The organism is Streptomyces hokutonensis (genome assembly GCF_000376565.1).
GTDB classification, from domain to species: domain Bacteria; phylum Actinomycetota; class Actinomycetes; order Streptomycetales; family Streptomycetaceae; genus Streptomyces; species Streptomyces hokutonensis.
Window position 1 is genome coordinate 283,811 of record NZ_BARG01000018.1, and the last position, 57,671, is coordinate 341,481.

General features: G+C 65.4%; 44 protein-coding genes and 3 pseudogenes (1 of these 47 cut by a window edge). 21 read left to right on the top strand and 26 right to left on the bottom strand.

Annotated features, from left to right (window positions below):
* Both SSP08S_RS09370 and SSP08S_RS09375 read left to right on the top strand, forming a co-directional pair.
* Window positions 1–214 carry the final stretch of a fused response regulator/phosphatase gene (locus SSP08S_RS09370; protein WP_019067326.1) on the top strand. The gene continues 1,418 nt to the left of window position 1, outside the view, so 214 of the gene's 1,632 nt are visible here — the last part of the coding sequence; its start codon lies off the left edge, out of view; the stop codon is at window positions 212–214.
* 39 nt (window positions 215–253) lie between these two features.
* A complete protein-coding gene (locus tag SSP08S_RS09375) occupies window positions 254–610 on the top strand; it encodes a 5-carboxymethyl-2-hydroxymuconate Delta-isomerase (RefSeq protein WP_019067327.1) in 357 nt (118 codons plus the stop codon).
* A gap of 13 nt (window positions 611–623) precedes the next feature.
* On the opposite strand, the gene SSP08S_RS09380 is transcribed toward SSP08S_RS09375, so the two are convergent.
* From SSP08S_RS09380 to SSP08S_RS09390, 3 genes are all read right to left on the bottom strand, one after another.
* Window positions 624–1,313, bottom strand: a complete 690-nt coding sequence (locus SSP08S_RS09380; protein WP_086021951.1) for a TetR/AcrR family transcriptional regulator — start codon at window positions 1,311–1,313, stop codon at window positions 624–626.
* A gap of 69 nt (window positions 1,314–1,382) precedes the next feature.
* Complete coding sequence (locus tag SSP08S_RS09385) at window positions 1,383–2,411, bottom strand: PDR/VanB family oxidoreductase (protein WP_019067329.1); 1,029 nt, start codon at window positions 2,409–2,411, stop codon at window positions 1,383–1,385.
* The gene (locus tag SSP08S_RS09390; RefSeq protein WP_026178330.1) at window positions 2,411–3,268 is read right to left on the bottom strand and encodes a metal-dependent hydrolase; all 858 of its coding nucleotides are present in this window, start codon (window positions 3,266–3,268) and stop codon (window positions 2,411–2,413) included. The genes SSP08S_RS09385 and SSP08S_RS09390 overlap by 1 nt, the downstream gene beginning before the upstream one ends.
* 392 nt (window positions 3,269–3,660) lie before the next feature.
* On the opposite strand from SSP08S_RS09390, the gene SSP08S_RS63300 reads away from it, so the two are divergent.
* Complete coding sequence (locus SSP08S_RS63300; RefSeq protein WP_158697145.1) at window positions 3,661–3,927, top strand: substrate-binding domain-containing protein; 267 nt, start codon at window positions 3,661–3,663, stop codon at window positions 3,925–3,927.
* Window positions 3,928–4,039: 112 nt separating this feature from the next.
* Window positions 4,040–4,267, top strand: coding sequence for a LacI family transcriptional regulator (locus SSP08S_RS58155; RefSeq protein ID WP_019067331.1), 228 nt, complete (start codon window positions 4,040–4,042; stop codon window positions 4,265–4,267).
* A gap of 240 nt (window positions 4,268–4,507) precedes the next feature.
* On the opposite strand, the gene SSP08S_RS58160 is transcribed toward SSP08S_RS58155, so the two are convergent.
* Window positions 4,508–6,502, bottom strand: a complete 1,995-nt coding sequence (locus SSP08S_RS58160) for a serine/threonine-protein kinase (RefSeq protein ID WP_245607852.1) — start codon at window positions 6,500–6,502, stop codon at window positions 4,508–4,510.
* A gap of 999 nt (window positions 6,503–7,501) precedes the next feature.
* Here SSP08S_RS58160 and SSP08S_RS09405 point away from each other — a divergent pair.
* The 3 genes from SSP08S_RS09405 (at window position 7,502) to SSP08S_RS59175 (ending at window position 17,919) form a co-directional block, all read left to right on the top strand.
* Window positions 7,502–11,041, top strand: a complete 3,540-nt coding sequence (locus tag SSP08S_RS09405) for a LamG-like jellyroll fold domain-containing protein (RefSeq protein WP_019067333.1) — start codon at window positions 7,502–7,504, stop codon at window positions 11,039–11,041.
* Window positions 11,042–11,134: 93 nt separating this feature from the next.
* Window positions 11,135–17,659, top strand: a complete 6,525-nt coding sequence (locus tag SSP08S_RS55075) for an RHS repeat-associated core domain-containing protein (protein WP_245607854.1) — start codon at window positions 11,135–11,137, stop codon at window positions 17,657–17,659.
* The gene (locus tag SSP08S_RS59175; protein WP_078532387.1) at window positions 17,659–17,919 is read left to right on the top strand and encodes a hypothetical protein; all 261 of its coding nucleotides are present in this window, start codon (window positions 17,659–17,661) and stop codon (window positions 17,917–17,919) included. Before SSP08S_RS55075 ends, SSP08S_RS59175 begins: the two co-directional genes overlap by 1 nt.
* 463 nt (window positions 17,920–18,382) lie before the next feature.
* Here the strand turns inward: SSP08S_RS59175 and SSP08S_RS09415 are convergent, their stop codons facing one another.
* The 3 genes from SSP08S_RS09415 to SSP08S_RS09425 form a co-directional block, all read right to left on the bottom strand.
* On the bottom strand, window positions 18,383–19,309 hold the full coding sequence (locus SSP08S_RS09415) for a phage baseplate protein (RefSeq protein ID WP_019067335.1): 927 nt from the start codon (window positions 19,307–19,309) through the stop codon (window positions 18,383–18,385).
* 162 nt (window positions 19,310–19,471) lie between these two features.
* Window positions 19,472–19,888, bottom strand: a complete 417-nt coding sequence (locus SSP08S_RS09420; RefSeq protein WP_019067336.1) for a hypothetical protein — start codon at window positions 19,886–19,888, stop codon at window positions 19,472–19,474.
* Complete coding sequence (locus SSP08S_RS09425) at window positions 19,885–20,733, bottom strand: IS5 family transposase (protein WP_019067337.1); 849 nt, start codon at window positions 20,731–20,733, stop codon at window positions 19,885–19,887. The genes SSP08S_RS09420 and SSP08S_RS09425 overlap by 4 nt, the downstream gene beginning before the upstream one ends.
* A 616-nt stretch (window positions 20,734–21,349) precedes the next feature.
* Here SSP08S_RS09425 and SSP08S_RS09430 point away from each other — a divergent pair.
* Complete coding sequence (locus tag SSP08S_RS09430) at window positions 21,350–21,874, top strand: hypothetical protein (protein ID WP_245607855.1); 525 nt, start codon at window positions 21,350–21,352, stop codon at window positions 21,872–21,874.
* 13 nt (window positions 21,875–21,887) lie between these two features.
* Here SSP08S_RS09430 and SSP08S_RS64475 read toward each other — a convergent pair whose 3' ends face one another.
* Both SSP08S_RS64475 and SSP08S_RS64480 read right to left on the bottom strand, forming a co-directional pair.
* Window positions 21,888–22,424 (bottom strand): transposase family protein, encoded by a 537-nt coding sequence (locus SSP08S_RS64475; protein ID WP_369407085.1) that lies wholly within the window; start codon window positions 22,422–22,424, stop codon window positions 21,888–21,890.
* Window positions 22,422–23,476, bottom strand: a pseudogene (locus tag SSP08S_RS64480) (ISAzo13 family transposase); the annotation flags it as partial. The pseudogene SSP08S_RS64480 and the gene SSP08S_RS64475, both read right to left, overlap by 3 nt.
* 77 nt (window positions 23,477–23,553) lie before the next feature.
* On the opposite strand from SSP08S_RS64480, the gene SSP08S_RS63305 reads away from it, so the two are divergent.
* The 3 genes from SSP08S_RS63305 to SSP08S_RS09450 all read left to right on the top strand — a co-directional run bounded on the left by SSP08S_RS63305 (window position 23,554) and on the right by SSP08S_RS09450 (window position 25,966).
* Window positions 23,554–24,117 carry a DUF2637 domain-containing protein gene (locus SSP08S_RS63305; RefSeq protein WP_245607856.1) on the top strand — a complete coding sequence of 188 codons (564 nt, stop codon included), beginning with the start codon at window positions 23,554–23,556 and terminating at the stop codon, window positions 24,115–24,117.
* Window positions 24,118–24,244: 127 nt separating this feature from the next.
* A complete protein-coding gene (locus tag SSP08S_RS61670; protein ID WP_158697147.1) occupies window positions 24,245–24,424 on the top strand; it encodes a hypothetical protein in 180 nt (59 codons plus the stop codon).
* 291 nt (window positions 24,425–24,715) lie between these two features.
* Window positions 24,716–25,966: a GNAT family N-acetyltransferase gene (locus SSP08S_RS09450; protein ID WP_019067342.1), complete on the top strand. Its 1,251-nt coding sequence runs from the start codon at window positions 24,716–24,718 to the stop codon at window positions 25,964–25,966.
* Window positions 25,967–25,971: 5 nt separating this feature from the next.
* Here the strand turns inward: SSP08S_RS09450 and SSP08S_RS62390 are convergent.
* Window positions 25,972–26,500 (bottom strand): annotated as a pseudogene (locus SSP08S_RS62390) (transposase family protein).
* Between the two features lie 24 nt (window positions 26,501–26,524).
* On the opposite strand from SSP08S_RS62390, the pseudogene SSP08S_RS64155 reads away from it, so the two are divergent.
* A pseudogene (locus SSP08S_RS64155) lies at window positions 26,525–26,698 on the top strand (transposase); the annotation flags it as partial.
* Between the two features lie 239 nt (window positions 26,699–26,937).
* Entirely contained in the window at window positions 26,938–27,900 is a 963-nt protein-coding gene (locus SSP08S_RS60700) for an IS110 family transposase (protein ID WP_051105881.1), read from the top strand.
* Here SSP08S_RS60700 and SSP08S_RS09460 read toward each other — a convergent pair.
* Window positions 27,843–29,696: a KedN5 family methylcobalamin-dependent radical SAM C-methyltransferase gene (locus tag SSP08S_RS09460; protein ID WP_019067343.1), complete on the bottom strand. Its 1,854-nt coding sequence runs from the start codon at window positions 29,694–29,696 to the stop codon at window positions 27,843–27,845. The two genes, SSP08S_RS60700 and SSP08S_RS09460, sit on opposite strands and share 58 nt — an antisense overlap.
* An 884-nt stretch (window positions 29,697–30,580) precedes the next feature.
* Between SSP08S_RS09460 and SSP08S_RS09465 the strand changes: the two genes are divergently transcribed.
* Complete coding sequence (locus tag SSP08S_RS09465) at window positions 30,581–32,680, top strand: hypothetical protein (protein ID WP_019067344.1); 2,100 nt, start codon at window positions 30,581–30,583, stop codon at window positions 32,678–32,680.
* Here the strand turns inward: SSP08S_RS09465 and SSP08S_RS55095 are convergent.
* The 8 genes from SSP08S_RS55095 to SSP08S_RS55105 all read right to left on the bottom strand — a co-directional run bounded on the left by SSP08S_RS55095 (window position 32,635) and on the right by SSP08S_RS55105 (window position 40,394).
* Window positions 32,635–33,399: an HAD family hydrolase gene (locus SSP08S_RS55095; protein WP_019067345.1), complete on the bottom strand. Its 765-nt coding sequence runs from the start codon at window positions 33,397–33,399 to the stop codon at window positions 32,635–32,637. The genes SSP08S_RS09465 and SSP08S_RS55095 overlap by 46 nt on opposite strands.
* A complete protein-coding gene (locus SSP08S_RS09475) occupies window positions 33,396–34,673 on the bottom strand; it encodes an MFS transporter (protein ID WP_019067346.1) in 1,278 nt (425 codons plus the stop codon). Before SSP08S_RS09475 ends, SSP08S_RS55095 begins: the two co-directional genes overlap by 4 nt.
* On the bottom strand, window positions 34,670–35,671 hold the full coding sequence (locus SSP08S_RS09480; protein ID WP_019067347.1) for a zinc-dependent alcohol dehydrogenase: 1,002 nt from the start codon (window positions 35,669–35,671) through the stop codon (window positions 34,670–34,672). Before SSP08S_RS09480 ends, SSP08S_RS09475 begins: the two co-directional genes overlap by 4 nt.
* Window positions 35,672–35,729: 58 nt before the next feature.
* On the bottom strand, window positions 35,730–36,956 hold the full coding sequence (locus SSP08S_RS09485) for an aminotransferase class III-fold pyridoxal phosphate-dependent enzyme (protein ID WP_158697149.1): 1,227 nt from the start codon (window positions 36,954–36,956) through the stop codon (window positions 35,730–35,732).
* A gap of 5 nt (window positions 36,957–36,961) precedes the next feature.
* Window positions 36,962–38,095, bottom strand: coding sequence for a glycosyltransferase family 2 protein (locus SSP08S_RS09490; RefSeq protein WP_158697150.1), 1,134 nt, complete (start codon window positions 38,093–38,095; stop codon window positions 36,962–36,964).
* 275 nt (window positions 38,096–38,370) lie between these two features.
* On the bottom strand, window positions 38,371–38,994 hold the full coding sequence (locus SSP08S_RS09495; RefSeq protein ID WP_245607857.1) for a DUF1349 domain-containing protein: 624 nt from the start codon (window positions 38,992–38,994) through the stop codon (window positions 38,371–38,373).
* Between the two features lie 31 nt (window positions 38,995–39,025).
* Entirely contained in the window at window positions 39,026–40,075 is a 1,050-nt protein-coding gene (locus SSP08S_RS55100) for an LLM class flavin-dependent oxidoreductase (RefSeq protein ID WP_019067351.1), read from the bottom strand.
* On the bottom strand, window positions 40,065–40,394 hold the full coding sequence (locus SSP08S_RS55105; protein ID WP_063739155.1) for a phosphopantetheine-binding protein: 330 nt from the start codon (window positions 40,392–40,394) through the stop codon (window positions 40,065–40,067). The genes SSP08S_RS55100 and SSP08S_RS55105 overlap by 11 nt, the downstream gene beginning before the upstream one ends.
* A gap of 186 nt (window positions 40,395–40,580) precedes the next feature.
* Here SSP08S_RS55105 and SSP08S_RS59195 point away from each other — a divergent pair, with 186 nt between their 5' ends.
* From SSP08S_RS59195 to galE, 3 genes are all read left to right on the top strand, one after another.
* Window positions 40,581–42,296: a condensation domain-containing protein gene (locus SSP08S_RS59195; RefSeq protein WP_078532390.1), complete on the top strand. Its 1,716-nt coding sequence runs from the start codon at window positions 40,581–40,583 to the stop codon at window positions 42,294–42,296.
* Window positions 42,297–42,356: 60 nt separating this feature from the next.
* Window positions 42,357–43,349 carry a glycosyltransferase family 2 protein gene (locus SSP08S_RS09515; RefSeq protein ID WP_019067354.1) on the top strand — a complete coding sequence of 331 codons (993 nt, stop codon included), beginning with the start codon at window positions 42,357–42,359 and terminating at the stop codon, window positions 43,347–43,349.
* A 75-nt stretch (window positions 43,350–43,424) separates the two neighbouring features.
* Complete coding sequence (gene galE, locus SSP08S_RS09520; protein WP_026178334.1) at window positions 43,425–44,435, top strand: UDP-glucose 4-epimerase GalE; 1,011 nt, start codon at window positions 43,425–43,427, stop codon at window positions 44,433–44,435.
* Between the two features lie 55 nt (window positions 44,436–44,490).
* On the opposite strand, the gene SSP08S_RS09525 is transcribed toward galE, so the two are convergent.
* From SSP08S_RS09525 to SSP08S_RS09550, 7 genes are all read right to left on the bottom strand, one after another.
* Complete coding sequence (locus tag SSP08S_RS09525) at window positions 44,491–45,660, bottom strand: acyl-CoA dehydrogenase family protein (protein ID WP_019067356.1); 1,170 nt, start codon at window positions 45,658–45,660, stop codon at window positions 44,491–44,493.
* On the bottom strand, window positions 45,657–46,955 hold the full coding sequence (locus tag SSP08S_RS09530; RefSeq protein WP_019067357.1) for a type III PLP-dependent enzyme domain-containing protein: 1,299 nt from the start codon (window positions 46,953–46,955) through the stop codon (window positions 45,657–45,659). The genes SSP08S_RS09525 and SSP08S_RS09530 overlap by 4 nt, the downstream gene beginning before the upstream one ends.
* A complete protein-coding gene (locus SSP08S_RS09535; protein WP_019067358.1) occupies window positions 46,952–48,427 on the bottom strand; it encodes a class I adenylate-forming enzyme family protein in 1,476 nt (491 codons plus the stop codon). The genes SSP08S_RS09530 and SSP08S_RS09535 overlap by 4 nt, the downstream gene beginning before the upstream one ends.
* A gap of 254 nt (window positions 48,428–48,681) precedes the next feature.
* Window positions 48,682–48,984, bottom strand: a complete 303-nt coding sequence (locus SSP08S_RS63315; RefSeq protein WP_019067359.1) for a helix-turn-helix domain-containing protein — start codon at window positions 48,982–48,984, stop codon at window positions 48,682–48,684.
* 128 nt (window positions 48,985–49,112) lie between these two features.
* Window positions 49,113–49,607, bottom strand: coding sequence for a flavin reductase family protein (locus tag SSP08S_RS09540; protein WP_026178335.1), 495 nt, complete (start codon window positions 49,605–49,607; stop codon window positions 49,113–49,115).
* A 273-nt stretch (window positions 49,608–49,880) separates the two neighbouring features.
* Window positions 49,881–51,335 carry a B12-binding domain-containing radical SAM protein gene (locus SSP08S_RS58725; protein ID WP_078532392.1) on the bottom strand — a complete coding sequence of 485 codons (1,455 nt, stop codon included), beginning with the start codon at window positions 51,333–51,335 and terminating at the stop codon, window positions 49,881–49,883.
* Window positions 51,336–51,440: 105 nt separating this feature from the next.
* Window positions 51,441–52,634 (bottom strand): glycosyltransferase family 4 protein, encoded by a 1,194-nt coding sequence (locus tag SSP08S_RS09550; RefSeq protein ID WP_158697151.1) that lies wholly within the window; start codon window positions 52,632–52,634, stop codon window positions 51,441–51,443.
* A 359-nt stretch (window positions 52,635–52,993) separates the two neighbouring features.
* Here SSP08S_RS09550 and SSP08S_RS55110 point away from each other — a divergent pair, with 359 nt between their 5' ends.
* The 4 genes from SSP08S_RS55110 (at window position 52,994) to SSP08S_RS61675 (ending at window position 57,488) form a co-directional block, all read left to right on the top strand.
* Window positions 52,994–53,629 carry an LmbU family transcriptional regulator gene (locus SSP08S_RS55110; RefSeq protein ID WP_051105882.1) on the top strand — a complete coding sequence of 212 codons (636 nt, stop codon included), beginning with the start codon at window positions 52,994–52,996 and terminating at the stop codon, window positions 53,627–53,629.
* Between the two features lie 595 nt (window positions 53,630–54,224).
* Complete coding sequence (locus SSP08S_RS09560) at window positions 54,225–55,178, top strand: NAD-dependent epimerase/dehydratase family protein (protein WP_026178337.1); 954 nt, start codon at window positions 54,225–54,227, stop codon at window positions 55,176–55,178.
* A 156-nt stretch (window positions 55,179–55,334) separates the two neighbouring features.
* Entirely contained in the window at window positions 55,335–56,369 is a 1,035-nt protein-coding gene (locus SSP08S_RS09565; RefSeq protein WP_043259367.1) for a GDP-mannose 4,6-dehydratase, read from the top strand.
* A gap of 225 nt (window positions 56,370–56,594) precedes the next feature.
* Complete coding sequence (locus tag SSP08S_RS61675; RefSeq protein ID WP_158697152.1) at window positions 56,595–57,488, top strand: beta-ketoacyl-[acyl-carrier-protein] synthase family protein; 894 nt, start codon at window positions 56,595–56,597, stop codon at window positions 57,486–57,488.
* Window positions 57,489–57,671 lie beyond the last annotated feature (183 nt).

Below are 57,671 nucleotides of genomic sequence, written 5' to 3' on the forward strand. Positions count from 1 at the left end.
CGAACCCACCGACCGGCTCCTGATGATCACCGACGGTCTGATCGAGACCCGGGGCACGGACATCTCGGCCTCCATGGAACACCTGCGCGCCGCCGCCTCCGGCGCCCTGCCCGGCCTGGACGCCCTGTGCGACACCCTCCTCGACTGCTTCGGCGTCGACCGGGGAGACGACATCGCGATGCTGGCGCTGCGGCTGGGGTCGGACAGGCCCTAGGGTGAGCCCGTCATTGGCTGAGAACAACAGGGGAACCCCATGCCGCAGATCACCGTCGACCACTCCCACACGATCTCCTTCGACCAGGACGGTTTCGCCCGTGCGCTGCACGAGGCGGTGGTCGAGATCGCGGCCGCGAAGCCGGAGGCGTGCAAGACCCAGTTCCGCCCGGCCGAGTACACGGCCTTCGGGTACGAGGGTCTCGACGAGCTGGGACACACCGTCGTCCACGTCACCCTCGGCCTGCTCGCCGGCCGCACCGAGGAGACCAAGGCGAAGCTGACCGAGAAGGTCCTGGAACTCCTCCGCGAGTACATCGACGAGGACGGCTCCGTGCTGCACGCCTCCGCCGAGGTACGCGAACTCGACGCGTCCTACCGGAAGTTCGAGCGCTAGACCGTTGCCTGTCCTACGACGCGAGGGCTACGAGCCGGACGACGAGGTCGGTGAACGGCCCGTCGCCCGGCTCGTTCCGGAGGGACTCGCGCAGCAGCGCGGCCAGTTCGTCGTCGTACGCCGCGCTCACCGCCGCCAACGCCCCGAAGTCGTGCACGAGTTGGCGTTCCAGATCGGTGCGCGGGATACGGCGGCCGTCCAGCCAGATCAGTGCCGTCGACTCGACCAGCGAGATCCATGAACGGATCATCAACTCCAGCCGGGCGGGCGGCTGTTCGACCTTCATGTGGGAGAGGATCTGGAGGTACGCCGCCTGCCGCACCCCGTCCACGAGCGCGTTGGTGGTGGACGAGCCCACCGCCGGACCACCGCGCATCAGCGCCGCGAAACCGGGCCCGTGGTCGTCCACGAAGTCGAAGAACCGGCCCATCACCCGCAGCAGCCGTCCGCCCAGCGAGCCCTCCTCGGGGACCACGAACCGCCCGGCGAGATCGTCCGAGGCACGCTGCAACGCGGCCTCGTACAGGCTGAGTTTGCCGGGGAAGTAGTGGTAGACGAGCGGTCGCGAGATGCCGGCTGCGGCGGCTATCTCGTCGATGGAGACCTCGTCGGGCGAGCGATGGCTGAACAGGTCGAGAGCGACGCCGATCAACTGCTGTCGCCGTTCCTCGACTCCCATCCTGCGGCGAACCCCGGTACTCATGCGAACACCTTACCGATCTGATCCGGCCCCGAACGGACCGGACCGACCAGGGTTGCTCACATCACCCCATCACAGATCCAACACCAGACGCACACTTCTGGCCCGGGACACGCAGATCAGCATCGAGTCGGCCCGCTCGGCGTCCGTCAGCAACTCGTCCCGATGCTCCACTTCCCCTTCCAGCACCCGCTGTTGACAGGTTCCGCAGAATCCCTGCTCGCAGGAGTAGAGGGTGTTCGGCAGCTCCTCGCGGACGGCGGCGAGCACCGTGGAGTCGGCGGGTACCGTCAACGTCCGTCCGCTGCGCCGGAGTTCGACCTCGAAGTCCGTGTTGCCGTCCAACGAGGCCTGGGGCGCGAAGCGTTCGAGGCGTACGTCCGGGAAGCGTTCCGCGACGGTCGCCATGAGCCCCTCCGGCCCGCAGCAGTAGACGACGGTCCCCTCCGGTACGTCCGCCAACTCCCCGTCCAGATCCGGCAGTCCGGCCACCACGGTCACCCGGTCCGCGCCGAGCTCCTCGACCTCCGCCAGGAACGGCATCGACTCCCGCGTCCGACCGGCGTACAGCAGCCGCCAGTTGGCGCCTTCGGGCAGCGCCCGCAGCATCGGCAGGACGGGCGTGATCCCGATCCCGCCGGCCACGAAGACATACGCGGGCGCCGCGACGAGCGGGAACCTGTTGCGCGGCCCCCGCACCTCCAACTCCGCGCCCACCCGCACCTGTTCGTGCACCTCGCGCGACCCGCCCCGCCCGCCCTCGACCAGCCGCGTCGCGACCGTGTACGACGAGCTGTCCGCCGGATCCCCGCACAGCGAGTACTGCCGCACCAGCCCCGAGGGCAGCACCAGATCGATGTGCGCCCCCGGCTCCCAGCCCGGCAAGTCCCTTCCTTCCAGGCGCAGTTGTACGACGCCGTCGGCGACCGTCTCCCGCGCGGCGACCCGCAGCCGCAGTGCCCGGGTGCGCGGCCGGCCGGAGGTGGGCGGGTCCAGCGCGGGCAGCGGCCACAGCGGTGAGACCCGCACCCGGCGCCGCAGCGCGCGCCGAGTCAGCAGCGCGGCACCGGCCAGCACCGCGACCGTGAGCGGCTTGGGCACTACTCCGCCCTCTTCTCGGCGGCCAGCGCCGCGGGCGAGGAGGCCAGATAGGCGACGGCCTGCTCGGTGCTGCCCTCCTGCGAGGGGTGGTAGGCGCGGCTCAGATAGCGGGGTATGGACCTGAGCATGTCGCCGGTCGCGGGCAGGGTGCCGCGCCGGCCGGCGACGTAGAAGTCCTTGAAGCTCGCGTGTGCGTCGACGAGGGTGGGGTCGTTCGCCATGAAGAAGCGGGCCCCGCGCTGCCACAGGAACATCAGGGCGGCGAACGCGGTGGCCCAGGTGCGGGCGCGCCGCCGGTAGCTGCCGTCGACGTGCATGAAGAGGTCGAAGGCGACGGACCGGTGCTCGACCTCCTCGGCGCCGTGCCAGCGCAGCAGGTCCAGCATGGTCGGATCGGCGCCGCGGCGGTCCAACTCCTCCGCGTTCAGCACCCAGTTGCCGAGGAACGCGGTGTAGTGCTCGATGGCCGCGATGATCGCGACCCGCTCCAGCAGCCACCACTTGCGGGCCCGGCCCGGGGGCAGGGTGCGGTCACCGAGCAGCTTCTCGAAGAACCAGTCGACCTGCGCGGTGTACGGGGTCGGGTCGAGGCCCAACTCCCGCAGATGCGGGAGGACTTCGTCGTGGGCCTGGGAGTGCATCGCCTCCTGGCCGATGAACCCGATCACGTCCTCGCGCAGCCGCTCGTCCCGGATGAGGGGCAGCACCTGCTTGTAGACATGCACGAACCACCGCTCGCCGGCGGGCAGCAGCAGATGCAGCACGTTGATCGTGTGCGTGGTGAAGGGATCGCCGGGCACCCAGTGCAGTGGGGTGCCCTCCCAGGAGAAGTAGCTTCTGATCTCCTGGAGTTTTATTTGTGCAGGTCAGGGCATTGGCGTGGAGGTGTGGGGTCGAATCGGGGGCGAAGAAGACTATCGACTACTTCAGTAATCGGCATTTCTGCGCGCGGGCCAGGGCGTGTAGCGGAATGTCGAAGGAAGCATGAAGGCCTGCCAGCAGGTTCTTGGTCTGCTGGTGGTACACGAGTCCAATGGCTTCTGCGCTGCGGAAATGCGTGAAATTGCCTGACGGGAGGTGGAGTTGGTCCGCTCCTGGTCCGGATCTTGGTGGGTGGAGGACTTCTTGCACCGACAGAGGATCTGCGCTCCAGCGCGGATTTCCCCGGCATCGGGACTGTCCCTGTGGGTGCGTAGAGCAGCGTGGGGCGACCGTGTGCGCCGGGCCGGGCTGGGGACCGACCCCGCGGATGCGGGGAGCAGATCCGCATGGTCATCCTGATGCGCACCCTCGTCGGCGCCCCCGGGACGGTGCCGAACTGGCCGTCCGCCATCTGCTCGACCTCGGGCACCGGGACATCGCCTTCATCGGCGGGCCGCCCGGCGTCGACTGTAGACGCGACCGCTACGCGGGGTTCGCCGCAGCCCTGGCCACCGCCGGACTCGAACCCGATCCCGCCCTGTGCGCGCGGGGTCCTTTCACCGTGCCGTTCGGCGCGGAGCGGCCATGTGGCTGATGGGCGGGGACAACCGACCCACGTGCTGTAGAGCGCAAGCCATGAAGCGACGTTCTTGGTGCTCGGTGACCTGGTGCAGCGCGGGGTGCAGGTGCCGGAGTAGCCCTCCCTCGTGTGCCACGAGGAGGCGCCCTGGTTCCCGTACCGGCACGCGCCGATCACTGTCGTCGACAACGGTGCCCGCGACCTCGGGGAGCTCGCGGCTGAGCAGCTGCTGCGCCGCATCGACAGCCGTCCCGACCACGGCGACTCCGGTGAGGAGGGTGCCGGTCGGCTCATCCGTGTCGGCTCCCGGTTGGTGGTGCGCGACTCGACCACTTTTCCGCGTCGGTCGAGGTGACGGTGATGGTCGGCCGTTCGGGCGGCCGACCTGCTTGGCGTTAACGGTTTGGACTGTTCAAACCGTTAACGCCACCTGCTGGCTCCTCTGGTGATTCCGCCAACTTGGTGGTGGCGCGCCATATTCAGACCGTCGGGTCCTGGATCCGGTAGGGAAGAGTCAGGCCGCTCGGGCTTCGGGGAATGGCGAGCGTGAGGTCGCAGCCGTCCTTGTAATGCGCGGCATACACCGATGGGGGAGTCAGGAGTGGGCTTTCGGGAGGCAGTCGCCGGAGGTGAAGAGTTGGGGTTGTGCGCTGTTGCCCTGGTAGGCGGCGATGGTCCAGTGGGTGTAATTCCAGTGCTTGTTGGCGTTGTACTCGGCTAGCAGTCTTGGGCAGGCGGTCTTGGTGACGACGTCCTCGAAGTGGGATTGCTGGGCCCGCCCGGCAAGGGCGCCTGAGCCGTCCTGGGCCCACACGTACATCATTCTCTCGACGGGGTCGAAGCCGAGGGTGATGGCGTTGTCATGGTCGAAGGGTTCCAGGCCATATCCCTCGGTGACGCGCTTGTTCCAGGCGGCTGTGATCGCTTTCACCGTGCCGTTGGCGATACGGATCTCGTCTTTGTCGCTGCTGGGAATCTCGGCGGTGACGACGCCTTCGTCCGTACCCTGGGGCTGTCCGGCCTCTTCGGTGTAGCAGCCGTCGGTGGCTTTGCCGAAGCCGAGGATGGTGGCCTCGTCCTGGCCGTCGTAGTCCTTCCAATAGACGGAGAAGCGGCCGTACGGCCAGGCGGTCGGTGCGTCCTTGAGGCGGTGGGCCAGGGTGATACAGGAGGCCATTTGGCCCGCCCGGCGGAAGACTTCCTTGTAGTCGTCGGTCAGCGTCGAGATCGGGCCGCCGGTCACAATGACGGTCTGGGCCTGCAGGTTGAACGTCACCGTGGGTGTCATGAAGGCCATGCCTTTCGTGGCGAGCATGGCCGTCACCTGGTCACGGATGGCCGTCGCGGTCTCCTGCTCCGCCGTGTCGGCGGCGTTCTGGCTACCGCTCCATTCACCGGGGACGGGCTGGGTCTCGTCGTTGGCGCGAGTAAAGGCGGGAGCCGTCACGCCCGCCAGTGGATCGGCGGGAACCGGGATCGTGCGCGGGTCGGCTGCTGCCTGACCGGTAACTCCCGCTCTGGAAGGGGACGTTCCGTCGGTCGCGGCACCGGAGGCGTGGGTGCCTACGGCGTCCTTCGCGTCTGTCGTGACAGTGCTCCCGGCAGAAGCGGAGGTCTGAGGGTCGTCGTGGCGGAAGGCGAGCGCGCCGCCCACGCTCGCGCCGACCACGGCTGCCGTGACCAGGACGGCGACCATGGTCCGCCGCCGGAAGGAACTCTGCGGTCCGGAAACGGAGTTGGGCCAGGATGGGTCGTCCACAGCGGGCATGGACCACTTCGCCGTCACCAAATTCCCGATCTGCGTCGGGTCGTTGTCCGCCTCCACCGCTCGGTGGCCATCGAGCACCTGCGTGCACTCGTCGGACAGGAGCTGCATGCAACGGTCCACCGCCTGGGCTGCGGCCGGTCGTTCGGCGGGTTCCTTGGCCAAGGCCCGTTCCAGGAGTTCCTTCAGCGCCTCGGGGATGCCGTCCAGGTCCGGTTGGCCGGACATGACGCGGTAGGCCACTGCTTCGGGCGCACCGGTGCCGAAAGGCAGGCGGCCGGTGGCCGCGTACGCCACGAGCCCGCCCCAGGCGAACAGGTCGCCCTCCGCCGCGGTGACACCGCTGTGGTAGTGCTCAGGGCTGATCCAGCCCGGGGTGCCGGTCAGTATGCCGGTGCGGGTGACGCTGGTGCCGTCGGCGGCGTGTGCGATGCCGAAGTCCAGTACGCGGGGACCGTCCGGTGTCAGCAGCACGTTCTGCGGTTTGACGTCCCGGTGCACGACACCGGCCGCGTGGATCGCGGCGATGGCCTGCGCGGTGCCGGCGGCGAACGCGTACAGCAGGCCGTCGGCCAGTGGTTCATGGGTGGCCAGGTATTGCGCCAGGGTGGGACCCGGTGCGTAGGCGGTGGCCAGCCAGGGTGCGTCGGCATCGGGGTCCGCCGCGAGGAGCGGCAGCAGGAACGGTCCCTGCACCCGTGCGGAGAGGCGTACCTCACGGCGGAAGCGGGCCCGGAACTCCGGATCGCTGGCCTGCATGGGATGGATCACCTTTACGGCGACCCGTTCCCCGCCGTCACCAACTGCGGCGTACACGGTTCCCATACCGCCCGCACCAAGTCGGCCCGTCACACGGTAGGGGCCGACACGGGAGGGATCACCGGAGAGGGAGGGCTGGATCCGCCCACCGGGACCAGCAGCGCTCACAGATTGTCCGATCGGTCAGTGTGGGGAAGGCGTGTGAGGCTGGATGCTATCTGCCGGGCGCATCAGCAAGTAGAGGCCTACTCGTGGTGGCTACGGATGGATCGTGCCCGAGGAGAACCAGCCGAGCGCGGTGGCTTTTGCGTCCTCGGGTAGACCGTCGAGGAAAACCACGGCCAGACCCTGTGGGGCTCGTGAGCAGCTGACGTAGCAGAGGTTGCGTGAGCGTAGTCACCGTCCGTGCGGATTCAGTGGCTAGCGGTGGTTTGTTGACGGCGGATCGGGGCGGTAGAGGTCAAGAGGTCTGCCGGTGGCGACGGCGTCGATCAGCGCCTGGAGTTCGCTAGATGGAGGCTGGGCTGTCCAGGCTCGCCAGCAGCGTTGCAGCGGGCCTTGGGCCAAGGCCCCCCGACTGCTGGAAGCCCCGGAATTTTCGCCCTTCACCGGACCGCCGGCCGCGAGGCATCCGATCTCCGCCCGACGCACAGCCAGTTGAAGGGGGGCGGTAACGGTACGCGATGGCCCTTGATTGCCAGGCCGACGAACAGCGATTTCCTCACCAACGGCTACCAGTCCGACCAGCGCCATTTACCGGTGAGACCGGGGGCGCGTCAATGTGACACCCGACACTCTTGACCTTCATGATCGGTCAACACATGATCCTCACAGCTTTCTGTAAGAAAAGGTTAAGAAAACGGGTGGGGTGTGGTTTCACAACAACGGCGGCACAGTTGGCGCCAGTCGGTGCGGAATGGGGCGATAGCCGTCGCGCTCCTGGCGTGTGCGGTTCCGGTGGCCGGGGCGACTCCGGCTCTCGCCGATGACAGGCCGGTCTCGGCAACGGCTGACAGGATTCCGGAGGCACAGGCAAGTTCTCTCGCTGCCAAGACCGGCGACCGGGTGATCGTGGACGCGGCGACCACCGAGTCGTCCCAGGTGTTCGCCAACCCGGACGGCACCTTCACCCAGGAGATGAACGCGGCCCCGGTCCGCGCCCGCAAGGACGACGGTACCTGGGCCCCCATCGACACCACCCTCGTACGTGAAGCCGACGGCTCTGCACGGGCGAAGAACACCACGGCCGGTCTCACCTTCTCGGGCGGCGGCAGCGGCGACGGGCTGGTCACGCTCAAGGACGAGGGGCACGCGCTGCGGCTCGGCTGGCCCACCGCTCTCCCCGACCCCCGGCTCGACGGCGCCACCGCCACCTACGCCGGTGTCCTCCCGGACGTGGACCTGAAGTTGACCGCGCTGGACTCCGGCTACACCTCGGTGCTCGTGGTCAAGACCGCGGAAGCGGCGAAGAACCCGGCGCTCGCGACGATCAGGATGACCGTGTCGGGCAGTGGCCTGGACATCGCCCCGACAGCGGACGGCGGATTCGTCGCGCGTGACAACGATGGCACCCCGGTCTTCGAGAGCCCGGCTGGGCGGATGTGGGACTCGGCCGGTGACGCCCCGGCCGCCGACGTCACCACTCAGCTCTCCCGCGTGGGCACTTCGACCAACGCCGAAACCCCGGAGCCGGGGCTGACGGACGAGACCCCATTGCCCGCTGCCGGTGGCGAGCCGACGCCTTCGGAGGGCCCCGGCAGCGGTGACTCGGCGGCCGAACTCCCGCTGAAGGTCGTCGGCTCGACCCTGGAGATCACGCCCGATCCGGCGCTGCTTCACGGCAAGGACACCGTCTTCCCGCTCTACATCGACCCGCCGACCAAGGGCATCGTGCTGGGTGACTGGACGGCTCTGGCCTCCAACGGCACCAAGTACTGGGAGTTCGACGGGGACAAGGGGGTGGGCCGGTGCTCCAACTACGCCGGCTACCTCTGCTCCAACACCCCGTACACCCAGCGCATGTACTTCGAGTACCCGCTTTCGTCGATCCACGGCAAGAAGGTCCTGGACGCGACGATGGAGGTCTACCAGCTCTGGACGTTCAGCTGTGACCCGCACTGGTACGACCTGAGTCATGTCACCAAGGGCATCTCCTCCAGCACCACGTGGTCGACCCGCCCCACAGCGGACGACCTGATGGGCGACCGGAACGTGGCCTACGGGCGGGGCAGCCTGTGCAGTCCGTCGCAGCCGGCGAACTGGGTGCGCTTCAGCGACAACGTGGCCGATGAACCCAACGAGAACCTGACGACGACGCTGGCCTCCGCCGCCACCGACAAGGATCCGCAGATCACCTTCTCTCTGACTGCGCACGACGAGTCGGACGCCGGCGCGTGGGCGCGGTTCCGCAACGACGCGAAGCTGTCGGTGACCTACGTGTCCTACCCGGGCAAGCCGACCTCGTACGGCGTGCAGCAGGGCACCACCGGACGTGCCTGCAACGCATCCTCACTGCCTTTCGCCACCAGCGTCACCACGCCGAAGATGCTGGCCACGGTGCAGTCGGCCGATGGCTCCAATGCCCAGCTGCGGGCCCTGTTCGAGGTGTGGAAGGCCGACGGCTCCAGCCGTGCCTGGTACGCGGCCTCGCCGGACGGCGCCTGGGTGGCGGACAACGCGTCGCGCAACGCATCGTCCAGTGCGCTGCCGGCGCAGACGGACTACCGGATGCGGGTCAAGACGCAGGCGTACTACAAGACGGACCGGGGCGTCACGGGTGTCCTGGACTCCTCCTGGTCGTCCTGGTGCTACTTCCGGGTCGACACCGATTCCCCGCCGCCTCCGGTGGTGACCAGCGCGGACGGCGTCTACAAGCCGGCCGAGACCGATCCCGCCGCAGGCGGGGTAGGCATACCGGGCCAGTTCACTTTCACTCCCGCGGACACCAACCCCACCACGGCCGGCATCCAGTCGGACGTCGTCAGCTACAAGTGGAAGCTGAACAGCGGCGCGGTCTCTGCTCCGATCCCCGTCGCCAAGGGCGCCGCCACCACCCAGACGATCACACCGAACCAGGCAGGTGAGAACACCATCCAGGTCTGGGGCTTCGACGCGGCAAGCCACAGCTCGAACACCGGCTACTACAGCTTCCAGGTGAAGGGTGCCGAACAGCCCTCGGGGATCTGGCATCTGGACAACGGCCTCACCGACTCGACCACCGCGACCCAGCACCCGCTGACCTCCTCGGGGGCCACCTGGGACACCCTGGCCCGCAGCGGCTCCGGCGCGGCGAAGCTGAACGGCACAACCGCGTACCTCGCCACCTCCGGCGCGGTGCTGGACACCACCAAGTCCTTCACTGTCTCGGCCTGGGCCCGTCTGACGAAGAAGGACGTCAACTACACCGTCCTGACCCAGGCGGGCACGAACGCCTCCGGGTTCCAGCTGTACTACTCGACGGCCTACAACGCCTGGGTCTTCAACCGGCACCAGACCGATGTCGCCAGTCCGGTCCTCACTCGCTCGATAGGCGGTAAACCGCCAGTCCTGAACGCCTGGACTCATCTCGCCGGTGTCTACGACGCGGCGGCGCAGACGATCCACCTCTACGTCAACGGTGTCGCGCAGGGCGAGCCGGTGTCGTTCCCCGTGACCCCGTGGAAGGCGTCCGGCGGACTTCAGATCGGCCGGCTGCTGGCTTCGGGTACCGGCAAGGAGAACTTCGCCGGCACCATCGACGAGGTCAAGGTCTGGTCCCGCGCACTCGCGGACACCGAACTCGCCCACGACGCCTGGCTGGAGGACGAGGATCTGAGCGACGGCACCGCCGGCGATCCGGTCCCCGCACTCGTTGCCAAGTGGGACGCAACGGACATGGCCAACGCGACCGGCACCACGGTGAAGGACACCAGCGGCTTCGGCCGGAACCTCACCCTCAACGGCGCAGCGCTCACCCAGTTCACCACCGGCGACCCGGACATCGGCGAGGAGGTGACGACCACGCAGGCGATGACCCTGAACGGCAGCACCGCGTACGCCACCGCCACCGGACCGGTCGTGGACGACGCCGGTTCGTTCACCGCGACCGCCTGGGTGACGCTGGACCCCGCCAAGCTCGCCGACACCAGCAAGTCGTACGCGGTGCAGGTGTTCGGCCAGTCGGGAACGAGTCAGTCCGCCTGGGGCGTCTGGTACGAGCAGCCGGCAGGCAGCGCCCAGGGACGGTGGACGTTTGGCCGCCCGAACAAGGACGGCACCGGAGCGGCCTGGACCACGAGCGAGTCCACCGCCTTCACCACAGCCCGGCTCGGCGTCCCGGTCATGCTGACGGTCGTCTACGACGCCCAGTCGGCAGCCGACGCCGATGACACCTCCAAGCTCGGCGCGCTCAAGCTCTATGTCGACAGTGCCCTGATGGGCGACGAGGACGGCGTGCCGTACTCCGCCTCCTGGCAGGGCGGAGGGGCGTTCGAGATCGGCCGGGCGAAGATCAACGGCGCCGCGGCCCGCTACTTCCCCGGAACGATCGACAGCGTCCGTGTCTGGGCCGGAGCCACCTCCACCGACACGATCGCCAACCGGCGCAACACCGAGCAGCAGCAGTAGCGAGGCCTTGAGGCGGGGCGGCCACGATACCCGTCCCGCCCTGCTCCGTGCCTCTCGTCACGCATCCCCCACTCCGAGAACCTGGGAATCACCGTGTCCTCAACACCCTTCCGCACCCGTGTGCCAGGGGCGGTCATACGCCGCTGGCTCGGCCGTGGTGCGTTGGTCGTCTCCCTTTCCGTCCTGCCACAAGTCGTGATTCCCGCGGGTTACGACTTCGCGGCGCAGGCCCAGCCCGCAGCTTCCCGCAAGCCGCTGGAAAACCGGCCCGACGCGAAGACCGACAAGGTGGGCGTGCTCAGGCCCAGCTTGTCCAAGGCGCCGGGGGACAAGGCCGCCCCGGCCGCCCGAAAGACCCGGGACCGGCTGAAGAAGGCCACGTGGCCGGAGGCTGGGAACGCCACAGCCAGTGTCCCGGCGAGCAAGGGGACTTCGCTCACCGTCGGCGGGCTGGGCGTGAAGCTGGCCCGGAAGCCCGGCGCGAAGACCGCGGCGGCCGAGAAGGTGGCACTCAGCGTCCATACCCGGTCGGCGGCGGAGAAGGCGGGCGTCAACGGCGTCCTGCTGACCGTCGCCCCCACGAATAACGCGTCCGGCACACTCCGCGTCTCCGTCGACTACTCCTCATTCAACGACGTCTACGGCGGCAACTTCGGCCCCCGTCTGCGCTTGGTCACGCTCCCGGCGTGTGCGCTGACGACGCCACAGAAGAAGTCCTGCCGTATCCAGCGCCCGGTGGCCGGCGCGGACAACGACACACAGGCGCAGACGGTGTCGGGCACGGTGTCCACCGGGACCCGGATGGTGATGGCGGCGGCGGCCGACAGTTCGGGCGGCGGGAGCGACTACAGCGCCACCTCGCTGTCCCCGACCGCGACTTGGGAGGCTGGCGGCAGCACGGGGGACTTCACCTGGAACTATCCGCTGCGGGTTCCCCCGGCCACGGCCGGCCCGGCCCCGAGCCTGTCTCTCTCCTACAGCTCCGCCTCGGTGGACGGTCGTACGGCCGGCGAGAACAACCAGACCTCGGTGATCGGTGAGGGCTTCTCGTTCACCGAGTCCTACATCGAGCGCAAGTACGACTCCTGCAAGGACGACGGCCAGAGCGGTAAGGGCGACCTGTGCTGGAAGTACTCCAATGCCACTTTGGTCCTCAACGGCAAGGCGGTGGAGTTGGTCAACGCCTGTGCCGACAAGGCCGCCTGTGACACGGCTGCCCTGTCCCAGGCGTCCGGCGGTAGCTGGAAGGTGAAGAACGAGGACGGCACCCGCGTCGAGCACCTGACCGGGGCCACCGGCAACGGCGACGACAACACCGAGTACTGGAAGGTGACGGACGCCTCCGGCATCCAGTACTTCTTCGGCAAGCACCGGCTGCCCGGCTGGAGCGACAAGGGCACCACCGACACCGCCGACGACGACCCGGTCACCAACTCCGTATGGACGGTCCCGGTGTTCGGCGACGACTCCGGCGAACCCTGCTACAAGTCCACCGGCTTCGCCGACTCCTCCTGCAACCAGGCCTGGCGCTGGAACCTAGACAACGTCGTCGACCCCCACGGCAACGCGTCCTCGTACTGGTACACCAAGGAGACGAACTACTACTCCAAGAACGCCGACACCACCGTCAACGGCACCGCCTACACGCGCGGCGGCTACCTCAACCGCATCGACTACGGCCTGCGCAGCGACCTGATCTACAGCAAGCCCGCCGCCCAGCAGGTCGGTCTCATCTACGCCGAGCGCTGCCTGACCTCGTGCTCCAGTTTGACGGCGGACACCAAGGCCAACTGGCCCGACGTGCCCTACGACATGATCTGCGCCTCGGGCACCAAGTGCACCACCCAGATCGGCCCGGCCTTCTTCACCCGCAAGCGCCTCACCGACATCACCACGTCCGTGTGGACCAGCACCGGCACCACCCGGCGCGAGGTGGACACGTGGCACCTGGACCAGAGCTTCCCCGACACCGGTGACGCCTCCTCACCGAGCCTGTGGCTGAAGTCCATTCAGAACACCGGCAAGGCCAACACCACCACCGCCGCCATGCCCCCGATCGTCTTCGGCGGCATCCAGATGTCCAACCACGTCGAGGGCAGCGGCCCGGACACCCTGCGCTACATCAAGTGGCGCGTCCGCACGATCAAGTCCGAGACCGGCTCCACTCTCACCGTCAACTACTCCGACCCGGACTGCATCTGGGGCACCAGCATGCCCGCGGACATCGACAAGAACACCCGCCGCTGCTACCCGGTCAAGTGGTCCCAATCCGGGGCGACTCCGGTCACCGACTGGTTCCACAAATACGTCGTCACATCCGTCTTCCAGGACGACCCCTACGGCCACGGCGACACAGGTGAGAAGTACTACGACTACCAGGGCGGAGCCGGCTGGGGCTACGCCGACGACGAGGGCATCACCAAGACCTCCGACCGCACCTGGTCCCAGTGGCGCGGTTACGGCAAGGTGGTTGAGACCTCAGGTGACTCCGAAGGCCCGCGCTCCAAGAAATCCACCCTCTACATGCGCGGCCTGAACGGCGAGAAGGAACTCGACGGCACCGCCCGCGTCGAGAAGGTCACCGACTCCACCAGCACCGCCATCGACGACTCCCGTCAGTACGCCGGCTTCGTCCGCGAGACCATCGTCTACAACGGCGCCGACGAACTCAGCGGCACCATCAACACCCCCTGGTCCCACAAGACCGGCAGCCACACCTACACCTGGGGCTCCACCGACTCCTGGATCGTCCAGGCCGGTCAGACCGCCACCCGCACCAAGACCTCCACCGGCACCCGCACGGTCACCCAGAAAACCACGTACGACCCCACGTACGGCATGCCGATGACCGTCGAGGACAGCGGCGACGCGGCCAAGACCGGCGACGAATCGTGCGTGAAGACCAGCTACGCCCGCAACACCTCGGCCTGGGTGGTGAACACGGTTTCACGCACCGAGACATACTCGGTTCCCTGCGCGACCACCCCGACGATCCCCGACGATGTCGTCTCCGACACCGCCACCGCCTACGACAACCAGGCGGTCGGGACAGCGCCCACCAAGGGCGAGATCACCGCCTCCTACCGGGTCGCAAGCTACGACGCGGACAAGAAACCCGTCTACCAGCAGGTCTCCGGCGCCACCTACGACAAACTGGGCCGTCCGCTTACCGCGACCAACGCCCTCAACCAGACGGTCAGGACGACTTACATCCCCGACGACGCCGGTTACGGGCCGTTGACGTCGAAAACCTCCATCGACCCCAAGCTCTACACCTCCACCACCGAGGTAGACCCGGCCTGGGGCACGGCCACCAAGACCACCGACGCCAACGGCAACATCACCGAGTGGGCCTTCGACGCGCTCGGCCGCCTCAAGTCGGTCTGGAAGCCAGACCGCTCCCACACACTCGGCGACGCCGCGAGCATCGTCTACGCCTACAGCATCAACAACGACAAGGAGACCTGGGTCCGCACCGACGCCCTGAAGTCGGACGGCAAGACGTACAACAGCTCCTACGAGATCTTCGACGGCCTGCTGCGGTCCCGTCAGAAGCAGGTCCCCGCACCCAGCGGCGGTCGGGTGATCTCCGAAACCCTCTATGACGATCGCGGCCTGGCATACATGTCGAATGCCCAGGTCCACGACAACAACGCCCCGTCGAGCACCTTGGCCAACACCTTCACCGGCTCCGTCCCCGCCTCTACCGAGACGGTCTACGACGCTGCTGGCCGCGCCACCGATTCCATCTTCAGGGTCTACGGCCAGGAGAAGTGGCGCACCAAAACCGATGAGCAGGCCGACCGCACGGCCGTGACCGACGCCGCAGGCGGGACCGGCATCCTGACGATCACGGACGCCCGTGGCCGAGTCACCGAGCGCCGCGAATACAGCGGCCCCATCCCGACCGGCAGCGACTACACGCACACACTGTATGAGTACAGCGCGGGCGGCCAGCTCAAGAAGATGACCGGACCGGATGGTGCGGTGTGGACCTACGGCTACGACCTGCGTGGCCGTAAGACCACCTCAACCGACCCCGACAAGGGGCAAGTCGACACCACCTACAACGATGCCGACCAGCCGCTGACGGTTACCGCGACCCTCGACGGCACCTCGCGGACCCTGATCACGGACTACGACGAGCTCGGCCGCGAGATTGGTACCTGGGACGGGGCCAAGGACAACGCCCACCAACTGACCAAGTTCACCTACGACTCCCTCGCCAAGGTACAGCCGACCGCCGCGATCCGGTACGTCGGTGGTACCACCGGCAAGATCTACTCCCAGGTTGTCACCGGCTACGACGCGCTCGGCCGACCCAAAGGCACCAAGACCGTCATCGCCGCGAGCGACCCCCTGGTGACGGCCGGCGCCCCGCAGACGTTCACCACGTCGACGACATACAACATCGACGGCACGGTGCAGTCCACATCGATGCCCGCGGCAGCCGGCCTGCCCGCCGAGACGGTCACCAACAGCTACAACGGACTCGGCATGCTCACCGGCACCGACGGTATGACGGACTACGTCCAGAACATCGGCTACTCGCCGTACGGCGAGATCGAGGAGACCCGCCTGGGCACCTCCACCGGCGCCAAGCAACTCCAGATCCTCAACCAGTACGAGGACGGCACTCGCCGCCTCGCCAACACGCACACGGTCGACCAGACCAACACCGGATACACCAGCGACGTCGACTACGTCTACGACGCCACTGGCAACGTCAAGTCGGTCACCGACAAGGCGAACGGCACGGACACCCAGTGCTTCGCCTACGACGGCTACCGCCGCCTGACCGAAGCCTGGACCCCGTCCTCGAACGACTGCACCACCGCCCGCTCGGCCACTGCTCTCGGCGGCCCAGCGCCGTACTGGACCAGTTGGGCGTACAAGCCTGGCGGCCTGCGCGACAGCCAGACCGAACACAAGTCCACCGGTGATACCAAGACCGCCTATGGTTACCCCGCCGTCGACGCCAACGGGGCCGGCCAGCCCCACACCGTGACGTCGGTCACGGTGGGCGGTGCCGCGGCCAAGTCGTACGGGTACGACGAGCAGGGCAACACCACCAAGCGATATGGCACCACGGGCACCGCGCAGAGCCTTGACTGGGACATCGAAGGAGAACTGACCAGCCTAACCGAGGGGTCGAAGACCACCGACTACCTGTACGACGCGAACGGCGAACTCCTGATCCGCCGCGGCCCGGCGAAGACCGTTCTCTACCTAGCAGGTCAGGAACTCCACTACGACACGGCCGCGAAGAAGTTCACCGCTCAGCGCTACTACCCCGCGGGCGACGCCACAGCGGTCCGCACCGAGTCCGGCCTGTCCTGGATGGTCGACGACCACCACGGCACCGCGTCGATGACGGTGGACGCCACGACCCAGGCCGTCACCCGCCGCTACACCAAGCCGTTCGGTGAGTCCCGCGGCACGGCACCGTCGGCTTGGCCGGACGACAAGGGCTTCCTCGGTAAACCCGCCGACACCGACACCGGACTCACCCACATCGGTGCCCGCGAGTACGACCCAACCACAGGCCGCTTCCTCTCTGTCGACCCGGTTCTGGCTCCCGAGGACCACGAGTCGCTGAACGGCTATGCCTACGCCAACAACACACCCGTCACCAAATCCGACCCCACCGGCCTGAAGCCGATCGTGGGCTGTGAGCAGGGATGCAGTGACGGAAAGGGCGGCACCTACCGGTCGTGGGCGACGATGGGTCCCAACGGGACCTGGGTCTACCACTCCACCAAGGCCTACTCCCAGTCCTTCCAGTACCAGAAGGCGGGCGGTGGTACCGGAAGCGGCACCATGACCGTCACCGTCCGCACGGACGGGGGCGTGAAGTCGGCGACGGTGGTGTTCAAGAAGGGCCCCGACCCGAAGCCCAAGAAGGACGACGGCTACTGCAACGCCTGTTGGGCCATGGGCACGAACCCGCACTATGACCCCAACGCCAATGACATCCCCGACGCAGGCAAACTCGCTACCTGGCAGAAGGTCGTCCTGGGCATCGTCGCAGCTGTGTCCGTGGCCGTCGCCGCCGCACCGGTTGCCGTCGCCCTGGGCGATGGGTGCTTGGCCGCCGCCCCGGTCTGCGCCGCGGAAATCGCCGAGATGGTGACCGGTGGGGCGTCCGGCGGCAGCGCGGTCGTCGGTGGCGGAGCCGCGGTTGGTATCGGTGGCTATAGTGCAGCCCGTTCTACTCGCCTGGGCGGTACATACTTCACCCCGGAGACGGGCCTAAAGGCTCTTATCAACCCAGCCGGAGGAAAGACGAACTGCCGGGCATGCGTGATTTCACTCGACCAACTCATGGCCAACGGGGCACGTTCGAACGCTATTCCCACGCTGGAGCGTGGATCCGAGAAGGCGATTGAAGACTTCTACGGCAGGAAATTCCGATCCAGGAGCTTTTCGAACATTGTGACCGACATGCAGAAGGCAGGACCTGGGGCCCGAGGTATCGTGTGGGGTATGGACTCCCAAGGTGGTCATGTGTTCAACGTGACCAACCTTGAGGGAAGGGTGACGTTCCTGGATGGACAAACCGGGAACGCAAGTCATGCACCTACGTGGGACGGCTACTCGTTCATGAGGACGGACTGATGATTTCGGAAGAACAGGGTCGGCTGGTTGCGGAGGAGTTCCTGCAAGCAAGTCGAAGGCCTAGCGAACCTGAACTGGCGATCGACTGGAATCAAGTACGGATAAAGGAGCAAGTTCTTATCGCTCCATACAATTCTTCACAGTTCTTGGCCACGGGTGAGAATCAACTGCTGGACTGCTGGCCGATTCTCGTGGACCTGGTCTCAGGGAAAGCTCGATTCGGAGAGCTGGAGGAGCGGGGCTTCTGGAAGGAGCCGTAGCGGATATCTTTTCTGTCGACCCGCAGACAAGCGGGTCGACAGAAGACTCAGGGCGGCGTCGTTCAGGAGATCTGTCCGTGTTGATGTCGGTTCAGGTCTGAACGGTGGCCAAGACCTTCTCTCCGTGTATGGCCAGGGCTTCTCCGCTCAGTGCGTTGTGGCTAACCGGATTTCGTTCGAGGTGTGTGAACCGCCCCGGTTCGAATGGAGACTCGATTTCGTGAAAGGATCGAGTCATGGCACGACCTTCCCGTTACCCGCCTGCTGAGCAGTCGACGGCAAGCAGGTTGCCTCTCGCCGTCTAGGCAGGCCGGAAAAGCAGAGACCCCCCGCATTCGACCTGCGGGGGGTCTCTGGCTTCTGGGACACAACGGGCCCCTTTCGGCCTGACCGTGATGTACGCGGCCCGTCCCCCAAGGCGAGTGAAAGACGAGCCGCCTACTGTCCTGGCCGGTGGCGCTCGTCAGCTGATGAAGTCGCTCTTGTAGAAGACGCTGGCGTCGAGAAGGTCGTCGGGGCTCGCTGCGGTCTTCGACGAGAAGCCGAAGGCCAGTCGCGGCTGGCCCGAGACCATCCAGGTCGCAATGCCCTGCGGTTCGCGGCCGGGCAGCGACGCCCCGGCGCTCGTCTCGAAGACGTCGTAGACCGAAGCCCCCGAGTCGTTCAGGTCGAGAGTGACAAGGTACGAGGTGTTGTTCGCGCGGCCGTAGGTCAGGTAGGCGTACTCCCCGCAGGAGACGATGCCCTGGAAGTAGTCGGTGTCTTCGAGTCCGGGGATCTCGCCGTTGTTCGGGATCGCCCGTTCTACGAGCCGGTAGCCGTCGCTGAGCCGTCCGGCTACCGCGTCGTCCATGTCGAACACCGCGAGTCGCCAGAGACGCTTGGCGGTCGCGTCCGTCGCGTAACGGATCAGGAGTCGGTTGCTGTATGTGTCGATCGCCGGCCGGGGGAGCTTGACGAAGCTGGAAATCGTCGGGGTGCGGTCGTAGATGGTGACTGCCGGATGGTCCGAGTAGTCAAGGGTCAGCCCGGCGACGAACCGGAAACGGGACAGCTTCTCCCCGGCCCCGTTGTCGTCGGAGTCGGAGCCTTCGATCCAGAGATACGGTTCCGATCCCGACCCTGTCGACTCCACGCCCATCGACGAACCGTGGCCGAATCCGTGCAGCGCCATGATGTCCAGCACGTTCCCCGAGAGATCGGTCTTGGAGATCCACAGATCTCCGTTGTGACCCGTGCTGTCCCCGATCCGGTGCTGCGCGAAGTAGATGTGGCTGTTGACACTGTCGAAGGCGAACGACTGCATGGCCCAGGTCGGCTGGTGCAGCGGTGCCCGCCAGACCGGATTCCCTCCGGCGCCGGACAGCAGGAAATGCTTGGAGGAAGGCACGGACGCCGCCGCCGACCCCGCCGCCCCGAGCGAAAACGCTGAACCCGTCGCCGCAACGGCCGCGATCCCCGCCCCAGTTCGCAGAATTCCACGTCTGCTCGGCTGCTGCCGCTGTTCGCTCTCAGTGGGCGGTTCGTGAGTTGATGTCCGTTCCGGACTTGGTTACCGCTTCTTGTTGAAGGTGCCGGGCTCGGCCTCGGTGAGGATTCCTAGTGTGACCAGGCGTTTCATCTTGGCGCGGGTGCGTTCGACGTGTTTTGGCAGCAGCTCGAAGTCGAGGGCCTGACAGATGTCTCGAGCCCTCAGCGGGCCGGTGGTGTCGTTGAAGACGGCGAGGATGCGCGGGTAGTCCGGGTGCTCGGGCAGCTCCAGACTTCCTGCTGGGGCGACCGTCTGGGCCGGGATCCGGTCGGCGAGGCCGGTGACGGTCGTGCGGGTGATGGCGAGGTGTTCCAGACGTAGTTCGGCCTCACGGAGCTGGGTCTGCAGGACGTCGATCTGGGTGCGGAGATCGTCGGCCAGGGCCCGGGCGGCGTCTTCCTGAAGGTCGAGTGCCTGGAGGAGCGGGTTCAGGTTCACGCGCCGGCCACCCGCGGCTCGCGCCAGGTGAGCGTGTTCATGTCGGTGAGCCGTCGGGCCATAACGTGGGTCATGGCCCAGTAGACGCGTGAGGCGGAGGAGGCCGGGCGGTGTTCGTAGTCGCGGACCAGCCGCCGGTGCAGTATCAAGATCCCGAAGGTCTGTTCCACCCGCCACCGCTTCGGCTGCGGGACGAATCCCTGCCCCTCGGGGTTCCGCTGGACGATCTCGACGTCGATGCCGAGTCCGGCCCCGTGCGTGACGACCTGGTTCTTGAAGCCCTGGTCGACCAGGGCCTTGCTGACCGAGCCGCCGGCCGCGACGGCGACCTGGTCGAGCAGAGTGATGCCGGCGGCGTTGTCGTGGACACTCGCGGCCAGCACGGTGACGGCGATGACCAGGCCGAGGACGTCCACGGCCAGTCCCCGCTTGCGGCCCGTCACCCGTTTCGCGGCGTCTTTGCCCGTCGTGGCCGCGGGGACCCCGGTGGCCGCCCGGACAATCTGGGTGTCCAGGATCACCAGGGTCGGGTCCTCTAATCGCCGGTTCCTCTCCCGCACCTGGCAGCGCAGGAGTTCATGGATCTGCCGGTCGGTGCCGTCGTCCCGCCAGGCGGCGAAGTAGTAGTACGTCGCGCTCTTCGGCGGCAGGTCGTTCGGCAACAGGGCCCACTGACAGCCGGTCCGGGACTGGTAGAGGATCGAGTTCACGATCTCCCGCATCGAGTAGCGGCCCTGATGGCCGCTGACGGAACGATGCCGGTTCTTCCAGGCCGTGAGCACCGGCTCGATCAACGCCCACTGCTCGTCCGTCAAGTCGCTCTGGTACGGCTTGCGTTCACTCATCCCGCCGATCCCAACAGGCCACCGACAGCGGACCGGCACGTTCCGGCTTCGGTCACACCATTAGGCGACACCAGAACAACTCATAGACCCACGAACCGCCCACTGAAGCAACTTCAACAGGAAGCCGCAGCCCAGGCGACTGGGCAGGGGCCCGATTTGGTGTCGGCGACGGGTGGATCTTGGCTGAGCCCGCTACGAGCCCGGCTCGAATTGAGTCAGCGATGGCATGGGTCCGTCCCGCAGCCCACGGCGCGGGCAGGCGCTGCGAACCACGAATTCTGGCGGTGCTGCTGCGCGGTAGTCCCGACCTGGATAGATGTCACCGCACTGCAAGCGGCAGCCGATCTCCGCCCGACGCAGCGCCAGTTGGCAGGGAAGACGGCACAGGTATCCGGTGGAGCTTGGCCATCAGACTGATGGTCAGCATTTTCTTCATCGACGGCTACCGGTCCAACCAGGGCTACCTATCGGCGAGATGGAGCCAGGTCAACGTGATACCCGACACTCTTGACCTTGATGATCGGTCAACACATGATCCTCACAGCTTCCTGTAAGAAAAGGTTAAGAAAACGGGTGGGGTGTGGTTTCACAACAACGGCGGCACAGTTGGCGCCAGTTGGTGCGGAATGGAGCGATAGCCGTCGCGCTCCTGGCGTGCGCGGTTCCGGTGGCCGGGGCGCCCGCGGCACTCGCCGATGACAAGCCGGTCTCGGCAAAGGCTGACAGGACTCCGGAGTCGCAGGCGAGTTCTCTCGCTGCCGAGACCGGCGACCGGGTGATCGTGGACGCGGCGACCACCGAGTCGTCCCAGGTGTTCGCCAACCCGGACGGCACCTTCACCCAGGAGATGAACGCGGCCCCGGTCCGTGCCCGCAAGGACGACGGAACCTGGGCCCCCATCGACACCACCCTCGTACGCGAAGCCGACGGCTCTGCGCGGGCGGAGAACACCACGGCCGGTCTCACCTTCTCGGGCGGCGGCAAGGGCGACGGGCTGGTCACGCTGAAGGACGAGGGGCACGCGCTGCGGCTCGGCTGGCCCACCGCTCTCCCCGAGCCCCGGCTCGACGGCGCCACCGCCACCTACGCCGGCGTTCTCCCGGACGTGGACCTGAAGTTGACCGCGCTGGACTCCGGTTAGGGCTTGCAGAGCATTAACTCGCAGTCTTGATCTCTGGCGTGGTGATGATGCCTGCCTCGCGTGCTTGATTGAACAGGTCGTCCAGGGTGGCGAGTTGGCGGTCGGCGGGGTGGAGGTCGTGGCCTGCAGTTGCCAGCAGTTCCCGGATGTCCCTCAGGCGCCGGTTGATCGTCTCGGGCCGGACGTTGAACAGGTCGGCGATAGCGATCTGGGGTAGGCCGTGCCGGTAATGGAGGACGGCGGCCAGGAGGCGGTCGGCGAGGGTGAGGATCGGGCGGCGTCCGGTGTGGCCGGCGCGTGGCCGGTGGCCGCGTCGTTTGTCCAGGTGGGTTTCGCGCTGGGCCTCGTGGAGGGTGGCCAACGTGGTGATGAGGGTGTCCCACTCCTGCGGCGGCAGCCCGGTCAGGGCCGGCTGGCAGAGCCAGGAGAGGTCGGGGCTCGGCTGGTCGAAGGGGTCCGGGGCATCATTGACCTGTGCGTATGCCTCGGGGCGGAGGGTGTAGTTCCAGTCGCCGTGCCAGTCGTGGCGGGTCAGGGGCAGGGCTTTCATCTGCCCGTCACCGATGCGGATTCCCGTCTCATAGGCGGTGGTATCGAGTTCCGCGTGAACTCTCAGGCCGGTGCGGGTGGTGGTCGCGGCGATGGACTGGACGATGACCTCGTGGCTGGTCAGGGGCCTGCCGCGCCAGTTCATGGTGATGTGGGAGAACAGTCGGTGCTCGATCCGGTTCCACTTGGAAGTGCCGGGAGGAAAGTGACAGGCAGTGATATCCAGGCCCGTCTCCAGGGCCAGGGCGGCGAGTTCGGCCTTCCAGGCGCGGGTCCGGTAGCCGTTGGAACCGCCCGCATCGGCGGTGATCAGCAGTCGTCCGGCCTGCGGATAGTCCTCCTTACCGCGGCCCTTCCACCAGCGGCGGATGGATTCGACGGCGAAGGCGGCGGTGTCATGGTCGGTGCCGACACTGACCCAGCCGGTGTTCGCGGCCAGGTCGTAGATGCCGTAGGGCACGGCCTTCCCGAGTTCTTTGTCCGGGAAGTCATGGGTGCGACCTGCACGGGGTCGCCTGCGGGCCGCCACTCACGGCCGCCGTTCCTGTACGGCCCCACGATTTCCTTCTTCTTCGTATCGACACTGATCACCGGGTCCCCGGTGCCGATATGGTCCTTGGCCTGCTCGTTGATGTAGCGGAACTGGCTGTCCCGGTCGGGGTGCTGTCGGCCTTCGATGGTCTTGGCGTTCCCCTGGAGACTGAAGCCTTCCTCGCGCAGCACGTCGGCGACGGTGTCGGCGGATATCCGGTGACCCTGGCGGGTGAGTTCGGCGGCCAGATGACGCGTGGACTTCGTCGTCCATCGCAACGGTGACATCGGATCACCCCGCACATCCGGCTCGACCAGGGCCAGCAACGCCGGACGAAGCCCCAGGTCCAGATCGACAGTCCGCTTGCGGCCTCCGCCCACCCGGCGCACCCTCCCCAACGGGGCCTTCCCGGATTCCAGTTCATCCGCACCCAGCGACACCGTGGCCTCCCGTACCCCGGCGGCCCGGGCGACCAGCCTGATCCCGCCACGGCCGAGCGACCGGGCTTCCGCTCCTATCAACAGACGCCGCTGCCGCTCGGCGAGATGCGGGAAGATCGCCTCGAACTTGGCTGCCAGAGCTTCCCATTGCCCCTCCGATGCGCCCGTACCACGCCAACGAGTCGGCCAGCGGGAAGCTACGGGTTAATGCTCTGCAAGCCCTAACTACCCGGCCTTGGGGCAAGGCCCCATCTCTATGGCCGCTGTCAGTTGACGGTCTACTCCTATTGGCGACGGCTGGTGTCCTGAAGCAGCCGACTGCGCGTGACCGACGCACGCGGTACGTGGTGCGGCTGGCCGTTCTCCTGGGGATCGCTGTCTCCCTCGCGGCCAACATGGCCGCGGCGCCGGCCCTGGCGTGGAAGCCGGTCCTGGTGGCGGGGTGGCCGCCGGTGGCTCTTCTGCTGGCGGTGGAGCTTCTTGCCGACCACTCCGGTGATCAGACCAAGAGCGCGGTCGCGGAGCCATTCTTGGACGAACGTGCCGGAGTTGGCGATCCTCTTCTTGCGCGCGCCCGGCAAGTGGACGCTCGCCACCGGGAGTTGCATGAGCGGCTCGTCTCGGCGGAGTCGCTGCGCAAGGAATTGCGTATCGGCGCGGCACGGTCGAGGGAGTTGGTGGCGTTGGTGCGTGCGAGTTGTAATGGACACGTTCATGGTTGAGTAGCCAGCGTACAGCCCGACTCGTCTGCCATCGGGGCCAGTGACCTGGGTACGTCCCCGGATAGGCGTGACCTCGGTGGGCCGACCTGTGCCGGGGCTCGATTCGACATCGCCCTGGCCTCCCAGAGTGCCCCTGAGCGAGGCCGTCGGCGCGATCCTGGTCACGGCGGAGGACTGCACCGGTTACGACGACGAGCAGTCGTTCGGCGGCTGGATCGACGCCGACCGGGACGGCTGCAGCACCCGCGGACGTCTTGCTCGCCGAGGTCGTCGAACCACCGATCGTGACCGGCCTGTGCATCCCTGACCGGTGGCCGCTGGTACTCCTGGTACGACGACATCTCGATCGACGTCCCGCGTGGCCTGGACATCAACCTCCTCCCGTTCACCGAGGCCTGGGACTCCGGCGCATCCGCCTGGAGCCAATCGGAGTCCCGCTACTTCGCGGCCAACTGGACCGCCCTCAAACTGCAATGCGCTCGGGCGACCTGGCCGAGCAGGAGACCTTGGCCCGCACCGCCGCCGTATGTCGCGACACGGACGTCGTCATCAACATAATGTGATCGCGTTGTGGCTCGATATCCGCTAAACAGTCGCCGTGACTGATGCCTATCCCCTCCGTCCTGTCATCGACGGTGAGTTCGCGACGTGGGCCCGCATGATCGCCAACGCGTACGGCAGTGACTGGTCTGATGAGGAACTCGCCCATATACGCGCCGCCATCGAGCTGGACCGCACAATCGCCGCGTTCGACAGGAACACGCCCGTAGGAGGAGCCGCGCTCTACACCCGGTCGCTCACTGTCCCAGGCGCTGTGCTTCCGATCGCAGGCGTTACTTGGGTCGGCGTGGCCCCGACACATAGGCGCCGCGGCATCCTCACCTCGCTGATGCGTGAGCAGCTGACCGGCCTGCACGAGTCTAGCGGCGAGCCGATTGCCGCGCTTGGCCCTTCGGAGGCGGCGATCTATGGCCGCTTTGGCTACGGCCCGGCCACCTTCGCGAACCAGCTCCGCTGTGAGAAGCGGTCCATGCTCTTCCGCCCCGGAACCGACTGCGGCAGTGGAAGCATCCTGCTTCTGGACCCCGAGGCGGCCCGGCCCTTGATCGAGAAGGTTTACGACCAGGTCCGGACCGGCTCGATCGCCTGGCCCGACCGAGCCGAGCGGTTCTGGGACAGTCGGTTGGCCGATCCGCCGCACTCACGCGGCGGCGCGACATCGCTGCGATATGCCGTGCACCGCGACCGGGGCGGCGATACCACCGGGTACGTGCTCTACAGGATCAACGATGCGCAGGACGCACTGGGCAACGACACGAGTGCAGTGCGGATCGTGGAATTGGCTGCCGCCACCCGGCAGGCTTACGCCGCTCTGTGGAGCTTCCTTGCCGGAATCGACCTGGTGCCGTGGATCGAGTACGAGGCAGCCGTGGACGAGCCGCTGCCGCACCTGTTGACCGACCGGCGGGCGGTCCGATCGACTATGGTCGACCGGCTGTGGGTGCGTCTGGTCGATGTCGATCGGGCCCTGGCCGGGCGCCGCTACTCCACCCCGCTGGATGTGGTTCTGGACATCAAGGACGACTTCTGCCAATGGAACTCCGGTCGCTACCGGTTGCAGGCCGAAGGGGACGCGGTTGTCTGCGAGCGTACGAAAGATCCCGCTGACCTCCAACTCACCGCGTCCGAGCTGGGAGCGGCCTTTCTCGGCGGCACAACGTTCGCCTCCCTCGCATCCGCAGGCTTAGTCCGGGAACTGCGATCTGGCACGTTGACCCGCACCACGCGCGCTTTCCGCGCCGACCGCGAGCCCTTCTATCCCGGAGGCTGGGCGTTCCCCGCCTACTGAGCCTTTCAGTGTTGCCGCTTCAGCGCGAGGACGGCCGCGGCGATTGACCTCATTCGATTCGGGCTGTATGAGGATCTGCGGAAGATGCGCCAGGACTTCAGGTGGGCGACGCCGCGTTCGACCCGTGCCCGTGCTGCGACAGCGAGCGGTTGACGGTTCGTTGAGTCGGCGTGAGCTCGCGGCCCGGCGGATGTCTGAGAGGTGTCGTCACCCATGAGCCGGCCCCCCATACGCGAGAGTGCCGTCCAGCAGCACGTAGTCGGGGGCGGCTTCTCGCAGGGCGCGCAGCCCGGCGCGCGGTCGGCGAGCAAGCCGATCACTGCAGCCGTGTAGGCGTGGGCGGTGCCGACGGAGATACCAAAGTCTGCCGCGAGTTGGGCGAGAATGTCGTGCCGGCCCTGGTACACCAGCCCGACCAGGGCACATTGGTGCGGCGGGACCTAGCAGCGGCGGTCACCCTCCCGGGTGACGATGAGCAGTGTGACCCCCTTGACCACCGAGTGGTAGGTCGAGGGTGGCAAGATCGAAAACCAACAGGGCTCCTGCGCCAGCTAGAGGGTGTCTGAGAAGTCCCGTTCAGCGCGGTCGAGCGCGCCCAGGCATCCGCGGCGGAAGATCATCGATGCCCTCGCCTACTGGATCCGGGCCGGCTGCGACTGGCGACTGCTCCCGCATGACTTCCCCTGGCAGACCGTCTATCACTACTGGCGGCAGTGGCGGATCGAGGGCCGCTGGGAGGAGATGCTGGCCGCTCAGCACCCCGCGACGACTCGGCCGCCAATTGGGATGCGCGAACTGAATCGCTCGTATGGATGCGTCAGCGAGGTCGTCTGCTGGGAACACACCCTCACGACAAATCGACGCGGACGGGGCAATGTCGCCGTCGCGGCGCGTGCCGAACAGCGAGGCCGACCTGCTGGAACTACTGGGCGGTGTGCTGGCGTTAGCCGACGGTCACCCTGGCCTGGGCAGTGGACCTCAACGCGGGCGGGGCTGCACTGTGGATCGCACGGCTGGTCGCCCACAACCAGAGGCTGCTCTATATCCCCGGCTGCACCGTGCACCACGCCTCGGCCGCCTACCGGGGCAGCGGGAAGGCGGACGCGATCGTCATCGTCGACACCGCCCGTATGCGCCGTGACCTGCAGCCCCTCCAGGAGGTCGGCGAGATCGCGGCCAACCTGCGGATCCTAACCGCGCGCCGCATCGACCTGTCGGCCGACCGCACACTTGCAATTAACCGGCTCCGCGCCCAGCTACTGGAGTACTTCCCCACCCTGGAGCGTGCCCTCGACCCCAGCACCTCCAAGAGCGCGCTGATCTTGCTGTCCGGCTTCCAGATCCCGGCCGCGCTGAGAAGGATCGGCCGGTCCCAGCTTGCGACCTGGTTGAAGAACCACGGCGTGCGCACCACCAACTCGGCCAAGAGGACGACGGAGGCCGCAGTGACCGCAGCGGAGGCCCAGTTCACCGTCATTCCTGGAGAGAAGACCGCCGCCAAGATGGTCCACACACTGGCCAGAGAGGTGCTGGCCCTCGACCAGGAGATCGCCGACCTCGAAGCCTTGATCGAGGATCGGTTTCGCGAGCACCCCGACGCCATGGTGATCACCAGCATGCCTGGCATCGGCATGATGCTCGGCGCCGAGTTCATCGCCGCCACTGGCGGGGACATGTCCGCCTGCGGCAGCCCCGACCGCCTCACCGGCGGGCGTCGTCGGCCTGGCACCGGTTCCGCGCGACTCGGGCATTGTCAGCGGAAACCTCCGCAGGCCCCGGCGCTACAGCCGACGGCTGCTGCGGAGGCTGCTGTGATTGACGCGAGGGTAATGGAGGGGAGTGGTGTGTCTATTCCCTGTGCTGCCGTAACCCTGGCTCAGGACGCCACGGCCGGTTTGCGGACGCCGTCGAGGCGGCGGCACTGGGCCACGTAGTGGGCGGTCTCCTCGTGGTTGGTGGAGGCCGCCAGCTTGACGAAGCCCGCCTTCCAGCACAATTCCATTGTCATGGGAGTGTGGCGGGGTGCTGTGCTCGATCGGCCTTCCGCAACGCTGTCGCACATTGCGAGGACGTCGTATGTGTAATTCCGTTCGGCGACGAGAACTTCCTCGCCGTCCCGCACCTCTGCCCGAGCGTCGTACAGACCGCGAGCGGCGGCGTCCGGGAGCGGGCGGGACTCCAGGTCGAACCGAATGAGCTCGGCCAGAGGCGCGACCCACTGGGCGGGCACCAGGGAAGGGCCGTTCACCTGCCACCAGCTCGTCACGAGTTCGTCGAACTCCGCTGAAGTGAAGCAGAACTCCAACGCCGGGGACAGGGAGTCCGGATCGGCTGTGGAGTTGGCCGCTGCTTCGCGCAGGAGCTGAGCGCCCACGGTCCGCTCGGCCTCGATGTGATCGGCGACGGAGAGGATGACCTGGGACTGACGCACACCGCCCGCGGCGCGCAGTGCCGGGAAGAGCCGACGGAGAACCAGGTTTTCGGCCAGCAGCCGGGCCCAGAACAAGAATCGCTGCATGTCAAGGTTCTGCTGGAGAGTCATGTCCTTGTTCGCCAGCACGTATTCGAAGTCGTCCCGGTCTCCGCGAACGGTGACGAAGCCGTAGAGGTCCTTGCGCTCCACATAGTCGGTATTGGGAAGGAGGATCAGGGGGTACGCAGCGATCCGGGAGACGTGTTGCGCGAGTTCGTCGTATCCCTCGAGAAAGGACTCCGGCGTTTCACCGGGGGCGCCCCATATCAGCTCCGCGTAGATGTCCATCCCGTCCGCGGACAGGCGTTCCGTAAGGTCCTTCCAGGCATTGATCTTCATGTTCTTGCGATTCATGGTGGCCAGGGCGTTGTCGTTGAGTGTCTGCAGGGCGAGAGTGAAGGAACTGCGGATGCCCTCGCGGCGCATGATGTCGACGATCTCGTAGAAGGTCTTCGACTTGTTCTTGGCCCAGGAGGTCTCGAGCGCCTTTGGATAGCCGTAACGTCGCCTCACCTCAACGAGGTCTTCGACGAACTCCAGATCCGACCGCAGGATCCCGAAGTTCGCGTCGCACAGCACCACGGTCTCGGCCCTTGCCTTGGCGAGAAGCTCCAGTTCGGCACGCAGGCGCTTGCGGGAAAAAGAGCGCACGCGCTGGCCGACGGCGCCGCCCCAATAGCAGAAGGAACAGTGGTACGGGCAGCCGCGGTTGGTCTCCAGCAGAGCGACGTCGTAGCGGAACGCTCCCGTGTCGTCGTGGAGCGGAAGCACCCCGGAGAGAATCGGCGAGGGAATGATGTCCAGGTCCTCGATGCGAGCCCGCTCCGAGGTGGTGCGGACGCAGCCCTGGGCGTCCCGGTAGGAGATGCCCTCGACCTCGGCGAGTTCCCCGCCGTCCATCATGCGGGCGAGCAGGTCGACGACGGTCAGCTCACCCTCGCCGTTCACGATCACGTCGACCTCGGGCCACTGCCGCAGGATGCGTTCCGCCTGGTTCGACACGTGGTTCCCGCCGAAGACCACGATCCCCTTCGGGTTCACCTGCTTGAATGTTTCCGCCAAGGCGCCGAACTGGCGGACGTTCCAGCCCAGTACGGAGAAGCACAGGATGTCCGGCACATCGCTGCCGAGAAGCTGCGTAGCCATTTCCCACGGGCTGGTCGCGCCCGAGTAGTTCAGGATCTCGACCTTGCAGCGCATCGAGAGTTCCGGGTCGTTCTGCAGCATCGCGGCGAGGTAGCCGGCAGCCAGGGGCATCGACTCCTTGGACATGTGCCACACGCCCTGCTGAATTATCTTTACTTGCAGCATAATTCCCCCTCTGAGTCAGCGGAATGAGCGTCCTGATAACTACGGGCGGACCGAATCGAAGCCTGGCGTAGGCTAGCAAGATCATCCGAGGGCGGAAGATAACGTATCCCAGACGACTTGGCATTTCGAGCAATGGTGCTGAGTCGGCAGAAATCCTTTTCCTGTCGCTGATTCTCCGGCATGGTGTGGGCAGACCGGCCCGTTCAGGAGGAGAAGTCGTCAACCGCAGCGTTATCGGCGGGCTATCGAGGAGTCAAGGCTGGACCATCAGACTTCTGCGGAATTGCGTGTGGGTAGCCCGGCATAGCGGCTTGTCCCGCCGGCGGGACAAGGCTGAGTTTCCAGCACCATACGGAGACAGTCGGCCCGCACCCGCGTGAGCGGGCACGGTGCTTGACGCGTGCCGATAGGCTCGGCCGGTCACGTCAACAGGTCTTGGACCGTGCGGCTCGCTCCGTGGTGGCCGGGTGAGGAAAGGGGACGGCGCTGTCGTGATCAATGCAGCGACGCGCCCCTCGCCAGGGAGAACGGCCGATGAGACTGCCGAACACGGCATGTGTGCGCCGTGAAGCCGTCATGGTTGGGCGCCATCGGAGTTTCGAGCAGGTACTGTCCTTCACCCCAGACCGTCGGGACGGCGTGTAATAATCGGCGGCAAATAGCGTTTAGGAATTCAGGCCTCTGCGGGCACCCTTCATTGGGTGTTGGCAGAGGCCTGAACCGTACATCTCGCCATTCACCCGCAATCTCTTGGATTTTCGCAAAAAGTCGGCACTTCCCCTCCCAGAGCAGGTTTCTCCGTGATATCCACCGCTATTCGCGTCGCCCGGGTGGGCAGCGCGGCCGAGCTGGCCGCGGCGGTCCTCATGATGCTGGGCTTCCCGGCGATCATGGTGGCCGCGCTCGTCCCGAGCGTCTACGCCTTCGCGGCAGCGGCCGCCGTGACGTACCTGGCCGACCACTATCTGCACCGCAAGGGCAGCTATCTGGTCAACCGGCTGAGCAAGGTCAGAGCAGGCCTGTCGATCCGCTTCCTGATCAGGGAGCTGCTGCTGATCTTGCTGCTGGCCCGCCTGGACCTCGCGAACAACCTGATCTACTACGGCGCCATCGGCTGCTTCATCGCGTTCTACGGCCTCCAGGCCCCGCACGGCGCCGAGGTCACGCTGATCCGCAACCGCCGCCGGATGCCGGTCGTCACCCGTAACGTCGACCTGAAGTCGCGCATCCACATCCCGGACGCGCCGCCGTTCGGGATGCTGGACCGCTCGGCCGAGAAGATGCTCCACCTCGACCTGGCGGCCGTCGTCGGCCTCCTGATCTCGGCCGAGGCCGGCTCCTCGCTGGCCGGCTTCATCGGCATCGGCCTCACCCTGGGCCTGGGCACCCTCTATGTGCTCGCGCTGGTGCCGTACGTCCGCGGCAACAAGATCCCGCCGGACGCCGACACCGTGCTGGCGGCCGTCGACGACTGGCTGCGCGAGTACAAGCCGCAGACCCTGCTGTACTTCTCCGGCTCCAAGGACTCCACGTACCAGGTCAACATGTGGCTGGAGACGATGGAGCAGCTTGACTCCCGGCCGCTGATCGTGCTCCGTGAGCGGGTCGTCCTGCAGACCCTGGCGCCCACCACGGTCCCCGTCATCTGCGTGCCCGGCGGTGTGCACCTGATGAACATGGACCTCTCCAGCGTGCGGGTCGCGCTGTACGCGGCGAACGTCGGCAAGAACATCCACCTGCTGCGCGTCCCGACCATGAAGCACGTCTTCATCGGCCACGGCGACAGCGACAAGCTCGCCAGCGTGAACCCGTTCAGCAAGGTGTACGACGAGGTGTGGACCGCCGGCCGGGCGGGCCGCGACCGCTACGCCATCGCCGACGTCGGCGTCCGCGACGAGGACATCGTGGAGGTCGGCCGTCCGCAGCTGGCGCCGATCCAGGGCCGGGAGGGCGTGTCGGACGGTCCCCGCGGCGGAGCCGCTGATGGACACTGCCCGACCGTGCTGTACGCGCCGACCTGGGAGGGCTGGGACGGCGACCCGGGCAACACCTCGATCATGCTGGCCGGCGTGAACATCGTCAGCCGGCTCGTGCAGGCCGACCCGCCGGTCCGCATCCTGTACAAATCGCATCCCTTGACCGGCCTGGTCAGCAAGGGAGCCCGCGTCGCGCACCAGCGGATCGTCGCCCTGCTGGAGAAGGCCGCCGCCGAGCGCGCCGCCGACCCTCGGTTCACCGCCGACCCGGCCGCCCAGGCCCAGGCCAGGGCCGAACTGGCCCGGATCGAGGCCAGGATTGCCGAACTGTCCGGCAGCGGCGGGGAGAAGGGCGACGAGGCCGAGGCCACCCGCGACGGTCTGGTGGACGTGCAGAAGCACGAGGAGATCGCCCGACTGCGCGCCGAGTGGAACGACGCCTACTGGCGTGCCTTCCCGAGCTGGGAGCACCGCGTCATCATGGGCGCCGAGCCGCACCTGTACCACTGCTTCAACGTCTCCGACGCGATGGTCTCCGACATCTCCAGCGTGGTCTCCGACTTCATCGCCAGTGGCAAGCCGTACGCGGTCACCGACTCCGCCGAGCTGGGCGTGGAGGAGTTCAAGCGGCAGAACACGGCGGTGCGCGCCGCGGTGATCCTGTCCAACAGCGCCAAGGAGCTGAGCGAGCTGCTCTCGGCCGTCCGCGACCCGGCCAACGACCCGCTGGCCGAGGAGCGCAAGGAGCTCAAGCAGTACCTGCTCGGTCTGGACGAGCCGACCTCGATCGACCAGTTCAACACCGCGGTGGCGAAGCTTGCGATCATGGCCGAGACCCGCAACGTCGGCCAGGCGTCCCGTCTGGGCATCGACATAGACCCTGCGCGTGTGACGAATGCGCTGCCTGGTCAACGGCTGCCGTTCGCTGATGAGGCGGACGACGTGACTGCTTGACCCCTGACCTCCTGACCGCCTGACGGCACGGCCCCCGAGGATTCCCGTCCTCGGGGGCCGTTCTCTTGTGCCAACAGGTCGTCCAGGCGCACCAGGGCCAATGAGTCGAGGCGGCGGTCCGCGGCGGTGAAGTCGTGCGACCGCGAAAGTATGTGCGGTACGGCTACACAGAAGGCACCCGCGGCCTTGGCGGCCTGCACGCCCCGGCCGGAGTCCTCAAAGGCCACGATGGCCGACGGGTCCACACCGAGCCACCGCGCTGCGAGGAGGTAGAGGTCGGGGGCCGGCTTGGTGCGGCTCACGTCTTCCATGGTGACGACCACGTCGAACGCGTCGCTCAGTCCGAACTGCTGAAGGTGGGGCACCACAGAGGTCCGCCGGGAGCTGGATGCGACCGCGAGTGCCAGGCCCCGCCGCTTGGCGTCCGCCACCAGCCGCCGGACGCCCGGCAGCGGCGTCTCGCATGCCATCCAGTCCCGGAACAGGCTCTCCCCGCGCTGTTCCAGTTCCGCCGCACTGATCGTGCCGCACCGGGCGGCGAGGTCCTCGAACGGATCGAAGTCGTCCAGCGTGCCGCCGATGGAATCGACGTACCGGGTGTGTGGCAGCTCCTGAGAGAACGACCTGTACAGCTCTCTGAGCACCGCTAACCACAGCACCTCGGTATCGGCGATCAACCCGTCGAAGTCGAAGACCAGCGCCCGGTCCCGTCCTCTCACGTCGTCGCCACCGTGTCTGGTCGGCCCCGCCGCGGAATGAGCCGGACGTCCGCCTGGTAGGACAGGCGCCTGCCGAACGTGCACATCGCGGCGACGGCGTAGAGCGCGGCGATCGCACCGAACAACAGCAGGGGTCGTGACTGGAAGATCACTGCCGCCAGGTACCCGGTCGGGATGGACACCACCGCGGTGAAGGTCTGTACGGCGGCGAAGAACGTGGCCCGCTCTTCAGGGTGCACACAGCCCACCACGATGGCATCGCGGTAGGACTCCACGAGGAACGGGCCCACGGCGGTGAGCACCGTACAGACGAAGAGCAGTGCGGGGTTGTCCGGTCCGAGTGCCAGGAACAGGAGCCAGCCGGCGCAGCTCGTCACGAGCGACCATCGGGCCATGGCGCCCTCCCGGACCCGGCCGGCTGCCCAGGGCATGATGACGGCGTACGAGAACAGCGCGGTCACCGCTCCGACGGCGGGCACCGTGCCCACCACGACGGCGCTGTAGTCGAGGCTCTTCGTCAGATAGACGGCCAGGAAGATGTTGAGTTGGAAAGCGACGAAGCTCAGCATGTACATGAATATCAGGCGGCGAAGTGCGGTGTGCCGCCCGGCCGCCCACAGTAGTTTCCCGCTGTCGAGCACGCTCCGCAGCATGCGTGTGCCGGCATGGCGGTCCATGGCCTCGACGCCCGCCTGCGTCTCCACGGTGTAGTGGTGGCGAAGACAGTTGTGAAGAAGCATGGCGAGCCCGCCGACGAAGAACAGCGTGCGTAGCGTGGGCACCGTTCCGTACCTGTCCATGAAGAACCCGACGATCGGCACCAGAAGGCCCGCGAACATGATCACCACCTTGATGGCGGCGAAGATGCGGGGGCGGTCCTTGTCCGGGCTGTCTTCCGTGGCGAGCAGCCAGAACGAGACGTTGACGATCTTCGACGAGGCGTTGAGCAGGTAGCCCAGGAGGAACATCCAGGAGTTGTTGCTGAACGCCCACACGAACATCGGGATGACCCAAGAGGTCACGTCGAACCAGAAGGTGGCCCGGCGTCTGCCCATCCGGTCGGTCACCGCGCCCGCCACGAGCTGGAACATGAACGCGACGTACAGGTTGGCCGAGACGATGGCCCCGATGGCCACCGTGCTCAGACCGACGCTTTGCATGTAAAGCGTCGCATAGTACAGCGCGGCCGTGCCGAAGATCGCCCAGAACGGTTCGGTGTAGATGCAGTACCGGGCGTTGCGGTGGAGGTTCGCCACGAAGCTTCTGCGCTTCATGAGCGGATCACGGCCTTGACGGCCTTGACGTCGACCTTCTGCCCGGTCCGCAGGTCGACGCCCATGGTCGCCTCGAAGGCGTCGCGGAAGTCGCCCATGTCGACTTCGGTGGTCACCAGCTTCGCCAGCTCCGGCATGTCGAAGGCGAAGTCGATGGCCGGGCCGATGGCATCGTGCAGCGGCACGGCCGCGACGATGCTCAGCCCGTCGTCGATGAGAGTGGTGGGAGCCACCTCGACCCGGTAGGTGTCGTCATAACCCATCGGCACCACCCGGCCGCCCTTGGCGACGGCTTCCAGCGCGGTGGCCAGTTGGTTGCCGACGGCGTCGATCACCACGTCGAACTTCTTCCCGCCCGTGAACTCCGCGATGGTCTGGGGCGTGAGTTCGTCCGGGTGCAGCGCGTAGTTGGCGACGCCGGCCGCGAATTCACGGCGGAAGGCGTTCGGTTCCGTGGCGACGGTGAGCCGGCTGAGCCGGCGCGTAATGCTCTGGCACAGCAGGCCGATGGCACCGGAGCCGATCACCAGAACCGACTCGTGCGGCTGCAGGCCAGCCTTGAGAACGCTGTTCAGCGAGCAGCCCAGCGGCTCGATCAGGCTGGCGACCTGCCAGCTCATCCCCTCCGGTATCAGGTAGAGGTACTGCGCGCTGCCGACGTAGTACTCGGCGAACGTACCCGCGAGGGTGAAACCCACCTGATGGTCGTCGAAGTTGAAGCAGTAGCAGTACGCCCCCAGCCGACAGTTGCGGCATGTGCCGCACGACTGGGTTGGGTTGATGATGACACGGTCACCGACCGCGAGATGTGTCACGGCGTCGCCGACCTCGACCACCGTGCCGACACCCTCGTGACCCAGCACGGTGCCTTCCTCGGCCACGGCCAGTTTGCCAGCGAGGATCTTGTGGTCCGTCCCGCAGATCCCGGTCATCTCAACCCGGACCTTCACATCGTTCGACGTCCGCAGAACGGGCTCCTCGATATCGACGAGGTCCATCCGACCCTTGCCTGCGTAAACGAGTGCTCGCACTCTCGGTCTCCATTGGGTTGTGGTGTCAGAACGTGGTCAGGGCGGCGTCGATCGCACGCTCCACCTCGTCCAGCTGGGCCGGTGTGTGCCGGTCCGAGAAGACGAAGTAGCCCTTGGTGAAGATCTGCCGGTCCGCGAGGGTTGCCATGGCATGGGCGCGGAACGGATCGGTCCAGAAGTCACTCGCCCCAGGGGAGCCGAGCGAGAAGCTCGAGTAGTCGCCCCGCACCTCGACGCGGCCGGCCAGGCCAAGTTCGGCGATGCGGGAGCGCAGGGCCGTCATCATCGTGAGGGTCCGCTCACGCCACGACGGCCACACCGGTGCGGCGTCCAGCAGGTCCTCGCATGCCAGAGCGGCGGCGAAGGCCAGTGACTCGCTGGAGTGGGCGTTACTCATTCGTACGTCTTCGCCGCGCATCACCAGCCTACGGACGCCGAGGACCGCCGCGAGCGGGAGGCCGTTGGCCATCCCTTTCGAGATGCACAGCAGGTCCGGCCACACGTCGACCTCGCCACAGGTGGCCCGTCTCCCTGTGCGCATGCCTGAGGTGACCTCGTCGAAGACCACCACCGCGCCGTGTGAGCGGACCTTTGCCGCCGCTGCGCGCAGGTGTTCGGCCGACCAGCGGTTCGGACACAGCACCACCGCGGCGATCCTCCCCGAGTGCTGCCGCAGCAAGGCGACGAGTCGTTCCGGGTCGTCAGGTGGGCAGGTCAGTGTCAGGGCCGCCACCGCTCGCGGGATGCCGAGCTCCGTGTGATGCGCCGAGTAGTGGGACGGCGCGGCCCAGTCGTGCCACCCGTGGTACTCGGTCGCCACCACGAAATCGCGTCCGGTGGCCGCACGGGCGATGCGCACCGCGCCACTCACCGCATCCGCGCCGCTCTTGGCGAACTTCACGGACTGGTAGACCCCGAACCGCGACAACAGCCGTTGTGCCAGTTCCAGTTCGAGGGGGTCGGCGACCGAGAAGGACGTGCCACGCTTCAACTGGGCAACGACGGCCTCCTCGACCTCGGGCCGGGCATGGCCCCAGGTCGCTGTTCCCATGGCCATCTCGCAGTCCAGCCAGGTACGGCCGTCGACGTCGGTGAACTCGGCGTCCTTGGCCCGGACCGCGGCGATCGCGCCGCGGCCCGGCAGCAGTCGATGCGGCGTCTTGGCCAGGGTGCTGCAACCTGCTGGTATGACCTCACCGACCTTGGCGAGCCACGTCAGGCTCGGTGCCTCGCGTGTGGTGTCCGCCCGCACGCCCGTCACCTGACCTTGACGCCGGGCCAGCAGCTCGCGTCCAGGTCCGCGAGTCCCATGGCGTTGCCGTGCAGATCGATCACGATGTCTTGCGATTGCGTCTCCAGGCGTTGCGCCAGCCACATCCGGTTGTCCAGCAGGCGAACGAAATTCTCGACCAGAATCAACAAGGGACGTGGTTCGGCGGCCAGTTGGGCCGGCAGGATCTGAGGAAGCAGGATGGGCTGCTCGCCGTCCACCGTGGTCGAGTAGTCGAGCACGGTGTGCCGGTCGATCGCCGACGTGTCGGAGAGGGCCTGCCAGAAGTCCGCTGCCTCGATGCGCGTCTCCGCCAGGTCCAGTGGCAGGTAGTGGCTGAGGTCGGCGGCCCGGCCACGCAACGCGTCGAGCAACCGGGGCGTGATGTCGTTCTCGATGTGGGTGCCCCAGGACTTCCAGAACCGCGCCAGGTTGGTCTTGCGGTTGCCCGCCCGGTGCACGCCGTTGCGCCGTTCCCAGTGGTACGACGTGACCTTCGGGTCGATGACCGTGCGGTGGCCGAGCATCCTGGCCCGCATCTGGTAGTCGAAGTCCTCGTACCCGTTGAAGTACCGCTCGTCCAGCAGACCGACGGAATCCCTGACCTCCCTGGTCATCGCGAACAGCGCGAATGCGGCCAGTTGCACGGTGTACGGGGAGTCGGGCAGGTCCGATGTCCTTGCGTTCAGGTACAGGTGCCTGCCGAGGGTCTCGCTGAACGAGATGCCGCAGTGCTGCACACCACCGGTCTGCGGGTACAGCAGGACCCCGGCGGTCATTCCCGCGTCCGGGTGGTCGCTCAGGGTCCGCAGCATTCCGGACTGCCAGCCGGACTCGAGGATCAGATCAGAGTCGACGAAGAAGATGTGGTCCCCGTCGGCGATGGCCAGACCCTGGTTGAGGGCTTGACCGCAGCCACGGGGCTTCTGGTTGTGCAGGTTTGTCACGGTGACGTCGGCGGCCCGCTCCGCCTTGACCTGCCGGGCGAACTCCTCGACCAGCTCGCTCACCTCGGTCCCGGAACCGTCGTTGACCAAGATCAACTCTGTGTCCGGCTCGAGGGTCAGTCTCAACGACTCCAGGAAGAGCGATAACACGCTCTGGGTCTGGAATATGGGCACGATGACGCTGCTACGCACGAAACCCCCATTTTCTGCACAGCGCGGGGCCAGGGCGCAGTATGAGCTACACCCGGCCTACGCGATTTCAAGTGCGGTACGGATAGTGGATCAAGCGTTCCCGGCTGTCTCCCACGAGGCATTACCGCGTGTCCTGTCGGAAGGGACGCATGGCAATGGGAAGGGCGAAGAGTGGGTTGGCCGGCGTGCGGCCAAGCGAACCGGGTGGCGCACGACAGGGCCGTGTTCAGCCGGGGGACTTGTCGGCGACAGGCCTGTCAGCTGCCGTCGCGAAGCTGAGTGAGGGGCTCCGGGCGGAAACGGATGTGATCGAAGACGGCTGTGCATCCAGCGCCGAACGGCGACTGGGCGAGAAACCCGACTTTCACTGCGGCCGAGTCGGGCAATGAGCCGAGTGAAAAGTATCGGATCAGTCGCCACCACTCACCGTCGTGTGAGGCGTGAAAAGCGAAGGCGCGCCCCGTCCGGGATATGCGCAGCCAGGTGCGGTTTCCGCTCACCTCGTCGGCGTTGGCGTCGTCCGAGTCGCCTCGGGTGACCACTGACACGACACTGGGCCGCTCCTGCGGGGTGTACTCGAAACACAATTTCGCCCAGGTCTGCTCGGCTGCCTGAATGAACAGGACGCCGGCATCGAAGGTGTCCTTGAAGTCCACCTCGACGTGGGCCGACAACTGGAAGTCGTCTCTGACGTCCCCGACGAGCCGCAGCAAGTCTTCACCCACCGCAGGATCCTCGCGTCCCGGATCCAGGAACAGGTCGGTTCGTGGACCTGCCGTCATGGCCAAAGCGTCGTTCTCGACGCGCCATGTGGTGCCGACGGACGGGCCCTCCGGCACGACACCGAAAGGAAGACCGGGCACGGTCAATGAATGGTTCACACATTCCCTCATTTCCCCTGAACAGCCGGAATCAAGAGATCAAACGCTCCGCAGCGTGCGCATTCGCACTGTCCGCTCCGCGGAGCCGTGACAACACGACGCCGGCGTGCTCGAACTCCTCCTCGTTGGCCATCGAGCCGAGCAGGATGGTACGGACGCCGCAGTCGAGGTACCTCCTCGCGTATGCGGCCACCCGGTCGTAGCTGCCGACCAGGTAGGGCATATAGCCTCGACCATTTCGGTACGGCCCGGTCCAGTAGACGTTGTCGTGGAGTTCGCCCTCCTCCGCGACGTAGGCCATCCGTCGAATGTGATCCGAATCCGAGTGCTTTCTCATCCGTACCTGGAGCCGTCCGGAACGTGATTCCGTGGAGCGCGCTTGGGCAGCCTCCCACGCCTTGTCGTCCGACTCCCTGGCGATGATCCCGAACCGGACGCCGAGCCTGTTCTCCCCACTGCGCGGCTTCGCGAAGTTGTCCGCGAACCGGTCCACCGGTTCGGGGTGGGTCAGAGCGACATCGCCTATCGCGCGAGCCACCCGGCGGCCTGCCTCGGATGAGCCGGGAACAAAGATACGAGGCTGCTGGTCCGGAGGCAGAGACGTGAATGTTCGCAGTCCGCGGAATGTGTAGTGCTGACCCTCGTGGTCCAAGCGCTCGTTCGTGGTCAGGAGCGCTCGCAACACGCTCATGTACTCAAGCGCCCGCTCGAACCGGCCATCGTGTTCGACCTGGTCGCCCACCTGCCGGAGCTCCCCCTCATTGCCTCCGGTGATCAGATTGAGGTCCACACGACGGCCGTACAGGGCGACCAGCGTGTGGACGATCTTGGCAGCGGTGAAGGGCGGCAGCGAGTTGGGTTGCAAGGCGATCAACGGCGTCAGCTTGTCGGTCTGCTGCATGATCGCCGAGGCCGTCACCCAGGGGTCCAGAGTCCCGTGTTGGTAGTACACGAGCAGGCCTTCGAAGCCATGCCGGTCGGCCAGGCGCGCTATGTTGCCGATGCGGGCGAGCGGGTCTCCGTTGTCTGGTTCGAGTGTCGTAGGCGCTGTGTTGCCGTACACCTCGAAGTCATATTCCATGCGAGGTCTCTCCTCGTGGACTCGTGGTGAAGCCGCCGTCTTTGTCGATGATCGAGGACAACTCGGCCCACAGCCCGGCCGGCGTGCTGAACGTCTGGGCAGTGAGGCTCTCGTCCGGAATGGCAAAGTCAAAGGTGTCTTCCAGATCGATGATGAGGGAGACGATTCCGAGAGAGTCCAGACCGAGATCGGAAAGAGCTGCCTCCGGGGGCAGGTTCTCGTCTTTGGGGAGGAGGGGAACATACTTCCGAATGATGTGCTCGAACCGGTCCGGCCATGCCCGGCCGGACAATTCGTCGTTCGGTGTTGTGGACAACATAAACCTCCTGAAAGAGCAGCTCATTTTCCGGCCGAACGCCCGGCAATGCTACCCGCCCTTCCTTGCATATAAGCAAACGGGAGCAAAGTTGGCCGGAAGCGGCCAACTTGAAGCCTTCCCATTGATCCGCGACGGGAATTCCAGTCCTATGTACTTCGCTGGCAGAAGGCCCGAGGACGTGAAACGGTGGACAACCTGCATATCGACCCGGACGGCACGGCGTCAGTCGCGCCCATACCTGTCCGTACCATGAATGTGACTTTCTCGGGACAGACACGCCGTGCCAGCCCGCCGACATGGGGGCAAATCGGCATGTGGCTGATGCACAAGCGACTGGTCTCACGAACTGAAACACTCAATCTACAACTGAGGATCAATTTTCCGGAGACTCTGACGCCCGAGGACATCGTGCGCGGCGTCATCTCGCTCGTCTGCCGACACGAGGCACTTCGCACTACGTTTCACGATACCGAAGACGGCCGACCGCGCACTGTCACGCTGGCCGACGGAGAGCTGGCCGTCAGAATATACAGAACAACAGAGCAGTCGACCGAAGCCACCGTGGAAGCAGCGCTGGCAGCCGAACGGCAGCATTTTTTTGATCTGACGAATGAGGTACCCCTCAGGCTGGCACTGATCGGGCTCCCCTCCGGGGCGTACTGTGCATCGCTCGTTCTCCCGCATATGGCCGCAGACGGTTTCTCGGTCGGAGTTCTCAAGCGTGATCTCCAAGAAATCATCGAGTGCAAGGCGGATTTCGAAGCCGATCAACAGCAGCACGCTGCGGAGGCAGCCCGGCTGCAACCTTTTGAAATCGCGGCAAACGAACGATCCGAATCGGGGCAGGCTGAGAACGAGCGCTCACTGAGGTACTGGTGGAAAGTGCTTGCTGACTCGCCCCGTACCGTCTTTCCATGGGGGCGCGGCATCAACGGTTCCAAGCCGGAAATACAAGTTGTCCTTAAATCGCGAGCTGTGATTCTCGCTGCGTGTGAACTCGCCTACCGATACGAAGCAAGAATGCCAAGCGTCGGCCTGGCAGCGATCTCGTCGGTTCTGGGTGCCATTTCCCAGGACTCGCGTGTCATGTATCAGGTGACTTGCAGCAATCGAGGATTCGGACCGATCCGGAATTCGGTCGGATGCATAGCGCAGGGTGGCCTGTTCTTTGTGGACACCGATACCCGGACCTTCTCCCAACTCGTCACCCGAGCAGGCAGGGCAGAACTGATGGCCTACTCCTCCGCCCGCTATGATTCCGTGTTGCGCAACACGGTGGTCGATGAGGTCGGTCTGCAACGAGGAGTCCGGTTTGACCTGCACACCATCGTGAGCGACCAGCTGTTCGCGGAGCGCCGGCTTGCAGCCCCTCAAGGGCCGTACAGTCCCGCCTCCATGGATGAGGCTCTGCGGGCGACCCGGATCGAATGCAGGGCCTCAGATTTTGTTGCTTCGGAGCGGTTCTTTCTCCATATGGAATACCGAAACGGTGAGGCTCACCTCACCGCCAGAGCTGATCCCGAGACGTTTACCGAGCATCTCGTCAGCGACCTGTTGCAGGGCATTGAATCCGTACTTGTCGGCGCATGCCGGGAGGATGTGTCCCCGTATGAGCTGGCGCGAGAGGCAGGATTGCGGCCCGTAGGGAAGAAAGGATCCCAATGGGTGCACACGGATACAGGGTGGGTGGATCTTTCGTCCGTCTCCGAACTGGTGGAACGCACTGGGCTCGCCAAAGCACTGTCCGTCCAACACGGAAACGAGGACGGAGTGGTAGCACATCTCGAATTCAAGGGCGCCGGTATCGGCGTGGAGGAACTGCACAGGAAAATGATGAGCCTTCTTTCCGACCGTCCCTCGGCGGTGGCTCCTGCACGATACGTCGTCGAGACGCTCAATTGAATTCTGCCAGTGCACGTTCGAGCTGCCCGGAACGGTACCTGTCAAGTGGAGTAGTAGGCAATGCAGCCAGAACTCAGCGTGATCATCCCCTTCTACTGCGTCGAGCGCTACTTCGGTGAGTGTCTTGAGTCGGTGGCCGGGCAGACTCTGCGCGACCTTCAAGTGATCATGGTGGACGACGGATCCACAGATGGTAGCGGGCACATAGCAGAGAAATACGCCCGTTGCGATCCACGATTTCAGCTCATTCGGCAGCGGAACCGCGGCCTGGGCGCCGCACGGAACACAGGACTGCAGGAGATCAGGGGACGCTACATCGCCTTCGCCGACAGTGACGACATCCTTGCGCCCGATGCCTATGAGCTCCTGGTCGGCGTGCTTGAGGAATCCGGTTCGGACATCTCATGCGGTGGAGTGCAGAGATTCAACCGTGACGGTTTCTACCCGTCCTCCCTTCACGAGGGCATCTTCGATGAGGAGGTCAAAGGAACGCACATCACTCGGCAGACCAAGCTACTCGGAGACAGAACCGTCTGGAACAAGGTCTACCGGCGCTCATTCTGGGACGATCACGGTCTCATTTTTCCCGAGCATCAACTCGAGGACGCATGTGTCACCGTTCCGGCGCACGTGCTCGCCACATCGGTCGACATCGTCACCGGTCCGGTGTACTTCTGGCGCCACCGTGATGACGGGCCTCCCTCCATCACCCAGCGACTCTTCGATCTCGACATCATCGAAGGACGAATGAGTCAGGTGACCACGGTCTCCGAATTCCTCGCCACCCACGATGCCCATCTCAAGGAGATCTACGATCTCGTCGCTCTGGAACATGACATCCTCATCCTGGTGATGGCGTTGCCGCATGTTGCAGACCCTGCCTACCGGCAAAAGCTCATGCGCTACACGAAGGACTTCCTTGCTGGCGTCGATCCGTGCGTCATGGATCAGCTCGGTGAGAACGAGCGTCTCTGTTACCGCATCCTGCAAGAAGGTTCCATGGATGAGATTCTTCGCTTCGTCGAGGAACAGCCGAGGACGGCCTTCCTGTAGCTCTTTGCCGCGACCCCATGAGTAAGCGCACACCGTACGGAGGGACTCCAACACTGTGCGAGCAGAGGTGCGACCATGAGAGTTCTGGTCAGTGGTGGAGCTGGCTACGTGGGTTCCTTCACGGTCCGCAGTTTGCTGTCGGCCGGTCACGAGGTGCTGGTCGTCGACGATTTGAGTACAGGCCGCCGGGAGGCAGTGAGCGGCGTTCCGTTGGAGCTCGGCGACATACGCGACGAGCTCAGGCTGGAGAGTGTTTTCGCCAACTTCCGTCCCCATGCCGTCATGCACTTCGCCGGGCTGAAGTCATCGGAGGAGTCGATGACTGAAATCGGCAGGTATATGGATGTCAACGTCCGAGGGCTCACCACGGTACTGGAATGCTCCCGCCGCCATGGTGTCAGGCTCTTCGTGTTCTCCTCCTCCTGCTCGGTGTACGGTACGCCCGGCTGTGTGCCGGTGACGGAGGACGTTTCGGCTGCGCCGGAGAGCCCTTATGGGGAGTCGAAATCCATGGGGGAGCACCTGGTGCAGTGGTACGGTCGGCTGGCGAACATACGTTTCGCCAATCTGCGCTATTTCAATGCCGCCGGTGCCGCTGCCGACGGGTCGCACGGCGCCTATGTCCCCGCAAGCGTTCGTGAGATCTTCCCGATGGTGATCCGTGCATGCCTGGGAATGGTCGACGGCATCCGGATCCTGGGCAGTGACTTCCCCACGTCGGACGGCACAGCCGTGCGTGACTACATACATGTCGAAGATCTGGCAAAGGCGCATCTGCGCGTCCTGGAGGGGCTGGACGATTCCGATGTGTCGGGCAGTTACAACGTGGGATGCGGTACCGGCGTCAGTGTGCAGGAAGTGGTGCAAACTGTGCGGATGGTCTCAGGTCGTAGGCCACCGGTTTCCTTCGGTGCGAGGAGGCCGGGCGATCCCGCAGGCCTGTGGGCGGACACCACGCGAATCAAGGAAGCATTCGGGTGGGAGCCCGTGCACGACTTGGCGGCCATAGCCGAAACCGCATGGAGATGGCACCGGGACAATCCCTCCACGCTTGGCCCCGATTCCTCATCGCTGTCAGGTCGTTGATCCACGGGGCCCGTGGCCTCGCCGTTATCCGGACAGGCATCAGCCCGCCGGCCCTTCAGGCAAGACGCACTGTCCGGTCCAGCAGTGTCAGCGCGCCACTGACCACAAGCAGACGATCATTCGCGTAGTTCAGGCTCGCGGAGCGCAGATCACGAAGGTGACGCTCCAGCGGGAGCGGGGACTGCCGGTTGTAACCGACGCGCAGTCCGGCCAGCTGGACCATACGGTCGACCGCACGAAAGGTCAGTTCCGCGGCGGTGACCTTGAGCGTGTTGAGGTGGATCTGCACCGGCGTGGCCCCCAGGGACTCTCCAGCCGCACGTAGCTCCATCACCTCGTCGCGCACGCGGTGCAGATAGGCACTGACCAGCTCAAGGTCCATGCGTATGCGGGCCAAACGCTCGCTGACGAGCTCGGACCGGACATCCATGGTGCTTGGCCGGCCGGGCGACCTGATCAGCTCCACCAGCCCACCCAGAGCGGCCCGCGCCGCCCCAAGCCAGCAAGCGGCCCAGGCCAGATGGCCGATCGGCGCCATACTCTCGACGGCGATGCGCTGGAAACCGCCGGGCTCACCGACCGTTTGAGAGGCCGGTACGCTCCCCTGGAGTTCGAAGCCGAGACTCTCCGTGCCCCGCATTCCGAGGGTGTCCCACTCCCCGCGAGCGGTGATGTCGAGCTGGTCGCGGTCGGCGTACACCAGGGTGACCTGGTTCGCCGGGGCTTCGGGGGACGCGCGCATCGTGATCAGAAAGCCGTCGGCGTGCTGGCCTCCCGTGACGACAGGCGCGGCGCGATGCAGCGTGAGGGTGTCCACTTCGTGCTGGAGCGCCGCCTCGCTCGTGAGCAGGTGCCCACCCTTGCCGGGCTCCGAGGTGACCGATGCCAGATAGACTTCCCCTCCAGCGATGCGGGGCAACAATTGCCTCTTGAGCTCGGACGAGGCGAACCGCACCACAGCATCCGACTGCTGGCAGTGCATGGCCCAGATCATCGCCGTCGAGAGGCAGCCACCGGCGAGCTGCCCGGCGATCTGAACGAGACCGTCTAGGTCCGCGCCGAGGCCTCCGTACTCCTCAGGCACCAGAAGGCCCAGAAGCCCGCTCTCGCGGAGCGCTTGGAGCCCTGCCTCCGGAAAAGCTGCGTTCCTGTCGGTGCTGAGGCTTTCCTCCTTGAGGATGGGCAGCAATTTTTCCGCCGTCTCGGCAAGGGAAGTGCGGGTCACTTCTTCGACTCCTGCCGATAGTCCGCCTGTTCACTGTCGCGCATGCCGATGGATGGGGCGAGCGGCACGCGGCGCAGCTCGATCCGCGACACGTCCACTGGTTCTCCTGCGTCCAGGACGACTTCTGCCGCCACGGGGCGGCTCAGGAATCCGATGAGGCTGGCGGTGAGCCCGTACGCGCCCACATTGGGAACAGTGAGCAATCCGTCCTTGCCGAACTGCGAAAGACCGGTGTCACGAGCGAGCACGTCGGCTGGCGTACACAGTGGTCCCACCAGGTCGACCCGGCCTTCCGGCAACTCGTCCACGCAGGGCCCTGGTTGAACGGCCGTCGCGGACGCCCTCATAGGCAGCATCCGGCCCAGGCCTGAGAGCCCCCCGAGGTGGTTGATCCCGGTGTCGAGTACCACGTAGGTCTGATCGCGGCTCCGCTTGATGTCGCTGACAGTGCAGACGAGCCGTCCGCAGGTGCCGACAAGATGACGACCGGACTCGAACGCGACGGCGATGTCACCTGTTCGCCAGCCGGGAAGGTGCTCGTCGAGCGCGCTCTCGAGCGGCTCTCGCAACGCCGAGTAGTCGGGGAGCTTGCCCTCAGTGGCATAGGGAGCGGCGAATCCGCCGCCCAGGTCCAGACAGGTGAGGGGCAGCCCGCTGCCGCTGTGGACTCTCGCAGCCTCGGTGATACTGGCGAGCAGGGAGGCGAGGAGCCCATTCTCGTCCCGCGCATTGCTTACGGCGAAGAAGTGCATCCCGATGACGTGCGCGCCGGGCAGCGCCTTGAAGAGTCCCGCGTTGGCCGTCACGGCCGAGGAGTCCGTGCCGAACTGCGAGGCGGTTCCTGTCATCCGCAGACCGCTTGCCCCGTGCAACTCACTCGCGTTGATCCGGAGCAGGCATTCCGCTGTCACTCCTGCCTTCATCGCCCCCGCGGCGACCCGCCTGTAGTCGCCCTCGGACTCGACGGAGAAGCGGGTTACGCCCGCGCGAAGGGCGTTCTCGATCTCTGCCGGGGTCTTGCCGGGGCCCGTGTAGAGGCATTCGGCGCCCGTGAAACCGGCCACGAGTGCGGCTGTCAGTTCCCCCTGGGAGCTGATCTCGGCCTGGCACCCGGCGAGCCGCAGTGCCCTGGCTATCAGAGGGTGCGGGTTGGCCTTCAGGGAGTAGTAGAGCGTCGACGGTCGCGGGAGGGCCCGCCGCAACGAGTTCGCCGCGGCTTCGACCTCCCTGAGCTCGTACACGTACAGGGGACTGCCGTAGGCGTCGACGAGGTCGGTGATGTCTTCGCTGTTCACGGGGTCTCGTTCTCCCACTCGTCCAGCAGCCCCCGCGCCACCTTGCCGTTCGCCGTGAGGGGCAGGGCCTCGATCACACGGCACATGCCGGGGACCTTGGCCGGATCGAGTAACTTGCCCAGTCCGGTCAGGGCTTCCTCCGGTGTGATGTCTCCGACGACGTACAGCACCGCGTCACGGCGGTCCGAGGGCGGCAGTACCGCCGCCTCGTGTACACCGCTCACAGAGCGCGCCGCTGATTCGATTTCCACTACTGAGGTACGGGTACCGCGGCGTTTGAAGACGTGGTCGCGGCGCCCGCTGAAGTAGAGATAGCCCGCCGAGTCCAGATGGCCGAAGTCACCGGTGTACAGCACTCGTTCACCGTCGGACGGGTCGACCCTGAAGGCACGTCTGGACAGTTCGGGGGAGCGCCAGTAGCCGGCCATCAGGTGCGGGCCCCGTATGGTGATCTCTCCGACATGCCCGGGAGGGAGGGTTCGCCCGGCCCCGTCCACGACCCTCACGGACGTACCCGCGAGGGCGCGTCCCACCGAGTCGGGTCGGGTTAGATCACCGTCGGGCTCCATGATCGTTATTCGTTTGCACTCCGTGGTGCCGAACATCAGCTGCACCGCGGCGCCCGGAAACCGTTCACGCAGCTGCTCGACGGTGCTCTTTGAAAGGTGCTCGCCCGTGTTCGTGAACAGCCGGACCCGGGTAGGAGCGCGATCCCTGCTGACGAGCTTGAGCAGCATGGTTCCGAGCGACGGCACGATGGGCACCACCGTCGCCCCATTCTTCCTGATGTCAGAGAGCAGCCGCATGTCACCGGAGGAGTCCGTGAGCACCAGTTCGCAGCCGGCAAAGATGCTGAGGAAGACCTGATAGAGGCCGTAGTCGAAGGAGAGCGGCAGCCGACAGAAGACGACGTCGTCCCTTGTGTAGCCAATCCGGTCGGCGACCGCGGAAACGGCGAAGCATACCGCGGCGTGCGGACACGCGACCGCTTTCGGCTGGGCCGTACTGCCCGACGTGTAAAGCAACAGAGCCAGGTCGTCGGGTGAACGCTCCGACGCGAGGAAGTCGTCCAGGCCGGGATCGGCCGACTCGGCGGCTCGCCCGACCTCGGCAAGGGAACTGACGGGCAAGATCTCCGACGCCCAGCCCAACTGCTCGTGGTCGTCGCTGACGAACAGCGTGGGTTCTGCGTCCCTCAGGACGTGCTCCAGCTGGTAGCGCCGCACGGCCGTGCTTACCGGGACGAATGTGGCCCCGATACGAAGGCACCCGTGGAGCAGGGCGAGGAGGGTTCGCTCGGGCGTCGCCCGTACGACGACCCGGTCGCCGGCGGTCACCCCGCGCTCGTGCAACCACGCCGCCGTCGCGTGGGAGGCGCGTACGAGTTCCGCGTATGTCCAGCGGCCCTTCCGGTCGCGTACCGCGGGGGCGGCCGGGTGGTCGGCCGCGGCACGGGCAAGAAGCCGGTCCACGAATTCCGGGTGGTCATACGGCTCATGCCCCGCATGGTCTGGTATCAAGCTGGACTGGGGAGGCGTCACCATGACATCCAATCTCTGGCATGTTGGCGAGGGGACCAACCGAATCCCGCTCTCTGAAGTCTGCGGACACTCGCTCACGCAGACACAGGCGAGGGCAAGATTGGCCGACAGTGGCCAACTTGAGGGCTCGCGTTGATCGGCACCGAATTCACCGGGGAATATTCGGAGTTAATGAGATCGGCGTCTCATATCAGACCGCGCCGCGCAGCCCAGACGGCTGCCTCGATCGGGGTGCGAACGCCGATCTCGTCGCAGACGGCCCGTATGCGGCGCCGAAGTGTCCGACCGGATGTGCAGAGGATTCGAGCAATCGTTTCCGCTGGATGTCCCTCCGCCAGTAGGAGAAGCAGACGGATATCTTCGATCGTGAGCTCCTCGGAGCGCGGCCGACTGGCGAAGGGCACCATGCGAGGGGAGTCGACCTCATGGTTTTCAGCGGTCAGGCGTTCGCCGCTGTCCAGGCCCTTCTGTATGGACAATGTGGTCATGTCAGTGGCGACCTCCGTGGCATGCTGCTCGGCTGTATGGCAGCTGAACGTGAGAGAAGATTGTTTCGACATCAAACCGAAGGCGTCGATCGGCCTTTCTCGTGAACGGTGAACATGGTCGCACCGCATCAGACCGCCAGCCTCCGGAACCGGCTGCCGTGGAACACCAATGGCTCCCGGTCAGGCTCGACCTTCAGACCGTGGATCTTGAGCAGGACAATCGTGTGATCGCCTCCGGGAAGTTCGGAGTAGGGTGAACAAGCAAGCCAGAGGCTTGCGTTGTGTATGTAAACGCTGCCGTCGTCGTCGGCTTCCCAGTCAATGCCCGCGAACCGGTTCCCTTTCTTGTCTGCCAGCGAACGGCAGATCCCGTCCTGTCCTTCGGCCAGCACGCTCAGGCCCAGGCGATGCCGTTCACGCAATCTCGGCCAGGTCGTCGAAGTGTCCTGGATGCAGACGAGCACCAAGGGCGGCGCTAGGGAGACCGGGGTGAACGTGCTCGCAGCCATGCCTACCGGTGTCCTCGAGTCGGATGCGCACATGGCGGTCACACCGGAAGGGAAACAGCTGAACGCCCTGCGCAGCAACAAAGGATCCGTCGGTTCTGTGCTGAGTGGACTCATCGCGCGCCTTCGGTGGTTTCCTGCCCCGACGGGACCGCTCCAGGCTTCCGCCTCGCCCCGTGATGGCCGGCCTCGCGCCCCTCCGAGCGGGACGGCCTACGGGGCTCGTGATGCGCGATCGCGTGCCGGTCTGCGGGGAGTTGCCGAAAGAGGCCGGGGCTCATGGTCGGCGACCGGCGTGGAACGCCGTCCACCCAGGAGGTACGCGGATCTCGGCCTCCAGACATGCGCTTCATGAGCAGGCCTGGACCACTGGCCTCATCGTCTGCGCCATCAGTCTTCGTCCCAACTGTCCAAAGTCGAAAGAAATGTCTTGCGGACAAACTCGAACGACGACCTCCGCCCGGATATCAGCTGAGTGAAACGATCGTACTGGCGCTCCGCCTTCGGATCCTCAAAGTGCCAGTATTCCGTGGGCCAATCTCCGCTCAACAGCCCGCGTGCCTTGTAGTCGGCATACAACGGCGTGCCCGGATATGCGATGATCTTTGTCCAGTACATATTCGGCGCAGGCGTCTTACAAATCTCGATCAAGTGATCAGTCATCAGGAGCTCGCGTTTGGTGACGCGCGGATGATAGGTCAGCACGCCGGGCACGACATCCAAACTCAGGTCATGAAGCAGCTGGAGCTTTTTTCGGATGACATCGAGCTGGGAATCGCTCTTGCGATCGTAGACCTTCCCGTAGTTCTGCAGCTGATCATCATCGGCGGTCTCAACACCGATAAATACCTTCACCAGGCCGGCTTGTACTAGAAGAGAAAATAGAGAAGCATCGATGGAATCGATTCGGCAGTCCACCATGAAAGAGACGGAAAGCTGCCTCCTGATCATCTCCGTAGCGAACTCTTCGGCCCTTCGTTGAGAATGCACCTGGTTCAAGAGGAAAAGGTCATCACTGATCGTGACGAAGTTCACGCCGTGATCGCGGTGGAGCATCGATATTTCGTCGACCACGTTGGTAATGGACTTCGTTCGGTAGGAGTCGCTGCCGTGCTGAATCGCCGACTTGCTCCCCGTGGTGCAAAATGTGCACCTGAACGGGCATCCTCGGGAACTGAAGACTGCAGCACCCATCCCCAGGGCGCGGACCGCCGGAAGATCATCACGGGACGGCCACGGAAGTTCGTCAAGATTCAGTGCCGGCACGTTTCTATGCCGTACAGGCGCTGAACCCACATCGTCGCGACTGAACATGGAGGGGCATCCAGCCAACGACTCCCCGTTTAATACTCGCCGGGCCAGTTCAGTGAATGCCGCCTCGCCGTCACCTGTACAGGCAAAATCAAACGCGTCCGACCGCGCGAGGACATCTCGCCAGCTGAGAGTGGCCAGATCGTGTCCGAGTACCGTCAGTACTTTCGACCATCTCCTCTTCGCCCGGAGCGCCAGCTCCATGCTCTCTTCGTACATTTCGGCAGTGCCGGTGAATCCTATGAGGAGCGGATCACCGTTCTTCTTGGCCGACTCCAGAATTGTATGCCAGGTCTGCTCGATCGACGCGTGCCGCGCGGTTTGAGCATTGATGGTCGTGACGTCAATTCCCCGGGACGCCGCATAGGCCTTGATTGACATTATTGCGAGGTTCTCTGCGGGAAAGCTCCAGGCGCCAGAACCTAGGTACCGTTTCTGTACGTCGAAATAAGCGCCACGCTCGTGCTTCTCGAGATAACGGTTCCTCCACAGGGCTGGAGGGGCGATTAGCAAGATACTCATCTTAAATCCCATCCTTGGACGGTAAGCGATCGGGTGAACCCGAGACGAGATGCTGTCTGCTTCTCAGCAGTTGGAGGCGGGCCCTGAAGGGTTGTCACACCGAGCGTGGCACGCGCGCTACTCCCGTTGTCTCCTCCATTCAGCCAGCCAACGTGGGGGAGCACTTGCCAGATCGACAACGTCCGGACTCAACTTCACGCTGCTCCTTCGTCCGATCGGAGCCGCCCCGACCTTGTTGTATGCCTCGCCGGCCACTTTTGCGATGCTCGACCACGAATAGGACCGTTCAACCACCGCTCTGCCGGAGGCGCCGAGGTCAAGCCGCCTGGCCGGATCTTTCAGTAGTTCCAGGAGCTCGCGGGCCATGTTCTGCATCTGATCATCCGTCACGACGGCAAATCGTTCCGGTTCGGGGATTCCAACAAATGCATTGGGCGGTCCGATGATGGGCAACGACGCGGCCATGTACTCGAGGACCTTCAATTTCATCCCCCCGCCGCTTGCCAAGGGTGCGAGGCCTACCTCGGCTTTGTGGAGAACATCTCCGATGCTCGGAACCTGCCCGTGCACGCGCACACCGGGAACGTCATACACCTCCAGATTCGGCGGAATGCGACCGTAAACGTCGACCCACCTTCCCGCTGCTACAAGGTCGCTGGCCAAGGAATTCAGGATGAATTTTAGGGCAACGGCGTTCAGCTCGTAGTAGAAGTTCCCCACAAAGACCGATCCGGCCCGGGTGCGCGGTTCGATCGGCGTCGGGTCGGACAGTTCCACGCCACAGGGCACCATATAGATATCGTTCGCACGGAACGTCGACGCGTACGCCAGGTCTTCCGCTGTTTGAACAAGCACGGCGTCCGCCAAAGATATGGCGGCCGCCTGCAACTGGTGGCGCTGCTCACAAGTTCGCTCGTCGTCGCCAAGAGCAATGTGAAGCTGATGCTCATTGTCAAACATGTCATACACCAGACGGCAGTTCACTCGCTCAGCGAGCGTCCTGCCGTAACGGACGACCAGCGGAGTCGAGGACATCACGACCACGTCGGGGCGTAGGCCGGCGATGAGTCCGCAGAATTCTTCAGACGCTGAATAGACGTCGTCTGGACCAACGTACTCGACTTTTATGGGCCAGTCACCGCTCGGTTTCGACGCGGGGTTCAGATCGCAGAGGACGAGGGTGACCTCGCAACCTTGGTTCGGCAGGTGACGATTTAGTCCGATCGTACGGGCGGCTCCCCCGGTAACAGGAATGGATCCGCTGAAGCCGGCGGTCTCAAAGATGGCAACGACCCTGAGATCCCTCCGCAAGTCATGCACCTCTCTTCACTGAGTCCCTGCGACTGGCCATTCCGTCAACGAGCTTCTCCCGGCAGGCGGGCCGACTCCGAGGTGCTCGATGAACCCTTGCGATCCTCCTGGTCCAGGCCATTGGCTCGACATCAACCAGCTGGCGCCCTTCTCTTTGGCGGTTAAAATTACCTAGTTTTCGCAAGAAATTTAGCGCCCCTTTGCGTATGGCATCAATCGCACCGAGCAGGGTGCGCGTTCCTGTGTGGACTTGCATGCTCTTGTTTGTATAGCGTTTCGAAACGATTCACCGTCGGTTTCCCAGTCTAGGGGCCATTCGAAAGAAAGTGGACAAAGCGGACAATTTAGGGAGGAAGCGAGTGAACGGTTCTGTTTCGGGGGATTCTTCCGTTTTAACTAGAAGGGTTGGGCTCGGTATACCGGCAGGCCTTCCCTTCGAGGAATGGCACAGAGTCGGCCAGAATCTCTTTCTCATCGCTGATTCTTCAGCATGGTGGCTGGGAGACTGGCTCGTTTACGGAGAGAAGTCATATCCGCAGCGTTATCGGCGGGCGATCGACGAGGCAAGGCTGGACTATCAGACTCTGCGGAACTACGCCTGGGTGGCCCGCAATGTCGCCTTGTCCCGCCGGCGGGACAAGCTGAGCTTCCAGCACCACGCCGAGGTGGCCAGTCTGCACCCGCGTGACCAGGAACTCTGGTTGCAGCGTGCCGAAAGACTCGGCTGGTCACGCAACAAGCTCCGCAAGGCCATCCGCGAGAGCCGAGGTGGCGTTCCCGAACCTGCCTCCCCGGTCCGGATAGTGCTGAATCTGCCCGCCGATCGCGAGAGCCTGTGGCGTGAAGCCGCCGAATGCTCGGGTGCGAGCCTGCAGGACTGGATTCAACAGGTCCTGGACGGTGCGGCTCGCTCAACGGTGACGGGTGAGGAAGAGGTCGACGCCGTCGTCGCGGCGGTCGGCGACGGCCGTGTGCTGGCGATGGCGGACGGCTGATTGGACAGGTGGTGATACCGGCCCGTGCAGGTGGCATCCGCCGCGCCGCCTGCCTCGCCGGCCATCCCTGGTCTCATGAGGGCCGGCCGGTGAATCCGGGCCTGAAGGAAACGGGTGGTTGCCGCGGCATTCGGTCGCGCTGATCCATGACCACAGTGATCGTCCGGTGAAACGGGCATACCTGCCGCTCGGCAGGGCTACTGTTCCACCTGCCGTCTGCAGGGCTCTCCGGCCTCCACCGCCGGCTGATCCACCTGTGGCACACGCGGCGCACCGCTGTCGGCGACGTCGAGGCCCGGGATCCGTCCGTTCGTCAAATCAGCGCGACTGCGGGCGAACGAGGAGAAGAGCGGCTGTTCTTTTCTGTGTCCCCGCGCAAGGAAGCCCCACGAGGACGCGCCCTTCGGCGGCTCGGGCCTGAGCCGAATGAGTGGCTGGAACCGCTGTTGGACGGCCCATTCGATGCCGGCTCTTCCAGTACGCCCCGGGCACGGACCCCGTGGCCCATGCAGCGTTGCTGCACGAGGAGGCGGTGAGTTCGCGGGTGGAACGTTCGCCGGCCAAGTGAACGTCAGCGATCAAGGAGTGAGGCTGAGTGAGTAACGTGCGCCGGGCGCTGGTCACGGGCGGGGCGGGATTCGTTGGATCGCACCTGTGCGAGCATCTGCTGTCCGAGGGGCTGGACGTCGTATGCGTCGACAACTTCTGCACTGGTCGAAAGGAGAATCTTCGACAGGCTTTGAAGTCGCCCCGCTTTCAGCTCGTCACCGCGGACGTGACCGAGCTGCCCGCCATTGAAGGACCTCTGGACTGGGTGTTCCATCTGGCATCCCCTGCCTCGCCGGTTGATTACCACCGGCTTCCTCTGGAAACACTGCGCACTGGTTCCCGCGGTACGGAGAATGTGCTGATCTGCGCTGTCGAGAAGCAGGCCCGATTCCTGCTCGCGTCCACCTCCGAGGTGTACGGCGATCCGTTGCAGCACCCACAACGCGAGGACTATTTCGGCAACGTGGACCCCATCGGTCCCCGGGCGGTGTACGACGAGGCCAAGCGCTACGCCGAGGCCGCGACCATGGCCTACCGGCGCAGCCGGGGCGCGAACACCACCATCGCCCGCATCTTCAATACTTATGGGCCACGCATGCGCGAGTTGGACGGCCGAGTCGTCCCAACCTTCATCTCGCAGGCCCTGGCCGGCATGCCCTTCACCATCAACGGATCCGGCACCCAGACCAGGTCCTTGTGCTACGTGACCGACCTGGTGACGGGCCTGGTCGCGCTGATGGTCAGCGACACGCCGGGACCTGTCAACCTCGGCAACCCGTACGAGCTCACGGTGTTGGAGATCGCGAAGCGGATCGCCGCCGCGGCAAGGGCGGAGCCCGAGGTCGTCCACCGGCCGCTGCCCATGGGCGACCCTCTCGTGCGGCAGCCGGACATCGGCCGCGCCCAGAAACTACTGGGATGGACCCCCGAGGTCCCGGTCGACGAGGGGCTGGGGCTGACAGTGGAGTGGTACCGGACGCGGGGGAGTCGGTCCTGTTGACCGACCGAGCCGCTCCGGAGAGTGCTCGTGATCGGCCAGTCGCCTCTCCGTCAACTTGGTTCGGTACTTCTATTGCTTCGCAATCCGACATTCGGACAGGTTTCAGGGCCACTTGTCTCCCTCCGTACCGGAAGGGACCTACACCGGGAGAATCCACTGACAAGGCGTGCGTTGATTTCCGGAATTACCGGTCAGGACGGCACCTATCTCGCTGAACACTTGGTCGAGGAGGGCTACGAGGTCTGGGGGATCGTGCGTGGACACGACGACACGCGTGCAGCCAGACTCCGGCACTTGGTGAGCGATGTCAGGCTGATACGGGGGGACCTGCTCGATCAGACCAGTCTGATATCCGCCGTCGATCAAGTCCAACCCGACGAGGTCTACAACCTGGGGGCCATTTCCTTCGTTCCTCTGTCATGGCAGCAGTCCGGCATCACTTCCGAAGTCACCGGACTAGGGGTGATGCGAATGCTGGAAGCGATCCGCATCGTCAGCGGAATCAGTGCCTCCCGTACCGCGCAGCTCGGTAGCCAGATCCGCTTCTACCAAGCGTCGTCCTCCGAGATGTTCGGCAAGGTACGAGAGACACCGCAGAACGAGCAGACGCCTTTCCATCCACGCAGTCCGTATGGGGTCGCAAAGTCCTACGGGCACTACACCACGCAGAACTACCGCGAGTCGTACGGAATGTATGCGGTATCCGGAATCCTGTTCAATCACGAGTCACCGAGGCGCGGGCCGGAGTTCGTCACACGCAAGGTGTCCCTCGGAGTCGCCCGGATCAAGCTCGGTCTCAGCGAAACGCTTAGGCTGGGAAATCTGGACGCACGGCGCGACTGGGGCTACGCCGGCGACTACGTCAAAGCCATGCGCCAGATGATGGCCCAGCCGGTGCCCTCCGACTTCGTGGTGGGCACGGGAATCATGTCCTCGGTGCGGACTCTCGTTGAGCACGCCTTCAGTCACGCGGGTTTGGACTGGCGGGGGCATGTGGTCATCGACCCGTCGCTGGTGCGGCCGGCCGAAGTCGACCTGCTGTGCGCAGATCCCAAGCGAGCCCGGGCACAGCTCGGCTGGGAACCGGTGGTGTCCTTCGAGGAGCTGGTGCGCATGATGGTCGACGCGGACTTGGCCCAACTCTCCGGCAGGAGCTCGCCCATCGACTCACCCGTTGCGGAGCACTTCTAGTTCGTCGGTGCCGTCAGGTCGAGGACGTGTATGCCACCGGCCGAGGAAGTGTTCACTACGCCGAGACCCGGTCCGCCCGGCACGGCAGCGCCCCAAAGGTACGGGGACTCACCTGTTCCTTGGACATGTACGGCATCGACACAGCATTGGAGTGGACTCTTGAGTCGTACGGGTTCAACGGATCGGCCAGAACATGCTGGTTGGCCAGACGTCTACCTCTCGTCGGTGGCGTTCGAGCTGGGTGCACGGGTGGGCATCGATGAACTCGACGACCCCGCGATCAGGAAGAGCCTCACAGCGCTCCGCGACGAGGGAATCCAACACTGTCGGTTGAGTACGGAGCCGGCCTCCCGGCTGGCAGCTCTCTCTTCAGCGAGATCGATAGCCGCGGCCGGTTCAGGTGAGCCGACTGCCGCCGTCTACTGCGCCGAATCCCCCGGTACCGCCTCGTTCTGCCACGATGTCTGGGACTTTCTGGTGGCTATGGGCCGGCCCACTCTTCCGACGGTGACGGTGGGGGGCAACGCCTGCGGCAACCTCCCGCCGGCACTGCGTATCGCGCGAAACACCATCCTCACCGAGAGGGGATCTTCAGTACTCCTCGTCACGACGAACAAACGTGGCCAGGCGACGCGTTTCATCGAGGACGGTCAGACAGTGATAAGTGACGGTGCCGCTTCCTGCCTCGTGAGCGCGCACCTGATGGGGAGCGGCTTCCGAGTGCTCGGGGTGTCGGATGCGGTACGTGCCGATTTCCCGCAGTCCGGATCTTCGCTCACCAGAATGAGTTCCGTCGTCAAGGGAGTCGCCCGCGCGGTCGAGGGTTTGTCGCACGTGTCGGGAGTGGGCGGTCAGGAATACGACCTGTTGATCACCGGGAACTACGGAACCTCCGTGCGGTATCTCTTCGCCACGGCGGCGGGGATGGATGTCAACTCCGTCTACGCGCCGCAGGTGGCCGACATCGGACACTGCTTCGCCGGCGATCTGCTGATCAGCCTCGCGCATGCCGAGGCGTCCGGCGTGCTGAAGCACGGCGCACGGGTTCTGCTCCTAGGCACTAGCCCGCGGTCCTGGACATGCGCCGCATTGGAGTATGTGCGCGCCGAAACCGAATGAGCCGCACCAAGCCAGGGCCTCTTTCTTCGCTTGCCACACCAGGGAGGCAGGCTCGCCCACGTGACCGGCCAAGAACAGTATGAGAAGCAGACGCCATATGCCTTGTCACGGCGGGACAAACCGGCTCGACGCGAGAAGCTACTTACCTCACTTCAACGGTCGAAAAGTTAAAGAACGAGTTAG

What these genes read in the sequence shown, in the direction of transcription:
- SSP08S_RS09460 (WP_019067343.1), bottom strand. Translation starts at nt 29,696, where the DNA reads ATGCCCCTGGCTGCCGGCTACCTCGCCGCGATGCTGCAGAACGACCCG.
- SSP08S_RS09540 (WP_026178335.1), bottom strand. Translation starts at nt 49,607, where the DNA reads ATGAGTCCACTCAGCACAGAACCGACGGATCCTTTGTTGCTGCGCAGG.
- SSP08S_RS64475 (WP_369407085.1), bottom strand. Translation starts at nt 22,424, where the DNA reads ATGAAAGCCCTGCCCCTGACCCGCCACGACTGGCACGGCGACTGGAAC.
- SSP08S_RS63305 (WP_245607856.1), top strand. Translation starts at nt 23,554, where the DNA reads ATGCGCCCGTACCACGCCAACGAGTCGGCCAGCGGGAAGCTACGGGTT.
- SSP08S_RS09515 (WP_019067354.1), top strand. Translation starts at nt 42,357, where the DNA reads ATGCAGCCAGAACTCAGCGTGATCATCCCCTTCTACTGCGTCGAGCGC.
- SSP08S_RS63300 (WP_158697145.1), top strand. Translation starts at nt 3,661, where the DNA reads ATGCGGGGAGCAGATCCGCATGGTCATCCTGATGCGCACCCTCGTCGG.
- SSP08S_RS58160 (WP_245607852.1), bottom strand. Translation starts at nt 6,502, where the DNA reads ATGGGAACCGTGTACGCCGCAGTTGGTGACGGCGGGGAACGGGTCGCC.
- SSP08S_RS63315 (WP_019067359.1), bottom strand. Translation starts at nt 48,984, where the DNA reads ATGACCACATTGTCCATACAGAAGGGCCTGGACAGCGGCGAACGCCTG.
- SSP08S_RS09375 (WP_019067327.1), top strand. Translation starts at nt 254, where the DNA reads ATGCCGCAGATCACCGTCGACCACTCCCACACGATCTCCTTCGACCAG.
- SSP08S_RS09480 (WP_019067347.1), bottom strand. Translation starts at nt 35,671, where the DNA reads ATGGACCTCGTCGATATCGAGGAGCCCGTTCTGCGGACGTCGAACGAT.
- SSP08S_RS09380 (WP_086021951.1), bottom strand. Translation starts at nt 1,313, where the DNA reads ATGAGTACCGGGGTTCGCCGCAGGATGGGAGTCGAGGAACGGCGACAG.
- SSP08S_RS58725 (WP_078532392.1), bottom strand. Translation starts at nt 51,335, where the DNA reads ATGGGATTTAAGATGAGTATCTTGCTAATCGCCCCTCCAGCCCTGTGG.
- SSP08S_RS55100 (WP_019067351.1), bottom strand. Translation starts at nt 40,075, where the DNA reads ATGGAATATGACTTCGAGGTGTACGGCAACACAGCGCCTACGACACTC.
- SSP08S_RS55105 (WP_063739155.1), bottom strand. Translation starts at nt 40,394, where the DNA reads ATGTTGTCCACAACACCGAACGACGAATTGTCCGGCCGGGCATGGCCG.
- galE (WP_026178334.1), top strand. Translation starts at nt 43,425, where the DNA reads ATGAGAGTTCTGGTCAGTGGTGGAGCTGGCTACGTGGGTTCCTTCACG.
- SSP08S_RS09475 (WP_019067346.1), bottom strand. Translation starts at nt 34,673, where the DNA reads ATGAAGCGCAGAAGCTTCGTGGCGAACCTCCACCGCAACGCCCGGTAC.
- SSP08S_RS09425 (WP_019067337.1), bottom strand. Translation starts at nt 20,733, where the DNA reads ATGAGTGAACGCAAGCCGTACCAGAGCGACTTGACGGACGAGCAGTGG.
- SSP08S_RS59175 (WP_078532387.1), top strand. Translation starts at nt 17,659, where the DNA reads ATGATTTCGGAAGAACAGGGTCGGCTGGTTGCGGAGGAGTTCCTGCAA.